The sequence below is a fragment of the Nonomuraea ferruginea genome (assembly GCF_039540635.1).
GTDB classification, from domain to species: Bacteria; Actinomycetota; Actinomycetes; order Streptosporangiales; family Streptosporangiaceae; genus Nonomuraea; species Nonomuraea ferruginea.
Window position 1 is genome coordinate 1 of sequence record NZ_BAABFD010000032.1, and the last position, 53,940, is coordinate 53,940.

General features: G+C 70.8%; 61 protein-coding genes (1 of these 61 only partly in view). 30 read left to right on the forward strand and 31 right to left on the reverse strand.

From position 1 onward, the window contains the following. Positions 1 to 517 precede the first annotated feature (517 nt). The 3 genes from ABD999_RS40540 (at position 518) to ABD999_RS40550 (ending at position 1,904) form a co-directional block, all read left to right on the forward strand. A complete protein-coding gene (locus ABD999_RS40540) occupies positions 518 to 1,348 on the forward strand; it encodes a helix-turn-helix domain-containing protein (protein ID WP_271278189.1) in 831 nt (276 codons plus the stop codon). Further along, entirely contained in the window at positions 1,333 to 1,551 is a 219-nt protein-coding gene (locus tag ABD999_RS40545; protein WP_271278188.1) for a DUF397 domain-containing protein, read from the forward strand. The genes ABD999_RS40540 and ABD999_RS40545 overlap by 16 nt, the downstream gene beginning before the upstream one ends. A 113-nt stretch (positions 1,552 to 1,664) precedes the next feature. Beyond that, positions 1,665 to 1,904 carry a DUF397 domain-containing protein gene (locus tag ABD999_RS40550; RefSeq protein WP_271278187.1) on the forward strand — a complete coding sequence of 80 codons (240 nt, stop codon included), beginning with the start codon at positions 1,665 to 1,667 and terminating at the stop codon, positions 1,902 to 1,904. 5 nt (positions 1,905 to 1,909) lie between these two features. Here the strand turns inward: ABD999_RS40550 and rsmA are convergent, their stop codons facing one another. Further along, positions 1,910 to 2,749 (reverse strand): 16S rRNA (adenine(1518)-N(6)/adenine(1519)-N(6))-dimethyltransferase RsmA, encoded by an 840-nt coding sequence (gene rsmA, locus ABD999_RS40555; RefSeq protein ID WP_271278191.1) that lies wholly within the window; start codon positions 2,747 to 2,749, stop codon positions 1,910 to 1,912. Positions 2,750 to 2,840: 91 nt separating this feature from the next. Between rsmA and ABD999_RS40560 the strand changes: the two genes are divergently transcribed. After that, positions 2,841 to 4,811, forward strand: a complete 1,971-nt coding sequence (locus tag ABD999_RS40560) for a serine/threonine-protein kinase (protein WP_271278186.1) — start codon at positions 2,841 to 2,843, stop codon at positions 4,809 to 4,811. Beyond that, complete coding sequence (locus ABD999_RS40565; RefSeq protein ID WP_271278185.1) at positions 4,808 to 5,998, forward strand: hypothetical protein; 1,191 nt, start codon at positions 4,808 to 4,810, stop codon at positions 5,996 to 5,998. The genes ABD999_RS40560 and ABD999_RS40565 overlap by 4 nt, the downstream gene beginning before the upstream one ends. Here the strand turns inward: ABD999_RS40565 and ABD999_RS40570 are convergent. The 4 genes from ABD999_RS40570 to ABD999_RS40585 all read right to left on the reverse strand — a co-directional run bounded on the left by ABD999_RS40570 (position 5,995) and on the right by ABD999_RS40585 (position 10,906). After that, positions 5,995 to 6,903, reverse strand: a complete 909-nt coding sequence (locus tag ABD999_RS40570; protein ID WP_271278184.1) for a resuscitation-promoting factor — start codon at positions 6,901 to 6,903, stop codon at positions 5,995 to 5,997. The genes ABD999_RS40565 and ABD999_RS40570 overlap by 4 nt on opposite strands. An 82-nt stretch (positions 6,904 to 6,985) precedes the next feature. Beyond that, the gene (locus ABD999_RS40575) at positions 6,986 to 7,840 is read right to left on the reverse strand and encodes a TatD family hydrolase (protein ID WP_271278183.1); all 855 of its coding nucleotides are present in this window, start codon (positions 7,838 to 7,840) and stop codon (positions 6,986 to 6,988) included. A gap of 4 nt (positions 7,841 to 7,844) precedes the next feature. Continuing rightward, the gene (metG, locus tag ABD999_RS40580) at positions 7,845 to 9,626 is read right to left on the reverse strand and encodes a methionine--tRNA ligase (protein ID WP_219549439.1); all 1,782 of its coding nucleotides are present in this window, start codon (positions 9,624 to 9,626) and stop codon (positions 7,845 to 7,847) included. A gap of 44 nt (positions 9,627 to 9,670) precedes the next feature. Beyond that, positions 9,671 to 10,906: a glycosyltransferase family 2 protein gene (locus ABD999_RS40585; protein WP_219549437.1), complete on the reverse strand. Its 1,236-nt coding sequence runs from the start codon at positions 10,904 to 10,906 to the stop codon at positions 9,671 to 9,673. Between the two features lie 187 nt (positions 10,907 to 11,093). On the opposite strand from ABD999_RS40585, the gene ABD999_RS40590 reads away from it, so the two are divergent. Continuing rightward, a complete protein-coding gene (locus ABD999_RS40590) occupies positions 11,094 to 12,590 on the forward strand; it encodes a hypothetical protein (protein WP_271278182.1) in 1,497 nt (498 codons plus the stop codon). Here the strand turns inward: ABD999_RS40590 and ABD999_RS40595 are convergent. Together ABD999_RS40595 and rsmI are read right to left on the reverse strand one after the other, a co-directional pair. Beyond that, complete coding sequence (locus ABD999_RS40595) at positions 12,484 to 14,028, reverse strand: dolichyl-phosphate-mannose--protein mannosyltransferase (RefSeq protein WP_271278181.1); 1,545 nt, start codon at positions 14,026 to 14,028, stop codon at positions 12,484 to 12,486. The two genes, ABD999_RS40590 and ABD999_RS40595, sit on opposite strands and share 107 nt — an antisense overlap. Before the next feature lie 52 nt (positions 14,029 to 14,080). Next, positions 14,081 to 14,929, reverse strand: coding sequence for a 16S rRNA (cytidine(1402)-2'-O)-methyltransferase (gene rsmI, locus ABD999_RS40600; protein WP_271278180.1), 849 nt, complete (start codon positions 14,927 to 14,929; stop codon positions 14,081 to 14,083). Positions 14,930 to 15,014: 85 nt separating this feature from the next. Between rsmI and ABD999_RS40605 the strand changes: the two genes are divergently transcribed. The 3 genes from ABD999_RS40605 (at position 15,015) to ABD999_RS40615 (ending at position 18,997) form a co-directional block, all read left to right on the forward strand. Continuing rightward, positions 15,015 to 16,649, forward strand: a complete 1,635-nt coding sequence (locus ABD999_RS40605) for a dolichyl-phosphate-mannose--protein mannosyltransferase (RefSeq protein ID WP_271278179.1) — start codon at positions 15,015 to 15,017, stop codon at positions 16,647 to 16,649. Positions 16,650 to 16,762: 113 nt separating this feature from the next. Next, a complete protein-coding gene (locus ABD999_RS40610; protein ID WP_271278178.1) occupies positions 16,763 to 17,944 on the forward strand; it encodes a hypothetical protein in 1,182 nt (393 codons plus the stop codon). Positions 17,945 to 18,190: 246 nt separating this feature from the next. Continuing rightward, positions 18,191 to 18,997, forward strand: a complete 807-nt coding sequence (locus tag ABD999_RS40615) for an NAD(P)H-binding protein (protein ID WP_271275717.1) — start codon at positions 18,191 to 18,193, stop codon at positions 18,995 to 18,997. A gap of 28 nt (positions 18,998 to 19,025) precedes the next feature. On the opposite strand, the gene ABD999_RS40620 is transcribed toward ABD999_RS40615, so the two are convergent. Then, on the reverse strand, positions 19,026 to 19,475 hold the full coding sequence (locus ABD999_RS40620; RefSeq protein WP_271275718.1) for a MerR family transcriptional regulator: 450 nt from the start codon (positions 19,473 to 19,475) through the stop codon (positions 19,026 to 19,028). Between the two features lie 46 nt (positions 19,476 to 19,521). On the opposite strand from ABD999_RS40620, the gene ABD999_RS40625 reads away from it, so the two are divergent. Beyond that, the gene (locus tag ABD999_RS40625; protein ID WP_271275719.1) at positions 19,522 to 20,124 is read left to right on the forward strand and encodes a class I SAM-dependent methyltransferase; all 603 of its coding nucleotides are present in this window, start codon (positions 19,522 to 19,524) and stop codon (positions 20,122 to 20,124) included. A gap of 157 nt (positions 20,125 to 20,281) precedes the next feature. Here ABD999_RS40625 and ABD999_RS40630 read toward each other — a convergent pair whose 3' ends face one another. After that, the gene (locus ABD999_RS40630) at positions 20,282 to 21,295 is read right to left on the reverse strand and encodes a hypothetical protein (RefSeq protein WP_271275720.1); all 1,014 of its coding nucleotides are present in this window, start codon (positions 21,293 to 21,295) and stop codon (positions 20,282 to 20,284) included. A 48-nt stretch (positions 21,296 to 21,343) separates the two neighbouring features. Further along, complete coding sequence (locus ABD999_RS40635) at positions 21,344 to 21,823, reverse strand: DoxX family protein (protein WP_148029074.1); 480 nt, start codon at positions 21,821 to 21,823, stop codon at positions 21,344 to 21,346. 79 nt (positions 21,824 to 21,902) lie between these two features. On the opposite strand from ABD999_RS40635, the gene ABD999_RS40640 reads away from it, so the two are divergent. Then, positions 21,903 to 22,352, forward strand: a complete 450-nt coding sequence (locus ABD999_RS40640; RefSeq protein WP_271275721.1) for an NUDIX domain-containing protein — start codon at positions 21,903 to 21,905, stop codon at positions 22,350 to 22,352. A 6-nt stretch (positions 22,353 to 22,358) separates the two neighbouring features. On the opposite strand, the gene ABD999_RS40645 is transcribed toward ABD999_RS40640, so the two are convergent. Then, positions 22,359 to 23,195 carry a hypothetical protein gene (locus tag ABD999_RS40645; RefSeq protein ID WP_271275722.1) on the reverse strand — a complete coding sequence of 279 codons (837 nt, stop codon included), beginning with the start codon at positions 23,193 to 23,195 and terminating at the stop codon, positions 22,359 to 22,361. Between the two features lie 188 nt (positions 23,196 to 23,383). Here ABD999_RS40645 and ABD999_RS40650 point away from each other — a divergent pair, with 188 nt between their 5' ends. Beyond that, positions 23,384 to 23,527 carry a hypothetical protein gene (locus ABD999_RS40650; RefSeq protein WP_271275723.1) on the forward strand — a complete coding sequence of 48 codons (144 nt, stop codon included), beginning with the start codon at positions 23,384 to 23,386 and terminating at the stop codon, positions 23,525 to 23,527. Between the two features lie 63 nt (positions 23,528 to 23,590). Here the strand turns inward: ABD999_RS40650 and ABD999_RS40655 are convergent, their stop codons facing one another. The 4 genes from ABD999_RS40655 to ABD999_RS40670 form a co-directional block, all read right to left on the reverse strand. After that, positions 23,591 to 24,166, reverse strand: a complete 576-nt coding sequence (locus ABD999_RS40655; RefSeq protein WP_271275724.1) for a dienelactone hydrolase family protein — start codon at positions 24,164 to 24,166, stop codon at positions 23,591 to 23,593. 53 nt (positions 24,167 to 24,219) lie between these two features. Continuing rightward, positions 24,220 to 25,167: a helix-turn-helix domain-containing protein gene (locus ABD999_RS40660; RefSeq protein ID WP_271275725.1), complete on the reverse strand. Its 948-nt coding sequence runs from the start codon at positions 25,165 to 25,167 to the stop codon at positions 24,220 to 24,222. Between the two features lie 66 nt (positions 25,168 to 25,233). Beyond that, the gene (gene argG, locus ABD999_RS40665; protein WP_271275726.1) at positions 25,234 to 26,682 is read right to left on the reverse strand and encodes an argininosuccinate synthase; all 1,449 of its coding nucleotides are present in this window, start codon (positions 26,680 to 26,682) and stop codon (positions 25,234 to 25,236) included. Between the two features lie 81 nt (positions 26,683 to 26,763). Then, on the reverse strand, positions 26,764 to 27,870 hold the full coding sequence (locus ABD999_RS40670; RefSeq protein ID WP_271275727.1) for an SMI1/KNR4 family protein: 1,107 nt from the start codon (positions 27,868 to 27,870) through the stop codon (positions 26,764 to 26,766). 98 nt (positions 27,871 to 27,968) lie between these two features. Between ABD999_RS40670 and ABD999_RS40675 the strand changes: the two genes are divergently transcribed. Then, on the forward strand, positions 27,969 to 28,886 hold the full coding sequence (locus tag ABD999_RS40675) for a pentapeptide repeat-containing protein (RefSeq protein ID WP_271275728.1): 918 nt from the start codon (positions 27,969 to 27,971) through the stop codon (positions 28,884 to 28,886). Here the strand turns inward: ABD999_RS40675 and ABD999_RS40680 are convergent. From ABD999_RS40680 to ABD999_RS40695, 4 genes are all read right to left on the reverse strand, one after another. Next, the gene (locus ABD999_RS40680) at positions 28,813 to 29,205 is read right to left on the reverse strand and encodes a hypothetical protein (protein WP_271275729.1); all 393 of its coding nucleotides are present in this window, start codon (positions 29,203 to 29,205) and stop codon (positions 28,813 to 28,815) included. The two genes, ABD999_RS40675 and ABD999_RS40680, sit on opposite strands and share 74 nt — an antisense overlap. Positions 29,206 to 29,268: 63 nt before the next feature. Beyond that, positions 29,269 to 30,648: a glycoside hydrolase family 6 protein gene (locus ABD999_RS40685; protein WP_271275730.1), complete on the reverse strand. Its 1,380-nt coding sequence runs from the start codon at positions 30,646 to 30,648 to the stop codon at positions 29,269 to 29,271. Positions 30,649 to 30,749: 101 nt separating this feature from the next. After that, positions 30,750 to 31,739 carry an NAD-dependent epimerase/dehydratase family protein gene (locus ABD999_RS40690; protein ID WP_271275731.1) on the reverse strand — a complete coding sequence of 330 codons (990 nt, stop codon included), beginning with the start codon at positions 31,737 to 31,739 and terminating at the stop codon, positions 30,750 to 30,752. Positions 31,740 to 31,782: 43 nt separating this feature from the next. Continuing rightward, positions 31,783 to 32,292 (reverse strand): DinB family protein, encoded by a 510-nt coding sequence (locus ABD999_RS40695; RefSeq protein WP_271275732.1) that lies wholly within the window; start codon positions 32,290 to 32,292, stop codon positions 31,783 to 31,785. 83 nt (positions 32,293 to 32,375) lie between these two features. Between ABD999_RS40695 and ABD999_RS40700 the strand changes: the two genes are divergently transcribed. Next, on the forward strand, positions 32,376 to 33,032 hold the full coding sequence (locus ABD999_RS40700) for a TetR/AcrR family transcriptional regulator (RefSeq protein WP_148029064.1): 657 nt from the start codon (positions 32,376 to 32,378) through the stop codon (positions 33,030 to 33,032). Between the two features lie 115 nt (positions 33,033 to 33,147). After that, complete coding sequence (locus tag ABD999_RS40705) at positions 33,148 to 33,402, forward strand: hypothetical protein (protein ID WP_271275733.1); 255 nt, start codon at positions 33,148 to 33,150, stop codon at positions 33,400 to 33,402. Positions 33,403 to 33,412: 10 nt separating this feature from the next. Here the strand turns inward: ABD999_RS40705 and ABD999_RS40710 are convergent, their stop codons facing one another. From ABD999_RS40710 to ABD999_RS40720, 3 genes are all read right to left on the reverse strand, one after another. Continuing rightward, the gene (locus ABD999_RS40710; protein ID WP_271275734.1) at positions 33,413 to 34,147 is read right to left on the reverse strand and encodes a phosphotransferase family protein; all 735 of its coding nucleotides are present in this window, start codon (positions 34,145 to 34,147) and stop codon (positions 33,413 to 33,415) included. Positions 34,148 to 34,170: 23 nt separating this feature from the next. Next, positions 34,171 to 35,301 carry an NAD(P)/FAD-dependent oxidoreductase gene (locus ABD999_RS40715; RefSeq protein ID WP_271275735.1) on the reverse strand — a complete coding sequence of 377 codons (1,131 nt, stop codon included), beginning with the start codon at positions 35,299 to 35,301 and terminating at the stop codon, positions 34,171 to 34,173. 387 nt (positions 35,302 to 35,688) lie between these two features. Then, complete coding sequence (locus tag ABD999_RS40720; RefSeq protein WP_271275736.1) at positions 35,689 to 36,687, reverse strand: helix-turn-helix domain-containing protein; 999 nt, start codon at positions 36,685 to 36,687, stop codon at positions 35,689 to 35,691. An 82-nt stretch (positions 36,688 to 36,769) separates the two neighbouring features. On the opposite strand from ABD999_RS40720, the gene ABD999_RS40725 reads away from it, so the two are divergent. The 4 genes from ABD999_RS40725 to ABD999_RS40740 all read left to right on the forward strand — a co-directional run bounded on the left by ABD999_RS40725 (position 36,770) and on the right by ABD999_RS40740 (position 39,142). Next, entirely contained in the window at positions 36,770 to 37,444 is a 675-nt protein-coding gene (locus ABD999_RS40725; RefSeq protein ID WP_271275737.1) for a hypothetical protein, read from the forward strand. 175 nt (positions 37,445 to 37,619) lie between these two features. Continuing rightward, positions 37,620 to 38,057 (forward strand): hypothetical protein, encoded by a 438-nt coding sequence (locus tag ABD999_RS40730; RefSeq protein WP_271275738.1) that lies wholly within the window; start codon positions 37,620 to 37,622, stop codon positions 38,055 to 38,057. A 141-nt stretch (positions 38,058 to 38,198) separates the two neighbouring features. Next, positions 38,199 to 38,900, forward strand: coding sequence for a DUF2975 domain-containing protein (locus tag ABD999_RS40735; protein ID WP_271275739.1), 702 nt, complete (start codon positions 38,199 to 38,201; stop codon positions 38,898 to 38,900). Then, a complete protein-coding gene (locus tag ABD999_RS40740) occupies positions 38,900 to 39,142 on the forward strand; it encodes a helix-turn-helix domain-containing protein (protein WP_271275740.1) in 243 nt (80 codons plus the stop codon). The genes ABD999_RS40735 and ABD999_RS40740 overlap by 1 nt, the downstream gene beginning before the upstream one ends. Before the next feature lie 25 nt (positions 39,143 to 39,167). On the opposite strand, the gene ABD999_RS40745 is transcribed toward ABD999_RS40740, so the two are convergent. After that, complete coding sequence (locus ABD999_RS40745; protein WP_271275741.1) at positions 39,168 to 39,785, reverse strand: LysE family translocator; 618 nt, start codon at positions 39,783 to 39,785, stop codon at positions 39,168 to 39,170. After that, positions 39,782 to 40,531 (reverse strand): phosphodiesterase, encoded by a 750-nt coding sequence (locus tag ABD999_RS40750; RefSeq protein ID WP_271275742.1) that lies wholly within the window; start codon positions 40,529 to 40,531, stop codon positions 39,782 to 39,784. The genes ABD999_RS40745 and ABD999_RS40750 overlap by 4 nt, the downstream gene beginning before the upstream one ends. Before the next feature lie 90 nt (positions 40,532 to 40,621). Here ABD999_RS40750 and ABD999_RS40755 point away from each other — a divergent pair, with 90 nt between their 5' ends. Then, a complete protein-coding gene (locus ABD999_RS40755) occupies positions 40,622 to 41,227 on the forward strand; it encodes a CGNR zinc finger domain-containing protein (protein ID WP_271275743.1) in 606 nt (201 codons plus the stop codon). 77 nt (positions 41,228 to 41,304) lie between these two features. Beyond that, complete coding sequence (locus tag ABD999_RS40760) at positions 41,305 to 42,729, forward strand: PI-PLC domain-containing protein (protein ID WP_271275744.1); 1,425 nt, start codon at positions 41,305 to 41,307, stop codon at positions 42,727 to 42,729. A 7-nt stretch (positions 42,730 to 42,736) separates the two neighbouring features. Here the strand turns inward: ABD999_RS40760 and ABD999_RS40765 are convergent, their stop codons facing one another. Together ABD999_RS40765 and ABD999_RS40770 are read right to left on the reverse strand one after the other, a co-directional pair. Then, a complete protein-coding gene (locus tag ABD999_RS40765) occupies positions 42,737 to 43,627 on the reverse strand; it encodes a CU044_5270 family protein (protein WP_271275745.1) in 891 nt (296 codons plus the stop codon). A gap of 14 nt (positions 43,628 to 43,641) precedes the next feature. Next, the gene (locus ABD999_RS40770; protein WP_271275746.1) at positions 43,642 to 44,229 is read right to left on the reverse strand and encodes an RNA polymerase sigma factor; all 588 of its coding nucleotides are present in this window, start codon (positions 44,227 to 44,229) and stop codon (positions 43,642 to 43,644) included. Between the two features lie 123 nt (positions 44,230 to 44,352). On the opposite strand from ABD999_RS40770, the gene ABD999_RS40775 reads away from it, so the two are divergent. Genes ABD999_RS40775 through ABD999_RS40790 form a run of 4 tightly spaced genes read left to right on the forward strand, consistent with a single transcriptional unit; the run spans position 44,353 to position 45,884 of the window. Then, entirely contained in the window at positions 44,353 to 44,673 is a 321-nt protein-coding gene (locus tag ABD999_RS40775; protein WP_271275747.1) for a hypothetical protein, read from the forward strand. Between the two features lie 51 nt (positions 44,674 to 44,724). Beyond that, positions 44,725 to 45,003 carry a hypothetical protein gene (locus ABD999_RS40780; RefSeq protein WP_271275748.1) on the forward strand — a complete coding sequence of 93 codons (279 nt, stop codon included), beginning with the start codon at positions 44,725 to 44,727 and terminating at the stop codon, positions 45,001 to 45,003. Between the two features lie 51 nt (positions 45,004 to 45,054). After that, on the forward strand, positions 45,055 to 45,660 hold the full coding sequence (locus ABD999_RS40785; protein ID WP_187280925.1) for a DUF2975 domain-containing protein: 606 nt from the start codon (positions 45,055 to 45,057) through the stop codon (positions 45,658 to 45,660). After that, the gene (locus ABD999_RS40790; RefSeq protein ID WP_148029052.1) at positions 45,660 to 45,884 is read left to right on the forward strand and encodes a helix-turn-helix domain-containing protein; all 225 of its coding nucleotides are present in this window, start codon (positions 45,660 to 45,662) and stop codon (positions 45,882 to 45,884) included. Before ABD999_RS40785 ends, ABD999_RS40790 begins: the two co-directional genes overlap by 1 nt. Before the next feature lie 40 nt (positions 45,885 to 45,924). On the opposite strand, the gene ABD999_RS40795 is transcribed toward ABD999_RS40790, so the two are convergent. The 3 genes from ABD999_RS40795 to ABD999_RS40805 all read right to left on the reverse strand — a co-directional run bounded on the left by ABD999_RS40795 (position 45,925) and on the right by ABD999_RS40805 (position 48,199). Next, complete coding sequence (locus ABD999_RS40795; RefSeq protein ID WP_271275749.1) at positions 45,925 to 47,064, reverse strand: hypothetical protein; 1,140 nt, start codon at positions 47,062 to 47,064, stop codon at positions 45,925 to 45,927. After that, positions 47,061 to 47,546: a SigE family RNA polymerase sigma factor gene (locus tag ABD999_RS40800; RefSeq protein ID WP_271275750.1), complete on the reverse strand. Its 486-nt coding sequence runs from the start codon at positions 47,544 to 47,546 to the stop codon at positions 47,061 to 47,063. Before ABD999_RS40800 ends, ABD999_RS40795 begins: the two co-directional genes overlap by 4 nt. A gap of 80 nt (positions 47,547 to 47,626) precedes the next feature. Then, positions 47,627 to 48,199 (reverse strand): TetR/AcrR family transcriptional regulator, encoded by a 573-nt coding sequence (locus ABD999_RS40805; protein ID WP_271275751.1) that lies wholly within the window; start codon positions 48,197 to 48,199, stop codon positions 47,627 to 47,629. Positions 48,200 to 48,271: 72 nt separating this feature from the next. Here ABD999_RS40805 and ABD999_RS40810 point away from each other — a divergent pair, with 72 nt between their 5' ends. Both ABD999_RS40810 and ABD999_RS40815 read left to right on the forward strand, forming a co-directional pair. Beyond that, the gene (locus ABD999_RS40810; RefSeq protein ID WP_219552463.1) at positions 48,272 to 48,844 is read left to right on the forward strand and encodes a dihydrofolate reductase family protein; all 573 of its coding nucleotides are present in this window, start codon (positions 48,272 to 48,274) and stop codon (positions 48,842 to 48,844) included. 17 nt (positions 48,845 to 48,861) lie between these two features. Continuing rightward, complete coding sequence (locus ABD999_RS40815) at positions 48,862 to 49,020, forward strand: hypothetical protein (protein ID WP_271275752.1); 159 nt, start codon at positions 48,862 to 48,864, stop codon at positions 49,018 to 49,020. An 85-nt stretch (positions 49,021 to 49,105) separates the two neighbouring features. Here the strand turns inward: ABD999_RS40815 and ABD999_RS40820 are convergent, their stop codons facing one another. Continuing rightward, complete coding sequence (locus ABD999_RS40820) at positions 49,106 to 50,662, reverse strand: alpha/beta hydrolase (RefSeq protein WP_271275753.1); 1,557 nt, start codon at positions 50,660 to 50,662, stop codon at positions 49,106 to 49,108. A 187-nt stretch (positions 50,663 to 50,849) separates the two neighbouring features. On the opposite strand from ABD999_RS40820, the gene ABD999_RS40825 reads away from it, so the two are divergent. After that, the gene (locus tag ABD999_RS40825; protein ID WP_271275754.1) at positions 50,850 to 52,025 is read left to right on the forward strand and encodes a sensor histidine kinase; all 1,176 of its coding nucleotides are present in this window, start codon (positions 50,850 to 50,852) and stop codon (positions 52,023 to 52,025) included. Next, positions 52,022 to 52,687, forward strand: a complete 666-nt coding sequence (locus ABD999_RS40830) for a response regulator (RefSeq protein WP_271275755.1) — start codon at positions 52,022 to 52,024, stop codon at positions 52,685 to 52,687. Before ABD999_RS40825 ends, ABD999_RS40830 begins: the two co-directional genes overlap by 4 nt. A 39-nt stretch (positions 52,688 to 52,726) precedes the next feature. Here ABD999_RS40830 and ABD999_RS40835 read toward each other — a convergent pair whose 3' ends face one another. Beyond that, positions 52,727 to 53,611, reverse strand: coding sequence for an NAD(P)-dependent oxidoreductase (locus ABD999_RS40835; protein WP_271275756.1), 885 nt, complete (start codon positions 53,609 to 53,611; stop codon positions 52,727 to 52,729). 49 nt (positions 53,612 to 53,660) lie between these two features. Here ABD999_RS40835 and ABD999_RS40840 point away from each other — a divergent pair, with 49 nt between their 5' ends. After that, positions 53,661 to 53,940, forward strand: partial view of a MerR family transcriptional regulator gene (locus tag ABD999_RS40840; protein ID WP_219552471.1) — the 5' portion only. 128 nt of this gene lie beyond the right edge of the window; the window shows 280 of its 408 coding nt (coding positions 1–280); its start codon is at positions 53,661 to 53,663; the stop codon falls past the right edge of the window.

The window sequence follows — 53,940 nt, forward strand, 5'->3', positions numbered from 1 at the left end:
CACGAGCAAGATCAAGAGATTACGTGGCCATCGACCAGGATTTCCGATGTCCGTCTACCGGGACCCTTCTGGCCATCTACCTGGAGTCACCTGTCCGCCGACCTGGAGTTTTAGATGGCCGCATACAATGAGCTGAAGGTCGGCCAGGGCCTGGTGGTCACCCATCCACCCCCGAAGCTCTCTACGCGCCAGCGCGGCAACCAGCTCACGCTTGCCGACTTCGCTGAGCAGCCACACTTTGATACCTGCGCACGGGTGCTCCGGCACTGTCACTCGCATAATCACCTCGGGGGCCGGGCGTACGACCTCGATTTCGGTCTGCACGCGCTTTTCCTCACCTCTACAAAGATCGTTCGCGCATGTGCGGTGAATCGTCGCGCGCTCTTGAATCACTGGCCAGAGTGCCAGCCAGACGCTACGTTGAGCAGCGAAAGCACCCGACATTCACCACACGAAACGACCCCACATTCCGTGTGTGGCGCTATATGTATCCACGCCAGGTCCCAGGAGTCGACAGATGCCCCCAAAAGAGCTGGACCCTGACGCCGGCCAAGCAGCGAGATTCGGGTACGAGCTGCGTAAAGAACGAGAAGCCAAGGGGATGACACAGGCACAAGTGGGACATCGGCTGGGCTTCGCCCCTACCACTATCGGCGCATTCGAGCTCGGCACACGTCGTCCTCACCTGAAGCTCGCGCAGGCGTGCGAGGAACTGTTCAGGCTGGAACCCGGCGAACTCGTCAGATGGCTGCCGGAGGAGCCCTCGAAAGCCGCGCCGAAGTGGTTCGGCCCTTGGAAGCTCAGGGAACGCTCGGCCAGGGCCATCTACACCTGGGAGCCGGTCATCGTGACCGGCCTGCTCCAGACCCGCGAGTACGCCGAGATCATCCTTCGGGCCAGACCAGGGAAGAGTCCCAGCCAGGTGCAGGAAGAAGTGGCGGCGCGGATGGAGCGCCAGGCCATCCTCACCCGCGACGATCCCGTGCTGCTATGGGCTTTTATGGACGAATCCATTCTTCATCGTCCGATCGGGTGCGAGGCCATCACCAGAAGGCAACTTGAACATCTCGTCGAGATGTCCGAACGGCCCAACATCACGATCCAGATCCTCCCGTACAGCGCCATGAGCGCCATCGGGATAGGCGGCGCTTTCGCTCTCGCTCAGGTCCCGGACGAGCCGGATGCGGCCTACATCGAGGGCTCTCTCCACGGACAGATCCGAGACACCGGCGACGACGTGGACATTCTCAAGCGGAGAACGGACCACATCAGGTCAGAGGTGCATTCTCAGCGCAATTCCATCGAAATGATTAAGAAAAGGTTGGAGGAAGAATGGACCTGGAGCTGAAACAAGAGCTCACCGACGCCGAATGGATCACGGCATCGAGCGACAACGGCGGCAACTGCCTTGAGGTGGCATTCCTCAGCGGGGACCGCGTCGGAATCCGCGACACGGAGCGGCCGGACCTGGAGCCATGGGTGGTCCGCGGCCCCGTCTGGGAAACCTTCAGCGAGGGCGTGAAGCGAGGCGTCTTCGACCGCTCCCCCTGATCAGATACCCCACGAGGGCCTGGCCCGTCGTCAGGCCCTCCCCCATTTCCAACGACACAGACATGTGTGTCACCGAAGGCTTCGGACACCACAACCGACCTAGGATCGCAGGCATGACCTCCACCGGTGTTGACCGCCTCCTGCGGATTGGCCTGCCCGTGGGTGTGTGGACCAAAGCCCGGGCGTCCGGCGACAACGGCGGGAGCTGTGTCGAGGTGATGCGGCGACCCGATGACACCGTCCTGCTCCGGGACACCAAGGACCAGGGCAAGGGACCCGTGCTGGCCTTCGGGCCGGACGAGTGGCGGGCTTTCCTGGACGGGGTGTCCAAGGGGGAGTTCGACCTCCCCTGAGCCGATCAGGGCTTGTGTTCCGCGATGCGGGCGAACGCGTGGATGTCCAGTTGCTCGCCCCGTACCGAGGGGTCCACCCCCGCCGCCCGCAGCGCCTGCTCCGCCCCCGCCGGGCTGCCCGCCCAGCCCGCGAGAGCGGCGCGGAGGGTCTTGCGGCGCTGGGCGAAGGCGGCGTCGATCACCGCGAACACCTCCTCGCGCGTGGCCGTCGTCGGCGGCGGGTCGCGGCGCACCAGGGAGACCAGGCCGGAGTCGACGTTCGGCACCGGCCAGAAGACCGTGCGGCCGACGGGGCCGGCTCTGCGTACGTCGGCGTACCAGGCGGCCTTGACCGACGGGATCCCGTACACCTTGGAGCCGGGCGCGGCGGCGAGCCGGTCGGCGACCTCGGCCTGGACCATGACGAGGCCTCTCTGCAGCGAGGGCAGCACCTCCAGCAGGTGGAGCACCACCGGCACCGCCACGTTGTAGGGCAGGTTGGCCACCAGCGCCGTGGGGGTGTGGCCGGACAGGTCGTCAGGCGTGACCTTCATGGCGTCGGCCTGGATCACCGTGAGCTTGTCGGCGAGGCCCCGCTCGGCGACCGTCTTCGGCAACTGCGCCGCCAGCACCGGGTCGATCTCGACGGCCACCACGTGACGGGTCTCCGGCAGCAACGCCAGCGTGAGGGAACCGAGGCCGGGGCCCACCTCGATGACCACATCGTCCGAGGTCACCCCCGCCACGCGGACGATGCGCCGGACGGTGCCGGCGTCGATCACGAAGTTCTGGCCTAGCTTTTTTGTGGGTCGCAGATCTAGCTTGTTCGCCAAAATACGTATTTCTGCTGGGCCCAGGAGCCTCATCATCCAATAAGTGTCGCGCATCGAAGAACCTGCGATGGCGCACGGGGGCCGGGTGAGGGGAGGATGGGTGGAACAGGAAGGGACATCCCTCATGGAGCCAACGGGCGCCGCCCCGCTTCGCCCGACGGACTTACGGGAGATCGGGCCGTACCGCCTGCTCGGGCGGCTGGGTGAAGGCGGCATGGGGACTGTCTTCCTCGCCCGCGCGCCGACGGGGCGGTTCGTCGCGGTCAAGGTGGTGAAGGCCGAGTTCGCCAACCAGGAGGGGTTCGCGGCCCGCTTCCACGCCGAGGTGGAGAACGCCCGGCGGGTGGCGTCGTTCTGCACGGCGCAGGTGCTCGACAACGGCAACACCGGCGACGGCCGGCCCTACATGGTCACCGAGTACATCGCCGGCACGCCCATGTCCGACCAGATCTCCACCTACGGGGCCCTGGATCCCGGGCCGCTGCACGGCGTGGCGCTGGGGGTGGCGGCGGCGCTGGCGGCGATCCACGTGGCCGGGCTGGTCCACCGCGACCTCAAGCCGGCCAACGTGATCCTCTCGCTGTCGGGGCCGCGGGTGATCGACTTCGGCATCGCCAGGGCGCTCGACAGGGAGACGGGGTTCACCATGTCCGGGGAGCTGCTGGGCAGCCCCGGGTGGTGGGCTCCCGAGCAGGTACGGGGACACATCGTCACTCCGGCGGCCGACATCTTCGCGTGGGGCTGCCTGGTGGCCTACGCGGGCAACGGGCGGCACCCGTTCGGCCGGGGCGACCCCATCACGCTCGCCACCCGCGTGCTGCACAGCCAGCCTGACCTGGGTGCGCTGCCCGCGCCGCTCAACGAGTTGGTGCGGCGGGCCACGGCGATGGAGCCGGAGCAGCGGCCCACGGCTCAGGAGCTGCTCATCGCGCTGGTCGGCGGGAGCGCGCCCGCACCGGCGGCGACGGTGAACCCGCCGACCCTGGTGGCGACCGACCTGATGGCGGAGTGGGAGCCGCCCAGGAACGTGGTCGACGAACCGGACATCACCGCGACCTTCACGACGCCCCCGCCCAGTGACACCATGGTGGATCGGGACCCTTCGGGGAAGCGGCCCGCGGGACTCATCCCGTCCCGCGGCCAGGAGGGTCCCCCTTCGCAGGACTCCTCACCGCCGGCGGCCCTTCAGAGCGGCTCCTTACCCGGCGGGGCCGCCGTTCCGGGTGGAGCGCTCTTACCCACCGGCGCGGGCGAGCGCCCTCCGACGCCGGCAGAGCACCGCGCTCCCCCACGCGACGAGGCGCATGCGCCCGCCCGCGAGCAGACCACGCAGCGCAGCCCTGCGCCGTCTCAAGGGGCAGGCGCCCCAGGCGATCCGTACGCGACCACGACGGACGCCCCTCCCGAACAGCAGGACCATACGGGCGAGCCGGTTTCCGTGACCGAGCTGGGCAGGCGGGAGGAGCTGGCCGCGCGGGAGGAGCTGGCCCGCTGGCAGCCCGCCGCACTCCCCCAGCAGGGCTCGACGACGATCCCGCCGCCCGGCGGCGAACCGACCGACCCCGGCTACCAGCGTCCGCGCAGCACCCGGTGGCTGATCGCCGCCGCGGCCGCGCTGCTGGCGATCACCGTCACCGGGGCCGTGCTCATCGTCACGTCGGGCCGCGACACCCCGGCCGGCACCACCGCGACCGGCTCCCCCGCCGCCGCCACCGCGCGGCCGAACGACGTCGGGCGGCGGTTCGCGCTCGGCCCGGCGTTCGACGACCCGATGGTGATCGTGCCGGAGGCGCCGCGGTGCGGGCTGCGGGAGTACGAGGGCAGGACGCAGACCCAGGGCCAGCTGTGCGTGGTGCGCTGGGTGATGCTGAACCCGGGCGGCCGGCTGTGGGAGATCGGCGATCCCGTGGTGACCCTGCGCGACGACCGGGGCGGCCGCCACGACCCGATCGACGACGGTGCGGCGCCGGCGGCCATCGCGCCGGGCGACCGGATCGACGGGGTGCTCGTGTTCGACCTGCCGCCGTACCGCAAGCCGGTGGAGCTGTCGGCGACGATGCTGAAGGACGGCGAGCAGATCGAGGTCAAACTGTGAAGATCCGCGCGATTCTGCTGGCGGTGCTGCTGGGCGTGTCAGGGCAGGGCGTCACGTACGCGGCGGGCACGGCCTGCGCCGGGGTGAGCGACTTCGACGGCGACGGGGTGGACGACGTCGCCGTGGGCGACCCCTTCGCCGAGGGCCAGAAGGGCGCGGTGCACGTGCTCTCCGGCGACACCTCCATCCCGGTGACCGTGCAGGGGCTGGCGGAGGGTGACGCGTTCGGCTGGTCGGTGCGGCTGGCGAAGGTGAACGCCGACGAGTGCGCCGACCTGGTCGTGGGCGCCCCGTACACGGATGTGGACGGCAACGCCGACGCGGGCACCGCGTACGTGATCTACGGCGGCGGCGCGCTCGAGCCGCGGCGGCTGGTGGCGGCGGAGCCGCAGCGCGGCGCCCGGCTGGGCTGGTCGCTGGCGGCGCGCGGCGACCTCGTGGTGATCGGCGCGCCGTACGAGGACGACGGCGACCTGGCGGACGCCGGGGCGATCTACGCGCTCAAGGGCGGCGGCGCGTTGCGGCGGGTCACGCAGGCGACGGTCGAGGTGCGGGGCAACAGCGAGGTGGGTGACCAGTTCGGCTACTCGCTGGCCATGGGGCCCGGCAACGGCGTGGTGGTCGGCGTGCCGTACGAGAACGACGACGGTCAGGGCCAGCAGGTGGATTCCGGCAAGGTGGACTCGGGTTCCGTGGTGGTCATCCAGGACGTGCTGGCGGAGAAGATCGTCAGCACCAAGCTGGACTCGCCCACGGACAAGGCGGGCGACAAGTACGGGTACGCGGTGGCCTGGGTCGACGGCGCGGGGCCGGCCGTGGGCGCCCCGGGAGCCGGGTACGTGCAGCTCTACGACGAGAAGCTGGCCCCGAAGGCCCGGGTGCGGCAGGAGGGGAAGGAGGCGTTCGGGTTCTCGCTGGCCGCCTCGGCCGACGGCAGGCTGGCCATCGGCGCCCCGTACGGCGGCGGCGTCCGGGTGGTCACGGCCGCGGACGGCAGGGACGACAGGCGGCTGCCGCCCGCGGACGGGCTGTTCGGCTGGTCGCTGGCGTTCAGCGGCAACAAGCTGTTCGTCGGGCAGCCGGACGCGGCCCCGTACGGGAAGGTCACCGTCGCGGCGCGCAACTCCGACGAACTGCGGGCCGTGCAGCCGCCGAAGGGCGCCGACTTCGGGGTCTCGCTCGGCTAGCCGAACAGGTGGGCTCCGCAGTTCGGCCATTGCTCCTGCCACCGGCCGGCGACCCGCTGGTAGAGGAGCTGCGCCCGGTACGTCTGCTCCTCGGGTGGCCAGGCGTGCGGCATGCCGGTGCCGCCGACGAGCTGCCACATCGGCAGGCTGAACTGGTAGAGCCCGTAGTAGGGGCCGCTGGGGTTGTAGGCGGTGGGGTCGCCGCCGGACTCGCACATGGCCAGCGCGTCCCAGTCGAGCCGCATGACCTCGTCCCCGACGGGCTCGGTGCGGGGCGGCAGCACGGTGATGACCGAGCCTTCGCCGGGGAAGGCGCGCAGCGGCGGCCGGATCAGCGAGCCGGGCTCGTACGAGATCCCGGCGCGTTTGAGCACCTGCCTGACGGTCCTGCCGGTGGTGGTCACGTCGCGGCGGGTGCCGTTGGCGACGATGTGCACGGTCCGCCGGGTGTAGATGATCAGCGCCATGCCCGACAGCGGCACCGGCTCGTACCTGGGCGCAGACAGCCTCCCCCGCAGCGCGGCCATGTCCAGCTCGGCGAGCGCGTCGCGCACGGTGGTGGCGGTGACCAGGCGGCGGCTGGTGCGGCCGTCGACGGTCAGCGTGATGGGCCTGGCGTGGCGGACCTCGACGCGCACCCCGTCGGCCAGCGGCGCCCGCGCGCCGGGCCGTACCAGGTCGCCGTCGCCGAAGGGCACGTCATGGTCGGCGAGCAGCTCGTGGACGGAGTCGGCGAAGCTGCGCACCTCTTGCCGCCGGCCGTCGACGATCAGCACCACGTCCTTGGCCATGCCGCCGAGGACCGCGATGGCGCCGGTGGCGAGCAGGCCCGCCAGGCACGCCAGGGGCGTCCACGGCGAGCGCCACGGGATCCGGGGGCGCGGGGCACGTCTCTTTCCTCGCACGGGGGACCTCCGGTACGTCTCCTGAGGCGCCCGACAGTAGTGGCGGCCGCCACGCCGCCATCACCGCTTCACCGGAACATGGTCACCACTCGCCGAAAACGGTGACTCCGTTGTCGCTGATGGCCTCGCACAACCGGTCAGGATGGACGTTCTTGACCTCGGCGAGGCAGCGCAGCGTGATCGGGACGAGGTAGGGGGCGTTGGGCTTGCCGCGGTGTGGCACCGGCGGCAGGTAGGGGGCGTCGGTCTCGACCAGCATCAGCTCGGCGGGCGCCACCCGGGCGGCCTCCCGCAGCGCGTCGTTCTTCTTGTACGTGACAGGCCCGGAAAATGACATGAAATATCCGGCGTCGGTGCATTTCTTGGCCATATCGGCGTCGCCGGAGAAGCTGTGGAACACCACCACCGGCGGCGCCCCTTCGGCCGCCAGCACCTTCAGCACGTCGTCGTGCGCCTCACGGTCATGGATGACCAGCGCCTTCCCCGTACGCTTGGCGATCTCGATGTGCGCGCGGAAACTGGCGTGCTGGTCGTCCCTGGACGCCCAGTCGCGGAAGTAGTCGAGCCCGGTCTCGCCGACGGCGCGCACCTCCGGCCGTCCCGCCAGCTCCTCGATCTCGGCCAGCACCTCGGGGGTGGCCGCGTGCGACTCGTTGGGATGGACCGCCACGCCGGCGTGGACGTCGGCGTGGGCGGCCGCCACCTCGGCGTTCCACCGCGAGGACGGCAGGTCGTAGCCGATCGTCACCAGCCGGGTGACGCCCACCGCGCGGGCGTCGTCGAGGATGCCGCGCACGGTGGCCGAGGCCGCCTGCGCGGCCTGGGCCACCGGGTCGCCCGAGGACGCCTGCCGGTCGCCCACCATGATGTCGAGATGGCAGTGGCTGTCGAACACCGGCGCGGACAGCGGCTCCGGCGGGGCGGGCGGCTTGGTCACGGGATCAGCCTTCCAGCCTGGCCAGCTCTTCGTCGACGACCTTCGGGTCGAGCTTCTTGAACAGCGGCACGGGCGGCGCCAGCGGGATGCCCGGCTTGATCGGCCGGTGCTCCCAGCGGGCCGCGCCGTCGTACTCGCCCGTGATCACGGGGTAGGCGGCGCCGCCGTCTTCGTCGACCTCGCGGATCTCCGGCATGCCGGACCAGACGCCCTCGCCGCCGAGCATCGCGTGGACCTTGTTGGACGAGCCGGGCAGGAACGGCGTCAGCATCGTCTTGGCGTCGTCGACCACCTGGAGGGCGACGTGCAGGATGGACTTCTGCCGCTCCGGGTCGCCCTTGAGCTTCCACGGCTCCTGCTCGGCGAGATAGCGGTTGGCGTCGCGGACCACGTCGAGCGCCTCGGTGATGGCGTTCTTGAACCGGGAGCGGGCCAGCTCTGCGCCGACCGGGCCGAAGGTGTTGCGCGAGCGCTCCAGCAGCGCCCGGTCGGCGTCGGTCAGGTCGCCGGCCTCCGGGATCACGCCGAAGTTCTTGGCCGCCATGGAGATCGACCGGTTGACGAGGTTGCCCCAGGCGGCGACCAGCTCGCCGTTGTTGCGGTTGACGAACTCCTGCCAGGTGAAGTCGGTGTCCTGGTTTTCAGGGCCGGCGACGGCGATGTAGTAGCGCAGCGCGTCGGCGTCGTAGCGGGCCAGGAAGTCGCGCACGTAGATGACGACCTGCCGGGAGGAGGAGAACTTCTTGCCCTCCATGGTCAGGAACTCGCTGGAGACCACCTCGGAGGGCACGTCGAGCGCGCCGAGCGAGCCCGGCGTGCCGCCCTTGTCGCCCTGCCCGCTGTAGCCGAACAGCATCGCCGGCCAGATCTCGGCGTGGAAGACGATGTTGTCCTTGCCCATGAAGTAGTAGCCCCGGGCGTCGGGATTCTGCCACCACTGGCGCCAGGCCTCGGGGTCGCCGGAGCGCCTGGCCCACTCGATGGACGCCGACAGGTAGCCGATCACCGCGTCGAACCACACGTACAGCCGCTTGTTGGGCTGGTCGCGCCAGCCGTCGAGCGGGATCGGCACGCCCCAGTCGAGGTCGCGGCTGATCGCCCGGGGCTGCAGGTCGCCGAGCAGGTTGAGGGCGAACTTGAGCACGTTGGGCCGCCACTCGCCCTGCTTGGAGCGCAGGTAGGTGCCGAGCACCTCGGCGAAGGCGGGCAGGTCGAGCATGAAGTGCTCGGTCTCGGTGAAGACCGGCGTCTCGCCGTTGATGCGGCTCACCGGGTTGATCAGCTGGATCGGGTCGAGCTGGTTGCCGCAGTTGTCGCACTGGTCGCCGCGCGCGCCGTCGTAGCCGCAGAGGGGGCAGGTGCCCTCGATGTAGCGGTCGGGGAGCGTGCGCCCGGTCGACGGGGAGATGGCGCCCATCGTGGTCTTGGGGAAGATGTAGCCGTTGGCGTGGAGACCCTTGAAGATCTCCTGCGTGACGGCGTAGTGGTTGCGCGTGGTCGTGCGCGTGAACAGGTCGTAGGACAGCCCCAGCCCGGTGAGGTCCTCGGCGATCACCCGGTTGTAACGGTCGGCCAGCTCCCTGGCCGTGACGCCTTCCTTGTCGGCCTGCACCTGGATAGGAGTGCCGTGCTCGTCGGTGCCGGAGACCATCAGCACCTTGTTGCCCGCCATCCGCTGGTAGCGGCTGAAGATGTCGGAAGGCACGCCGAACCCGGAGACGTGCCCGATGTGGCGGGGGCCGTTAGCGTACGGCCACGCGACGGCGGTCAGAATGTGCTGGGACATGGTCCAAGCCTACGGGCCGCCGCCGCGCGTCTCGAACCGAACCGCTACACCTGAGGCGTGGCCGCGGCGCTCTCCTCGCGCGAGAGGGCCTCGGCCGCCTCCTCGGCGGCGCGGGCCGCCACGTCGACGGAGGACTCGCGGGTGCGGCGGATGCCGAGGATGCTGACGAACAGCGACGCGAAGATCGTCTGGAAGCTCATGATGAGGGCGGTGGCCGCCGGGACCACGATGCGCAGCGACTCGCGCGGGTCGAGCGCGCCCCAGCTGCGCACCTGCCAGTGGACCAGCGACATGACCAGGCCGACGAGACCCGCCAGCGCGAGCAGGCCGCCCACGACCAGGCCGCGCTCCAGCGTCACCATGCTGATCAGCTTGCGCACCCGCCGCGACTCGGGCAGGAACCCCTCCTCGGCCGCGTACACCTTGGTGAACAGCGCGAACAGCGCCGACTGGAAGCCGATCACCATCGCGGCCGACGCGCCGACGAGCGTGTCGACGTCGAACGCCAGCTGACCGATCTTGACCGGCCCGAACGTCAGCGCGGTGCCGGCCACCAGGCCGATCATCATCAGCGCGATGCCGGGATAGAAGAACAGCCACTTGGGGCTGTAGAGGAGAAGGAAGCGCAGGTGGCGCCAGCCGTCGCGCCAGGAGCGAAGGTGGGGCGGGCGGGAGCGGCCGTCGGGCGAGAGCGTGGTGGGCACCTCGCGCACGTCGTAGCCGGCCAGGGTGGAGCGCACGACCATCTCGCTGGCGAACTCCATGCCACCGGTCTGGAGACCCAGGTTGAGGATGGAGTCGCGGCGGAAGCCGCGCAGCCCGCAGTGGAAGTCGGCGATCTTCGACGGGAAGAACAGCCGCCCGACGAACGACAGCACCGGGTTGCCGAGGTAACGGTGGAGCGGGGGCATGGCGCCCGGCGCGATGCCGCCCTTGAACCGGTTGCCCATCACCAGGTCGGCGCCGTCGCGCAACTGCTCCACGAACGGCATCAGGGAGCCGAAGTCGTAGGAGTCGTCGGCGTCGCCCATGATCACGTACTTGCCGCGCGCGGCCCGGATGCCGCCCATGAGCGCGTTGCCGTAGCCCTTCGCGTCAACGTGGACCACACGCGCGCCGGCGTCGCGAGCGAGCTGCTGCGAGCCGTCGGTGCTGCCGTTGTCGGCGATCAGCACCTCGCCCTCGATGCCGTGCTCTTCCATGCACGCAAGAGCCTTGCGCACGCAGACTTCCACGGTCTCGGCCTCGTTGAGGCAGGGCATGACCACCGTCAGTTCCACGTCTCAACCCTTCAGTTACGGCTCTTCACAGCCCACCATCATGCCGTGTGCCCGGCAATGGTCGCGGCATGTCATCCAAACGACTGGCATTCTTTACAGCATGGTGAGCGTCGCGGAGGGCACTTCTGTGGACCACTCCGCCCCTGGCCGGATGGCGCGCGTGCTCTCGTTTCCGCGCCGTCATCGGGTGTTCGCAGCAGCTTTCGCCGCGGGTGCGCTGCTGCGGGTCTTCACCATGCTCGGCTACGGGCCCGCCATGTGGTTCAACGATTCGTACGAGTATGTGTCGGTAGCTCTGCACCCGAGGCCGCACCCGATCCGGCCCGACGGCTACGGGTTCTGGCTGATCCTGCTCAAGCCTTTTCACAGCTTCGCCCTGGTGACCTTTACCCAGCACCTGATGGGGCTGGCCACGGCGGTGCTGATCTACGCGCTGCTGCGCCGGAAGTTCGCGCTGCCCAAGTGGGGGGCGACGCTGGCCGCCGCGCCGGTGCTGTTCGACGCCTACCAGATCCAGCTCGAGCAGCTGATCATGTCGGACACGCAGTTCACGCTGCTGGTGGTGGCGGTGATCACGCTGGTGCTGTGGCACCGGCGGATGTCGTGGCGGATGGGCGCCGTGGTCGGCCTGCTGCTGGCGATGACCTGGCTGACCCGCTCGATCGGCCTGCCGATCCTCGTGCTCGTGCTGGCCTACCTGCTCGTCAAGCGCACCGGGTGGAAGCCGATCGTGGCGGTCCTGACCACCTGCGCCATCCCGGTGGCGGCCTACATGGGCTGGTTCGCGTCCGCGTACGGCAAGTTCGCGATGACCAACAGCGACGGGCTCATCCTCTACATGCGCACGGCGATCTTCGCCGACTGCGAGAAGATGAGCATCGACCCCTACAAGGAGGTCGAGCTGGTCCTGCTGTGCATCAACGACCCGGTCAGCGAGCGCAAGGACTACGCGCAGTGGTATCTGTGGGGTCAGGGCAGCGGCGACGGCGAGGGCACCGGCGAGGTGCTCCACCGCTGGGGCAGCGTGAAGTTCACCGACATCACCAACGAGGCGGCCAGCGCGTTCGCGATGCGCGCGATCACCTCCCAGCCGGGCGACTACCTGCAGGTGGTGCTCCGCGACTTCCTGCGCAGCTTCCACTGGGCCCGGCCGCGCTTCCCCGACGCGGCGACCTACAACATGTACGAGTTCAAGCCGTACTACGAGCTCGACAGCACCGGAAACCCGAAGCGGCTGCCCAACTGGCCGTCCTACCAGGGCCGCACCGACACCGACGCGTTCGCCTACGAGCAGGGGCCGCCGGAGACGCGGATCGTCTCGCCCTGGGCGGAGATCATGAGCGGCTACCAGAAGGTGTTCTACCTGCGGGGCATCGTGCTGGGCGGCATCATGCTGATCGGCCTCTACGGCATCGCGGTGCGCTGGCGCAAGCTGGGCGGGCCGGTGGTCCTGCCCTGGCTGGGCGCGTTCGGGCTGCTGCTCGCGCCGGCCGCGACGGCCGAGTTCGACTACCGGTACGTGCTGCCCGCCGTGCCGCTGGCGTGCATCGCGGCGGCCATCACGCTGCGCCACGGCGTCACTTGGGTGCGGGGGTCACCCAGGAGGTCATCAGCATCCGGTCCCACCACTCCGCCCGGGTCAGGGTCTCAGCCGACAACACCGGGTGAAGCCACCAGAAGTTGATCAGCACGATCAGCGCGAAGGCCCCCACGACCGCCGCCCCTGCGGCCCTCCGCGGCGGCGGCGCGTCGGCCCTGCCGAGCAGGAGTCCGGCCATGAGCGTGACGGCCAGCACCATGAACGGCACCAGGGGGATCATGTAGAACAGGTACATGGTCCGGTTCTGCGCGATCGCGTAGTAGAACCAGGGCAGCCAGCCCGCCGCGTAGGTCAGCAGCACCGCCCCGGCCCGCCAGTCACGCCCGGTGACATACCAGGCGACGCAGCCCAGCAGGGCGAGCACGGCCCCGTACCAGAGGGCGGGGGTGCCGACCCCGATCACGGCCTGCGAGCAGGCGTCGCCCCCGCACGCGGAGGGCGGCAGGCCGGTCGGGTAGTGGAACGACACGGGCCTGAAGAGCACCGGCCAGGTCCACGGCTCCGACATGTAGGGATGGTGGAGGTCCAGCCCGCTGTGGTAGCCGAGCACCTGGAAGTGATACTTCAGCCACGACCGGGCCGAGTCGACGACGAAGAAGAGCGGCCCGGACGAGGTGGCCTGGTCCCAGCCGCGCCCCCAGCCGGCGTCGGTGACGAACCAGCCGGTCCACGACAGCGCGTACGCGAGCGCGGGCACGGCGGCGAACGCGGCCGCCGCCGGCGGCAGGTCGTGCGAGAACGCCCCCCGGTACGGTTCGCGCAGCCCGATGGCGCGCCTGGCCCCCATGTCCCACACGAAGGCGAGGACCGCGAACGCGGTCAGGAAGAAGACCCCCGACCACTTGACCGCGCACGCCGCGCCCAGGCAGAGGCCGGCGGCGATCCGCCACGGCCGGAGCCCGAGCCGCGGCCCGGTGGTGGAGACCGCGGCGCTCTCCCACCAGTCGACCAGCCGCTCGCGGGCCTTGTCCCGGTCGACGACCAGGCAGGCGAAGCCGGCCAGGACCCAGAACATGAGGAAGATGTCGAGCAGCGCCGTCCGCGACAGCACGAAGTGCAGCCCGTCGAGCGCCAGCAGTAACCCCGCGAAGCAGCCCAGCAGCGTCGAGCGGGTCATCCGCCGGGCCACCCGGGCGAGCATGAGGATCGACAGCGTGCCGACCAGAGCGGCGGCGAAGCGCCAGCCGAACGGGTTCATCCCGAACAGCCACTCGCCCGCGCCGATCATCCACTTGCCGAGCGGCGGGTGCGCCACGTACGAGGCGCACTGGTCGTAGTCGGCGCACCGGCGGAAGATGTCGAGATCGCCGGCGATGAGGCGCTTGTCCGCGATGGGGTTGTCGGAGTCGCCGAGCATGGCCCGCTCCGCCCCGTACCGGAGCAGGGCGTACGCGTCCTTGGCGTAGTACGTCTCGTCGAACACCACCGCGTGCGGCCGGCCGAGCCCGGTGAAGCGCAGGACGCCGCCGAAGATCGCGACGAGGACGGGCCCCACCCACCCCCAGAGCGCGCTTCCCCTCATCGGCGGGACAAGGCGGTGCCGCGAAACCCCCCAGTTCCTCACCATGGGCACACTATGGGGTGACGGAACGCCTGTGAACCGCGTCGTAGAGCTCGCGCTTGGGCACGCCCGCCGCCTTGGCCACGTCGGCGACGGCCGTCTTGCGCTGCTCCCCCGCCGCCACCCGCCGGTCTACCTCGGCCACCAGCGCGGGCAGGTCGGCCTCCTCGTCCGCGGCGGTGTGGCCGGCGACCACGACCGTGATCTCGCCCTTGACGCCCGCCTCCGCCCACGCGGCCAGCTCGCCCAGCCCGCCGCGGCGCACCTCCTCGTACGTCTTGGTCAGCTCCCGGCAGACGGCCGCGGGGCGGTCGGCGCCGAACGCGCCGGCCATCGCCTCCAGCGAGGCGGCCAGCCGGTGCGGCGCCTCGAAGAACACCATCGTGCGCTCCTCGCGCGCCAGCGCCTCCAGGCGGCGGGCCCGGTCGCCGGGCTTGCGCGGCGGGAAGCCCTCGAAGCAGAACCGGTCGCTGGGCAGCCCCGAGACGGCCAGCGCGGTGGTGACTGCGCTCGGGCCCGGCAGCGCGGTGACCGTGACGCCCGCCTCGACGGCCAGGCGGGTCAGCCGGTAGCCGGGGTCGGAGACGCCCGGCATGCCCGCGTCGGTGATGACCACGACCGTGCGGCCCTCCAGGAGCGCCTCCAGCAGCTCTTCGGCGCGGGCGGCCTCGTTGGCGTCGTAGTAGGACACCACCCGGCCGGCGATCTCCACGCCCAGCTCGACGGTCAGCCTGCGCAGCCTTCTGGTGTCCTCGGCGGCCACCACGTCGGCGCCCGCCAGCGCCTCGCGCAGCCGCGGCGACACGTCGCCCGCCTGCCCTATCGGCGCCCCCGCCAGCACGAGCCTGCCCTCACCAGTCATCCGGCCATTGTGGCAGCCTCGGGGGCGGCCCGAATTGAGCCGTGTTTCTTGGGAAGCACCGGCTTGAGACCCGTACGATGTCCGAATGGCGGTGACCGATTTCCCGTACCAGACCTCCGGCGGCCCGGAGTCTGACGAGAGCAGTCCCCGCGCGCTTTCCGTGCGTGACCGGGTGATTCCGGCGATGCGCGGCAGCGTGCTGTGGGGCTGGATCGGCCCGCTGCTCGTCATGATCTTCGGAGGCATCCTCCGCTTCATCGGCCTGGGGCATCCGCACGAGGTGGTCTTCGACGAGACCTACTACGCCAAGGACGGCTTCTCGCTGATCAACTGGGGCGTCGAGCGCACCACGGTCAAGGACGCCGACAAGGCGATCCTGGCGGGCGACACCGACATCTTCCAGAAGTGCGCCGACGGCAGCCTCGACCCGTGCGCCTCCTACGTCGTCCACCCGCCGCTCGGCAAGTGGATGATCGGCGCGGGCGAGTGGCTGTTCGGGATGAACCCGTTCGGCTGGCGCTTCGCCGCCGCCGTGATCGGCACGCTGTCGATCCTCGTCCTCGCCAGGGTGGCCCGGCGGATGACGCGCTCGACGCTGCTCGGCTGCTTCGCCGGCCTGCTGCTGGCGCTCGACGGCCTGCACTTCGTGCTGTCGCGCACGGCGCTGCTCGACATCTTCCTCATGTTCTGGGTCCTGGCCGCCTTCGCCTGCCTGGTCGTCGACCGCGACAGGACGCGCGAGCGGCTGGTCGACTGGTACGAGACCTCGCCGCTGTCGCCGCAGGGCCCCTGGCTGGGGGCGCGGCCGTGGCGGATGGCGGCCGGCGTGTGCCTGGGCCTGGCGATGTCGGTCAAGTGGTCCGGGCTGTTCTTCGCGGTCGCCTTCGCCGCCATGTCGGTGATGTGGGACTTCGGCGCGCGCCGCGCCGTCGGGCTCCGCAACCCGTACGGCGGCGCGCTGTCCAAGGACGTGCCCAACGCGCTGGTGGGCTTCGCCGCCGTGCCGTTCGTGTCCTACATGGTGACCTGGGCCGGCTGGTTCTCGACCGCGACCGGCTACGGGCGCAATTGGGACCAGGCCACCTCGTCGGGCAACCCGTTCTTCTTCATCCTCGACTCGGCCCGCTCCTGGATCCAGTACCAGTGGCAGGTCTTCACCTTCCACGAGGGCCTGGAGACGTCCCACCCCTACATGTCCGAGCCGTGGACGTGGCCGCTGCTGCTGCGCCCGGTGGCTTTCCACTACGAGGGCGAGAAGACGGGCTGCGGGGCCTCCTCCTGTTCGGAAGCGGTGCTGGGGGTCGGCACGCCGGTGATCTGGTTCGGCGCGCTGGCCGCGCTGGTGGCGCTGATCGCGTGGTACGTCGCCACCCGCGACTGGCGGGCCGGGGCGGTGCTGCTCGCCTACGCGATGGGCTGGCTGCCGTGGTTCTACTTCGCGTTCTCGAGCAACCGGACGATGTTCCTGTTCTACGCGATCCCCATGGTGCCGTTCATGATCCTGGCGATCACGCTCTGTGCCGGATGGCTGATAGGCCCGGCCACGAGACTGGCCGACGGCAGCATCCCGGCCAGGCGGACGTACGGTGCGGCGGCGGTCGGCGGGTTCGCCTTGCTCGCATTGATCAACTTCTGGTGGTTGCATCCTGTACTGTCGGCCGAGCTGATCCCCTACGCGGAGTGGAAGGTCAGGATGCTCTTCGACAAACGATGGATCTAGTTCAGTCACCGTCCATTACATAGTGATTTCATAGGGTTGTCGCTGTGCTAGACCCAATACGCACGGGATTCGGTCATCGTCAGGGCTGGGGTCCATACGGCAAACTTCGAGGCATGAGTGCACCGGACGTCGCCGCGCTGCTGGCGGAGTTGGAGCGGTCCCACCCGGACCTCGCCGACGAGGCCAGGACCGCGGTGGAGTGGCTGACCGGCGGCGAGCCGCTGGAGACGGTGACGCAGCTCGATGTCTGCGAGTTCCTCTGGTACACCCTGCCTCTCAAGGTGGGGGGTGACCACGAGCGGCTGGCGCGTTCGCTCGGGCGGCTGCTGCAGCTCGGCGGCCTCGAACGGTACGCGGCGCTGTGCACCTCGCAGACCACGACGCGGATCCTGCGCGCGTACGCCCGCGACGGCGAGGACGCCGGCACCCGCGCCTACCACGAGGCGCTGGAGGAGACGGGCGTGCTCCCGCCGGACGTGCCGGAGCTGCAGTGGAGCATGATCATGGGGCCGGAGGAGCTGGGTGCCCACGTGGCCTGCTCGGCGGCCCTGGAGCTCTCGATCCTGGCCGGCGAGAGCGTCGACCGGGTGGCCCTGACCCGCCGCTGGCTCACCGAGCCGCGCGCCGACCTGGGCGGCGACAGCTGGCTCCACCGGGTGCAGGGCGAGCGGCTCAACCGCTGGGTGCTGGGCCGCGGCCCGGCCAGGCGGAAGCTGGCCCAGCCGTTCGAGGTGCGGCTGCACGCGCCGGTGACCCCGCAGCCGCTCCCGGCGCTGCACCGGCTGCTGTCGCTGGCCGCGTCCGAGGGCACCCTCCCGCTCCGGCTGGCCCCGTCACCCGAGGCGCTCAGGCTGCGCGAGCTGGCCGAGCACGAGCTGGGCGCGCTGAGCCGCGAAGGCACCCGCCTGACCGTGACCGGCTTCGGACGGCAGTTGCTCTCCGCGCCGGAGCTGATGTGGGACGCGGTGACCAAGCTGCTGCTGGCCGGGGGCGACGAGTTCGAGCTGTCGGCCAGGGAGGCCGCGCTCATGCTGCTGGCCGACGGCGAGCTCCTGTCCCCCGCCCAGCTCCGCGAGCAGGTGGCGGAGGTGGTCGGCGGCGAGGGCTGGCACCCCGCGTCGGGACCGGACGACGTCGCGGCCGCGCTGGCCCGCCTCGTCGACCAGCTGGCGGCGCTCGACCTCGCCTTCGCCGACCCCCTGGCGGTGCGGCTCACCCGCGGCGGCCAGTTCGCCGCCCTGGCAGCGCTACGCGCCCACGCGCTACGCCCCAGAAAGTACGTCAACGCCACCTGACCCCAGCTTCCCCCACGCCGCCGGCACCCGCCGGCGGCGCGCTCCACAAGTCGCGCCGCCGAAACCCACCGACGGCACCTGCTTGGAGGCCCGCTCCGCGAGTCGCGCCGCCGAAGCCCACCGTCCGCGCCTGCCTGGAGGCCCGCTCCGCGGCATGTGTACCGACGGCGCGCTTCGCGGACTTCGGAAGGGTGTCTCCTGTCTTTGGCGGTCGCGTGGCGGCGGGTGGGCGTGTTGACTGGGGGCATGTCGACGATCCTGGTGCTGGGCGGCACCGGCAAGACGGGCCGGCGCGTCGCCGCTCGGCTCCGGGCGCGCGGTGCGGAGGTCCGCGCGGCCTCGCGTCGCGGTGAGACCCGCTTCGACTGGTACGACCACGACACGTGGGAACCGGCCCTGTCAGGCGTCTCGGCCGCCTACCTGGTCGACTCGCAGGGGCCTGACGCGGCGGGGCTGCTGGCCGCGTTCGCCGGGGCGGCGGTCGCGCGGGGGGTGCGGCGGCTGGTGCTGCTGTCGTCCCGTGACTGGCCCAAGCTCGGTGACGACCGCCTGCTGGCCTCCGAGCGGGCGGTCAAGGCGTCCGGCGGCGCGTGGACGATCCTGCGGCCGACTTGGTTCGCGCAGAACTTCAGCGAGGACCCGATGCTGCGCGACCCGGTCGACGCCGGGCTGGTCGAGCTGTCCGCCGGCCATGGGCTGGAGCCGTTCGTGCACGCCGACGACATCGCCGACGTGGCGGCCGAGGTGCTGCTGCGCGACGGCCATGCCGGGCGGACCTACGAGCTGTCAGGGCCCCGGCTGCTGTCGTTCGGCGACGCGATCGGCGAGATCGCCGCCGCGACCGGGCGGTCGATCACGTACGTGCCGGTCTCACCGGAGGAGCACGCGGCCCGGCTCGCCGCCCGCGGCTTCGACGCCGACCACATCGCGCTCGTGAACCGGCTGTTCGCGTCGATCGACGCGGGCACCAACGCCCACCTCTCCGACGGCGTGCGGCAGGTCCTCGGCCGCGAGCCACGCGACTTCACCGAGTACGTCGAATCCACCTGGTGATCCGAGCATCACAGCGCCGTCCCCCCGCCTAAGCGGTGGGCCGTGCGTCCGTGAGGGCGTGCTCCGCGGCGACCTGCTCCAGCGTGAGCCCTTCCAGCATCCGGTCCAGGATCCCCCGCAGGAAGTCACACTCCCGTACCGGATGCTCGGCGGGGCAGTCGATCGCGTGGCGCAGGAACTCCTGCGCCGTCCTGGCCCGCTCGATCAGCTCCTCCAGCGCCTCGATCCGCTCGCCGACGGTGGCCCGCCACTGCTCCCCCGGCGCCTCCAGCACCGCGCCGGCGGTGTCCAGCGGGATGCCCAGCCGCTGCGCGCTCTGCAGGAACACCAGCCGGCGCAGCTCGTCCCTGCCGTACACGCGCCGCCCCTGCCGGCGTCCCGCCGGCGGCACCAGTCCGCGTTCCTCGTAGTAGCGCAGCGCGGAGGCGTTCATGCCGAGCATCCGGGCCGCCTCACCGATCGGGATGAATTCGTCCATGTTCCCATTTGACTTCAAGTCAGCTTGAACCGCTTTGCTGGGGTGCATGGGAACCACGACATCCTGGGTCACCGGCCGCGAACACGACTCGTCCTTCGCCGCCCCCTCCGGCCTCATGGGCCGCCTGGCCGGCCGCGTCATGCTCTGGACCAACCGCCAGCGGGACCTGCTGCCGCTGCTCGACATCCGGCCGGGCGAGCATGTGCTGGAGGTCGGCTACGGCCCCGGCGCGCTGCTGCGGCTGCTGAGCCGTACGGGAGCCGGACGGGTGGCGGGCGTCGATCCGTCACCCGAGATGCGCGCGCTCGCCGTCCGCAAGGCGCCCGGGACCGAGCCGGGGCTGGGCACCGCCGACCGCACCCACCAGCAGGACGCCGCGTTCGACTGCGTCGTCTCGGTCAACAACGTGGCCATCTGGCCGGAACTGGAGCCGGGACTGCGCGAGCTGCACCGGGTGACGAAGCCGGGCGGCCGCCTGGTGATCGCCTGGCACGGCGGCGACGCCCCGTCGCGGCTCGCCCGGGGGTTGCGCCTGCCGGACAAGGTGCTGGCCACGCTGGAGTCGGCCCTGCGCGAGCGCTTCGACGACGTCACACGGCACGAACTGCCCAGCCTGACGGCTTTCGTCGCCAGGCGGGCTCCCGCGTAACCCTTCAGCGGCGGGCCGCGCCGGCACAAGGCCGTGACGCGGGTCGTGGGCGACCAGGACCGGCCTGGTCAGCGGGCGATGCCGAGGCTGCCAGCCCACCGAGCCAGAACAGCGGGACCCACCCATAATCGCGATCTTCTCGGCATGCCCCCAGAACCTACCGGCGCGGGACCGTCCCCGCCGGGCTTCTCAGCCGCGCCAGGCGCAGGACCGCCCACAGCAGCACCGCCAGAACGCCCACCAGCAGGTACTCGATGGCGGGGATGCGGACCACCTCGGTCACCTGGCCGATGCCGCGCACCGCGTACACCGCCACCACCGCCCCGGCGTAGCAGGCGGCCAGGATCCAGCGGGTCGCGGCGCCGAGGCCGAGGCCGTGCATCTGGGTGAGGACGAACACACCCAGGAAGCCGAAGAGGAACATCGGCCACGCCCCGTCGGGGCCGGTGTTCATGAAGGCCACCAGCGTGCCGTGCGCGGCGACCAGGAGCTCCAGGGTGAGGGTCCACCAGCGGTTGGTGTGCGCGCGGGTGAGGAAGAGGCTGCCCTGCAAGAGGATAAGGAACATGTAGAAGAACCCGATAAGGTGGCCGCTCGTCGTCTCCATCGGGTGATACCAGAACGTGTAGACGGCGGCCCAGCTGAACAGATAGCCGTGGTACCGGCGGGCGAAGGACGTGACCTCCGCCGAGATGGGCGCCGGGCGGCCGGCGAACAGGCCGCGGCGGCGGTTCTCCATGAGCAGCACCACGATCAGCAGGAGCACCACCGAGGCCTGCGAGCTGAAGATGGACACGTCCTGCGCCAGCCCGTCGTAGAACACCTGGGTCTGCGCCTGGTGCAGCAGGATGAACCCGAAGTTGACCGCCAGGGCCACGACGTTCACCCGGTGCAGGCCGCCGGTGTAGCGGCGGACCCGGGTCTGCGCGTAGTAGATCAGGCCCCAGAACGCGACCTGGTGGGCGGCGTAGCCGAGCCAGGCCGACAGCCGTGTCCAGACAGTGGGCTCGGGCAGCTTCCAGTAGTACCAGGACGCCCCCTGGTCGGGGAGTAACGCGATGCCGGCCAGCCGCTGCCCGGCCAGCCAGACGAGCCCGGTGAGCGCGGCGCTGGCGACGACGCCCCAGGCCAGCGCGGTGTTCGCGCCCGTCGTCCGTGCTCCCGCGGTCACAGTCCCAACGCCTCCGGCTCGAATCGGTGAACGCCCGCCTCGCGGGGCTCACACGCGCACATGATCTCCGGCACGCTCCACCGTACGCGTCCCGAGAGCGGCCCACAGCGCGACCGCGATGTACAGGGCCTGCTCGGGCACCCGCAGCCACAGCGGCGTGACGTCCTGCCCGGCCAGCGCCGCGTACACGTTGGCGGGCAGGAGCAGCACGAACATCACCGCCAGCCATAGCCCGGCGGCCCGCCGGGTGCGGCTCAGCACCAGTCCGGCCGCGCCGAGGATCTCCAGCACGCCGGTCGCGTACACCATGAAGGCGGGGAACGGCACGAACGGCGGCACCATCGCCACGAGGTCGGCGTGGGTCGTGGTGAAGCCGCTGCCCTCGGGGGCGAAGTGGGCGCTGCCCGTGATGACGAGGAACAGCGCGAGCCCGTGCGCCGCGCTGACCCGCCAGGTCGCGAACCGCCGCACCCCGAACGCGCCCAGCAGCCGGAACACCAGGGTGGCGATCACCAGAACGAGTGACATCTCGAATCCTTTCGATAGCAGCACTATCCAGTTGTTAGATAGTGACACTATCCAGTACGAGCCGTCAAGATGCCGTCCCATGACCACGACCGCCAACGGCCGCCCCGCCTTCGTCGTCAACGTCGAGGTCTTCCTGCGCCGCGACGGCCGCTGGCTGCTCATCAGGCGCGGCGACGGCGAGGCGCACGCCCCCGGCACGCTCGCCGGCGTGGGCGGCAAGGCCGAGCCGGACGGCGCCGGTCAGCGGGTGCTGGAGGAGACCGCCCGCCGCGAGGTCGCCGAGGAGATCGGCGTCGACCTGACCGGCGTTCCCCTCACCTACGCCTCCAGCGGGTTCTTCGTCACCGACGACGGCGACCCGGTGGTCAACGTGGTGTTCGCGGCCCCGATGCCGCCGCAGGCCGAACCGGTCGCGGCCGCGCCCGCCGAGGTGGCCGGGTTCGTCTGGCTGACGACGGCGGAGGCGGAGGCCGACCCCGCCTGCCCGCCCTGGGTGCTGAGCAGCCTGCGCGACGCCGCGACGGCCTGACGCCCCTCAGCCGGCCGGGCTGAGCAGCGCCCAGCTCCGCTCGTCGCCCCAGACCGACGCCGGATCCACGTACGGGCGCAGCAGCGCGACAAGCTCGGGGTCGCCGCGCCCGCCCAGCTCGTCCTCCGCGATCCGCCTGGCCACCCCGGCCAGGAAGTCGGCGACCTGCACCCGGGGCTCGTGGAAGGAGTCGGCCAGCCGCAGCCCGGCCAGGTCCACCACCCGCTTCAGGTGCGCGACGCGCTCCTCGGTCAGGCCGTTGTGCTCGTCGTGCAGGATCGACACCGGCCGCCGGTCGCGTCCCCAGTGCACGACCGCCCGCATGATGGCCGGGATGAGCGGGTCCAGCGCCGGCATCTCGCCCGGCCGTTCCAGGAAGTCCTCCAGCGGCTTCCTGGACCGGTCGAGCAAGCGCATGATCTCTCCCACCCGCCCGCCGGCCCCGGCGAGCTCCTCGACGGTGAGGAAGAACCGCTCGGCGGGGGCCCGCCGGCGCATCACGTCGTTGAACGACTCCAGGAACGCGGTGAACCGCTCCGGGCCGAGGCTGACCGGCCCCTCACGGTAGAGGTCCGCGGCGAGCGCCCCGTCCCCGCCGGCGCCTGTGTACGCCACGTCCCCGGCGATGAGGTCGGCGATCTTCCGTACCGCGAAGTAGGCCTTGTCGGCCAGGAACACCCGCGCCCGCCCATAGATGGGCCCCGAGGGGGCGAGCAGCCAGACCAGCACCGCCCGGTGCTTGCCTCGGAGCAGGTGGTTGGCCTTGTACTCGGTGGCGGGGGAACGGATGCGGGCGCGGGTCTCGCGGACGCACTCCGCGGCGGCCTCGGCGCCCAGAAGCACGGCGGCGTGCGCGAAGACGGCGGTGTTGCCGCCGACGAGCTTCTCCCCTTCCGAGCCGGACTCGTCGCAGGCGATCTCAAGAGGCCACAGCTCAGGAACCTACGCCTGCCCTCCGCCGATCGCCAGACGTTTTCGACCGGCCCCGCTGATCGTGCCCATTCTCGTACGGCTGCGGCAGCGAAGAGGACATGGTGGCGAGAGGCCTGGCCCGGCACCCCATCCTCGACGCCCGCCCGCCCGGCGCCCGCCGCGACGGCGAGCCGCGGGACTCCTGCGAGGATGACGACGAGATCGTGAGCGTGCCCCAGAGCCCTGTCGGTGGTCCTGGTTGATCCGCCCGGGGCGTACGCGGTCTCGCTCGAAGCGTCGGTGAACAACGGCGGCGGTTGCTACGACTAGATCCGGGCGAGGAAGCCCAGCACCCGCTCCATGAGCAGCCTGGCCGCCGGCTCGTCGTAGGAAGGCAGGCTGCTGTCGGCGAACAGGTGGTCCTTGCCTTCGTAGAGGAACAGCTCCGCGCCCGGAGCCGACTCCACGAGGGCGCGAGCCGCCTCCACATCGCCCTCGCCGGCGAAGAACGGATCGCCCTCCATGCCGTGGACCTGCACCGGCACGCCCTGCGGCCAGGACTCGCCGAACTCCGTGACCGGCACGCACGAGTGGAACAGCAGCGCGCCCCTCGCCCCCGCCCGCGTCTGGGCAAGCTGCTGCGCCGGCAGCACCCCGAGGGAGAACCCGGCGTAGACCAGCTCGCCCGGCAGCCATGCGGCGAAGGACCGCCCGCGCTCGATGATCGTCTGAAACCCGGTCTCCTGCGCGTAACCGCCGCCCTCGTCGAGCGACTCGAAGACGCGCCCCTCGTACAGGTCGGGCACGTGCACCGTGTGGCCCGCCCGCCTGAGCTCCTCCGCGAACTCCCGCACCCCGGACGTCAGCCCCTGGGCGTGATGGAACAACAGCACCTCGGCCATGTCTCTCCCTTCGCCGCGCTCAGCATGCCCCACGCCGCCGACAGTTTCCGGAGTCAGCCGGGCGCGCGGAAGGTCCGCCGGTAGGTGTCGGGCGAGACGCCGACGGCGCGGGTGAAGTGCCTGCGCAGGGTCGCCGCCGTGCCCATCCCGGTGCGGGCCGCGATCTGCTCCACGCCGGCGTCGGTGGTCTCCAGCAGCTCCTGTGCCCGGTGCACCCGCTGGGCGTGCAGCCAGTGCAGCGGGGTGACGCCGAGGGCGCGGTGGAAGTGGCGGGCGAGGTTGCGGGTGCTCATCCCGGCGCGGCGGGCCAGATCGCGTACGGTCAGCGGTTCGTGCAGGTGGGCCTGCGCCCACTGGAGGACGTCGGCGAGCCCGTACTGGCCGGCCTGGTCCGGCACCGGCGCGGTCACGTACTGCGCCTGCCCGCCGGCCCGGTGCGGCGGCACGACCAGGCGGCGGGCCAGCGCGTTCGCCACCGCCGCGCCGTGGTCCTTCCTGACGACGTGCAGGCACAGGTCGAGCCCCGCCCCCTTGCCCGCCGAGGTCAGGACGGTCCCTTCGTCGATGTAGAGGACGTCGGGATCGACCCGTACGCGGGGATAACGGGTGGCGAGCAGCGCGGCGTGCATCCAATGGGTGGTCGCCCGCCGCCCGTCCAGGATCCCGGCCTCGGCGAGCACGAACGCCCCGGTGCACAGTGACACGATCCGGGCCCCGCGCTCGTGGGCGGCCCGCACGGCGTCCACCGCGTCACCCGGCGGCGGCCCGATCTCCACGTCGCAGGAGGACACCACCACCGTGTCGGCGTCCACCACCGCGTCCAGGCTGTGCGGGGTGTCGACCCGCAGCCAGTCGCCCACCCGGCCCCGGCTCGGGCCGCACACGCGGAAGTCGTACCACGGGTCGGCCAGGTCGGACCGGTCGATCCCGAACACCTCGACGGCCGCGGCGGCCTCGAACAGCATGGCGCCGTCGTACAGGGCGAGCGCCACGGAGTGCATGTCCGGAATTGTACGCATACCGCCATTACGGCCGGGCCGGCCCGCGAGGCACGGCCCGGTTCGCGGTCAGTCGGTGCCGAACTCCATCGCGGCGCGGTCGAGCAGTTCGTCGTCGTCCGCGACGTCGCCGCGTGAGGCGATGGCCTCGGCGCCGCCCTCCGGCATGTCGCCGATGAGCTCGGTCGGGGCCGCCGGCGGGGCCTCGATGAGCGCGGAGTGGCTGGTGCCGACCATGCCCATGCTGGCGTACTGCTCCAGCTTGGTGCGCGAGTCGGCGATGTCCAGGTTGCGCATGGTGAGCTGGCCGATCCGGTCGACCGGGCCGAACGCCGAGTCCTCCGTACGCTCCATCGACAGCTTGTCCGGGTGGTAGCTGAAGGCCGGGCCCGAGGTGTCGAGGATCGAGTAGTCCTCGCCGCGCCGCAGCCGCAGCGTGACCTCGCCGGTGATCGCCGTGCCGACCCAGCGCTGCAGCGACTCGCGGAGCATCAGCGCCTGCGGGTCGAGCCAGCGGCCCTCGTACATCAGCCGGCCGAGCCGCCGTCCCTCGTTGTGGTAGTACGCCAGCGTGTCCTCGTTGTGAATCGCGTTGACCAGCCGCTCGTACGCGGCGTGCAGCAACGCCATGCCGGGCGCTTCGTAGATGCCACGGCTCTTGGCCTCGATGATCCGGTTCTCGATCTGGTCGGACATGCCCAGGCCGTGCCGGCCGCCGATGGCGTTGGCCTCCATCACCAGGTCGACCGGGGTGGCGAACTCCTTGCCGTTGATCGACACCGGGCGGCCCTGCTCGAAGGCGATGGTCACGTCCTCGGCCGGGATCTCCACCCCGTGGTCCCAGAACCGCACGCCCATGATCGGCTCGACGGTCTCGATGCCGGCGTCGAGGTGCTCCAGCGTCTTGGCCTCGTGGGTGGCGCCCCAGATGTTGGCGTCCGTGGAGTACGCCTTCTCGGTGCTGTCACGGTAGGGCAGGTCGTGGGCGAGCAGCCACTCCGACATCTCCTTGCGGCCGCCGAGCTCGGTCACGAAGTCGGCGTCGAGCCAGGGCTTGTAGACCCGCAGGTGCGGGTTGGCGAGGAGACCGTAGCGGTAGAACCGCTCGATGTCGTTGCCCTTGAACGTCGATCCGTCGCCCCAGATCTGCACGTCGTCCTCGAGCATCGCCCGCACCAGGAGGGTCCCCGTGACGGCGCGGCCGAGCGGCGTGGTGTTGAAGTAGGCCCGCCCGCCGGAGCGGATGTGGAACGCGCCGCAGGCGAGCGCGGCCAGCCCCTCTTCCACCAGCACCGCGCGGCAGTCGACCAGCCGGGCGACCTCGGCGCCGTACGCCACCGCACGGCCGGGCACCGAGGCGATGTCGGGCTCGTCGTACTGGCCGATGTCGGCCGTGTAGGCGCAGGGGACAGCGCCCTTGTCGCGCATCCACGCGACGGCGACGGAGGTGTCGAGACCACCCGAGAAGGCGATGCCGACACGCTCGCCGATGGGCAGAGAGGTGAGAACCTTGGACATAAGAGAAGAGTATGCATTGTGGCGTATGGTTATGCAAAGCCCCCCTCCTGAAGAGCCCCTTCATCCGCCTCGGGCAGCGGCTTACAGGACCTTCCATTCGAGTTCGCCGTCGACCACCTCGGGCTTCCACCAGCCGATGGAACCGCCGCTCTCCAGGGCGTCGGCGGTGGTTCTCAGCAGGGCGTGGTACGAGCGGATCCGGGTCCCGCCCGGCTCGAAGCTCATGGTGCCCTCGTGGTCGGTGTAGCCGATGTCACGCCGCGCCGAGTCGACCACCAGGTGGTCGCCCGAGCCGTTGGCGCCGACGGGGATCATCCGCCCGTCCCACCAGTCGTCGCGCGGCCCGGCCCGGTCCACGCTGTCGATCCCGCAGAGCATCCGCCAGGTGTCGCGGATCTCACGGACGCCCATGTTCCCGTTGCCCAGGAAGCCGAACCCCCAGGTGTCCCGGACGGGCACGACCCCGTTGTGGCGCAGCAGCGAGGCCTTCAGGTCGTCGGGGAACCGCAGGCCCATCTGCGCCTCCGCCACCGCGATGGTCCCGGCCTTCGCGGGCTTGCCCAGCGTGCGGTAGCTCCTGGGGGCGTTGGCCTTCAGCCAGGTCTCGATCCGCCGCCACTGCCGGTTCACGGCCCGGGTCACCTTCGGGTCGGGCTTCCGCACGCGCGGGGTGGCGCTCCCGGGTCGGCAGTCCGCGTCGGCCGGGTCCTCCACGTACGCCTCGCGGACCTCCGTGTACCGCGCGGCGTCTTCCGGCACCTGGGCGTACGGGGACATCACGACGGTCTCCGCGACCACGCCCGCGTCCTCCTTGGAGAAGACCGCGGACTCCATCAGGTAAGTGCCGGCGGCCAGCACGGCGAGCGCGAGCCCGGCGACGCCCCACCGGGTCAGGTTCCGCCGGGTGGGCGCGTCGAGCGGCGGTGCGGGCTCGCGCGGCTCCAGGAACTTGGCGACCGCGGGGCGGTCGAAGAAGGAGGGCCTGTGGACGTAACGCCGGAGATCCTCGGCGGTGGGCGTGCCGAGGATCGGCACGGGCGGCCACTGCGCCACGGGCGGCGGAGCCGGGGGCGGGTCCGGGACGACTGCCTTCGGGCGGCGGGAACGGACGACCGCCACGATCACCACCGCCGCGACGGCAGCGGACAGCGCAAGCCATACCCCACGAGATGTGATCAATCGCCGCACGTCCGGCAGGGTATCCGGAAACAGTCCTGATCGTGATCGAAAGCCTTCACCTCAACGCGTACCGGCGTTCTGTCGGGGCTGACTGCCATACTCCGCGCATGCGCGAACCTCCCTGCGCGGACACCCCGTTCAGCCTCCAGCCGGGCCCGGAGCCGTGGCAGACCTCCTGGATCGCCCGCGGCGAGCTCCGCGACCAGCGGTTCGAGCCGCCCGCCGGGGTCACCGCCGTGACCTTCGACCGGGCGCGGCTGACGAACATCGACTTCTCCGGCATGCGGTTCTCGGAGTTCCGCGTCCACGGGGGCGCATTCGAAGGCTGCGACTTCACCGGCGCGGCCTTCGACCAGCTGTCCCTGGGCGACACGTGCCTGCGGGGACCGTGGGACGGCGCCCGATGGCCGCGGTCGGTCTTCCGCGGCTGCGTGTTCCGCCGCACCCGCTTCGCGCCGCACACCTTCTTCGGCAACGTCCGGTTCGAGAAGTGCCTGTTCGACCGGTCCCGGCTGCGAGACCAGACATCCACGTTCGAGGCCGAGTTCGTCGACTGCGTCTTCCTCGGCCGCGTACGGGAGGTCAACTTCTGGGGCCGCCCGCACGACGACGACCAGGCCGCGCTGGGCCGTGACCGCAACGACTTCACCGGCAACGACTTCACCGGGGCCGAGCTCGACGGCGTCGCCTTCCACCACATCGACCTCCGGGCCCAGCGCCTGCCTGGGCCGCCCCGCTACGCCCTCCTCGACCGGGTCAGCGAGCGGGTGGAGGCGGTGCTGCCCCTGGTGGAGCGCCTGCCGGAGGAGCGCCACCGCGAGGAGGCCGACTTCAGCCTGGAGTTCCTCGCCGACCATGCCCTGGAGCGCAACGACGACCAGGCGCTGGTGAGCGCTCTCGACATGGGCAGGAGACTGCCGCCCGCGCTCCGCGAGGAGTTGTTCGAGGCGCTCAGGCGCACGTCCAGCGATACATCCCCTGGTCGAGCCGGGCCGCCTCGCGGGCCAGGTCCCGCAGGGCCGTGACGCGCTCGCGCTCGTACTCGTCGAGGAGCTCCTCGTCGGCGTACTCGCGAAGCCGTGCGTCGTCCACCGCGGCGAGGGCGGCGACGGTCCCGGCCGTCATCCGCTCCACGCCGGCCGACTCGCCGTCGTCGGCCAGGACCTCGCTGTCGCCGAACTCGCTGAGGTCGCGTCCGCTCAGCTCGGCGGCGAGCGTGTCGAGCTCGTCGAGCCATCCCTTGCAGTCGACGTACGGCAGCTTCGCGCCCGCCGGCCCTCCGTCGAGGGCCAGCCTGGCGGACTGGTCGGAAGCCGCGGTGAAGTAGTCGACGAGTACACCCATGCGGGCGAATCTACTGCACCCGGACAGAGGCCCGTCCGGGCAGCCGGACGGGCCTCGCGGGGGTCAGGTGCCGTCGATCAGGCGGATCGCGATGTCCGGGCTGAACTGCCCGGCCGGGGTGCCCGGGGCGATGCCGCAGTTGCCGTCGGAGTCGCCGGGGATCTTCACCCACAGCAGCATCTCCGTCCCGCCGTCACCGCCGAGCTGGGCGGGGGTGCCGATCTGGCGGCCGGCGGGGTTGCACCACTCGCCGTTGGAGCCCTTGCCGTTGCGGCTGGTGTCGATCACCCACTTCGCGCCGCCGCCGAGAGCGGTGTTGACCGCGGACGCGTAGGTGGCCGACTGGCCGGTCGGGTAGTAGTTGGAGACGTTCACGGCGAAGCCTCGAATGTTGCCGACGCCCGCGTCGCCCAGCCGCGCCGCCATCGTCGCGGCCGGCACCCAACCGGCGTTGCCGGCGTCGAGGTAGGCCCAGGTGTTGGGGGCCCGGTCGCGGAACTGCTCGGTCGCGTACGTCAGCATGCGGTTGCGCGCCTGGATCGCGGCGGCGTCCATGCAGGCGAAGTCGCCGAGGGAGTCGGGCTCGATGACGACGACCGCCGGCCGGTCGCCGATGCCGGACGCGAACGCGGAGATCCACGCCCGGTACTCGGCCTCGCTGCCGGCCCCGCCGCCGGAGTGCCCGCCGCACGCGTCGCGGCCCGGGATGTTGTACGCGACGAGGACGGGGAGCTTGTCGGCCGAGTCGGCGGCGGACACGTACGCCGAGACGGAGGCGCCGACGTCACCGCTCCAGCCGCCGACCCAGCGGGCCATCGGCTTGGACGCGATGGACGACTGGATGCGCGCCGCCCGGGAGTCGCCCGGGTTGTTCCGCACCCAGGTCGCCGGGTTGGAGTTCGGGTCGACGTAGAAGCCGTTCGTCATGCCGACCGGGCCCGAGGCGCCCTGCTCGGTCAGCGACACGTTGTCCAGGAAGAAGCTGAAACCGGTGCCGCCGCCGAGCTGGAACGACACCTGCCCGGCCGGCGTGCCGAGGCCCGAGGTGAAGGGGAAGCTGAAGCGCTTGCTCGTGGTGGTGAGCGAGATCGCCTTGGTCAGCGTGTTGGTGTACGGGGCGTCCGCGAGCTGCACGGTGGTGACCGCGCTGACCGGGGCCGAGGCCGAGGCGTCGAACGAGAGAGTGTACGACTTGCCCTGGGTCAGGGGGATGGCGTTCTGGGCCACCATCGCGTCCCACGGGTTGGCGGTGCCGCCGGTCACGTTGACGCGCAGCCGGCCGGACTCCACGGTCATCGAGGTGTTCGCCGAGTTCCACCAGGGTGCGGTGCCGGCGGCGAACGTGCCGTTGACCACGAGCTGGGGCGCCGCGGTGGCGGGCGCCGCTGATAACGCGATGACGGCCGAGGCCGCGACCGCCATCGAACGGGTTAACAGTCGCACGTAGTACTTCCCTTCTGGGATTCCACGATCACACGATGATCCAGAATCACAGAGATCAGCAAATTTCGTGACAACTTGTGAAAAGTACCTACGTGCGGCGATCAGCGCCCGAGCGCGTCGAGCAGCTCGCGCTCGCGCCCGGCGCTCAGACCGGCCCGCCTGACCCGCTCCAGCCCGTGCTCGCGCTCCCACAGCAGGGTGCCCGCCAGCAGTTCGGCCCGGGGCCGATGACGCAGCCCGGCGGCGACAGCCGCGGACCCGTCGCGGGCCGACCACCCTTCCCAGCCCGGCTCGACGAGCCACATCGGCAGCGACTCGTCGCCCATGTACTCGGTCACGCCGTTCTCCAGCAGCCATGCCGGGGCGGCGGTGACCACCGGCCCGGTGTGCCCGGCGGCGGCGCGGGCGAGCTCGATCCACTCCCCGAACGGCACGACCGGGCCGACCGCGTTGAAGGTGCCGGCGGTTCCCTTCTCCGCCGCGTCCAGCAACCAGGCCACGAGGTCCCGTACGTCCACCACCTGCGTGGGTATGTCCGGCGTGTCGGGAACCAGCATCGGCCCTCGCGGGTCACGGGCGGCACGGGCCACCCAGTAGCCGGAGCGCCCGCTGTGGTCACCCGGCCCGCCGATGAGCCCGGCGCGCGCGACGAGGAGCCGGTCGCCCACCGCGTCCGCGGACGCCTGCTCGCAGGCCGCCTTCGCCTCCCCGTACAGCTCCCGGCCGACCTCGCGCCGGTCGGTCGGCGGCAGGAGCGGCGAGGACTCGTCGGCGCCCGGCGTCGCGTGGGAGGCGTAGACGTTGCCGGAGGAGACGTAGGTCCAGTGGCGGGCCCGGCCGCCCAGCGCGCCGAGCGCCTCACGCACGAACCCCGGCTGCCAGGACACCTCGAAGACCGCGTCCCACGTACGGTCCGGCAACGCGTCGTACGCGGCGGGATCGCGCCGGTCGGCGGCCACCAGCGTCGCGCCCGCCGCGACGTCCCCGCTCTCGCCGCGCGCCAGGCACGTCACCCGATGACCGCGCTCCATCGCCAGCCGCGACAGCTCCCTGCCCACCCACGCCGTGCCACCCAGCACCAAGACATCCATCCCGACACCCAAGCAGCCCGACCGGCCGGACATCCAGCCTGATTCACTCACAGCGAAGCAGCCGGAGTTGCCCGATCTCCGCGACGTTCTTCATCAGCTCGGCGTTCACCCAGCCGATCATGTGGGCGACCGTGTGGCCGGTGTCATCGGGCCACGGGAAGGGAGCGGTGGCGTCCAGGTCGGCGTCGGTGAGCCGGTCCAGGGCGGTCAGCCACTCCTGACGGAGGTCGCGCAGCCAGGCGACGGCCGCATCACCGTCTCCCGGCCAGGCGATCTCCGCCCGCTCGCGAGGCTCCCGCCCCTGGACGTGATCCAGGGTCACGCTCCACCACCAGCCGATGTGCCAGCTCACCCAGGCGATCGTGGGAACGGGCACCGGCTCGGGCTCGGCGTCCTCCCAGTCCGGCACCCATGTCCCGTCGGCGGTCCGGCGCACCGTCCAGCAGTTGGACGTGGGCTCCCACAGGAAGTCCTCAGGCTTGAGCCGCTCCAGGTGGTAGTCGAACAAGGACCAGACCAGGTCGAACTGCCAGCGCAGCAGATCACGTCGCATCGTCGTTTCCCCTCATGTGTCGGCGAAGACCATAACGCTCCCCAAACTTGGAGCGCACTCCAATTTCCTCGTAGACTCCACGCATGGGTACGGAAGGACTGCGGGAGCGCAAGAAGCGGCAGACCCGGCAGCGCATCTCCGACACGGCCCTCGAGCTCTTCGTGGAGCGCGGTTTCGAGCAGGTGACGATCTCCGAGGTCGCGGCGGCGGCCGAGGTGTCGGTCAACACGGTCTACAACTACTTCGACACCAAGGAGGACCTGGTCCTGCCGCCTGACGAGGCCTCCCCGCGACGGCTGGCCGAGATCGTCCGGCAGCGCCGGCCGGGCGAGTCGGCGGCCGGCGCGGTGCTGGCCCGCCTCCGGGAGGAGGTGCGTGACCGGGAACGCCGGGTCGGCCTCACCGCCGGGTTCGGCCGCGTGCTGGAGATGATGCGCGCCGCGCCCACGCTGACCGCCCGCCTGGAGGACCTCGGCCGCCAGATGACGGACGCCCTGGCGATCGTGCTGGCCGAGGAGACCGGGACCCGCCAGGACGACCCACTCCCCCGCACGGTCGCCTGGCACATCGGCTCCCTGCACGCCCTGGTCATGACCGAGATCGGCAGGCGGACGTCGGCGGGCGAGCGTCCCGACGTGATCGCCGACGCCGTGCTGGAGCTGCTGGACGTCATCGAGAGCCTGCTCGGCGACCGGATCCTGCGCTATGCCGTACGAGAGGAGCCAAGCTGTCCAGAGTGACGATCAGAGGCGAGTTCGAAGACCTCGACGCCGCCCGGCTCCGCCACAAGGGCCGCGTCAGGTGATCGCCCTGGGCACATCCTGTACGTTCCAGACCTCCGACTCTCAAGGACAAATGGTGAAACGCGGCGGCCGGACACGTGGTAGCGGAGCTCGGGGCCTGGTGGTGCTCGGCTGGTTCCTCCTCGTCCTGGGGGCCTGCGCGGTCCTCACCGGGGCGACGGTGCTGGTGCTCGGGTTGATGGGCCTCGGCCTGGGATGTCTCATCACCGCCGTCGTCCTGGCGGTCGAACACCTCCCGCGCCAGTGGCATCCCCAGAATGATCCCGACGCCGGTGAGGTTCGCCGAGGCGCTGGTCCCCTGCCGTGAACGACGGCTGTCAGAGGTGCCGTTCCAGGGCGTGGCGGTGTTCCGTGACCCATCGCCAGGCGTCGTGCACCGTACGGACGACGCCCTCGGCCCGCAGGCGCGTCATCGCCGGATCGCCGGCGGCCGCACCGGCGGCGATCCCGCGCCGGCAGCGGTCCTGCCACCACAGGATCGTCTCGACGAGCCGCTCCCGGCCGTCCAGGCCGTAGACGTCGCAGGCCAGCCGCAGCGACCGTCCCGCCTCGCCCACGTCCGCGATCTCCGGCCCCAGGTTCACGTACTGCCAGCACACGTGCGCGACGTCATGGATGCGCGCGCCCGGCGCGGCGATGTCCCAGTCGATGAAGGCCACCGCCCGCGGGCCGCCGTCGCGCTCCTGGTACACGGTGTTCTTCGGCGAGAGGTCGTTGTGGCAGACCACTTCCCCGCCCTCGGCGAGCGGGGTTCCCGCCGTCAGGTCGTGGAACTCCCGTACGAGCTCCACGACGGAGACCAGGCCGGCCTCCGAGGCCACCCGCAGGCGCTGATCCGGCTGCCAGGCGACGAGTCCGGGCAGGTAGCTCAGCATCTCCCGGCCCTGCCCGTCCGTCCCCAGGAACCGGGGCGCCCCCGCCCACCCGCGCCGCTCGAACAGCTCAAGCAGCTCATGCACGAAGTCGCTCCGGGGCGTCAGCGCCCGGCGCACGGTGTCACCGACCCGGACGACCTCGTTGACGAACCCTCCCGGCAACCGCTCTTCCCGCACATGTCCCCCTGACGTATATGACTTCAGGCGCTTCGGACCGGGCCCGCGAGGCGTGGACCGACATCGGGGAACGAGCCGTCGCCGAACAAGATCCGCGCCGCCAGCGTACGCCCGGCACGGCCGCGCAGCGCGGTCACCGCCGCCTCGGCCGCCGCCGGGGACCGGATGCCGGCGAACACCCGGCGCAGCAGCAGCCGCCCCCGGAACCGGGCACGCAACGCGCGTCCGTCGTACCGGCTCAGCACGCGCGCGTCCCCCGTACGCAGGTAGTCGGCGGCGACCGCCGCGGCCAGCTCGGACATGCGCAGGCAGGGGTCCAGCCCACCGGCTGTGAGCGGCGACACCGCGCCCGCCGCGTCCCCGACGAGCAGCCCCGCCGGGCACGCCAGCCGCCGCAGCACGCCGCCCACCGGGATCGGCCCGCCCCGGCGCTCGACCGGGCCGGTCGGCGCCGAGCGGCCGGGCGCGTCCTGGGCGAAGGCGTCCAGCAAATGCCGGATCCCGGTACGCATCGCGCCCGGATACCCCGCGACCCCGACATGCGCGTGCCATCCGTCGTCGATCACCCAGCCCAGATATCCGGGGGCGACCCGCGGATCCAGCACGCAGTGGAAGGCCGGGGCGGTCGTGCCCGGCGCGATCGGATGGACGATCTCGGCGCCGACGAGCAGGCGGCGGTTCACGTCGAGCCCCAGATCGCGGGCCACCCGGGACCGGGCCCCGTCGGCGCCGACGACGAACCGGGCCGTCACCGGCTCCGCACCCACGAACCGCACCAGCCCCGCCGACATGCCGTCATACCGTACGCCCAGCAGCACCCGCGCCCCCGCCGACTCCGCCGCGCGCCGCGCGTGCTCGTAGACGGCCGCCATGTCGGCCACCCGGTACTCGTCCCGGTCACTGGTGAGCCGGACCGGCGACCGCCGCGACGGCGGATACAGCAGCACGTCCCGGATGCCGGGTCCGAGCAGCTCGTCCGGCAGGTCGAAGTCGTCGAGGGTGCGCCGTACGAAGATCCCCGTCGTACGGATCCCGGCCGACAGCGACCTGCGGCGGTCGGCCACCATCACGTCCAGGCCCCGCCGCGCGAGCAGGCGAGCCGTGTGCAGGCCGGCCAGGCCCGCGCCCACGACGAGTACGTCCACTGTCTGCATATCCTGCGACGTTAGGCGCGACACCCCGCCCATCCGGCCCTTTGCACGCTATCCGCCCGATACCTCCACAACGCCGCCACATGGACGGGTCACTTGACCACGCGTCCCGTGATCTTCCGCCCGTCCAAGGGGGCGGCCAGGCAGTACACGGTCCTGGCGCGGGGCCAGTCCTCCTGAGCGGGCCAAATCCCCCATAGGCCCATTTCATCCCTTTTCGAGTCTTCGATGCGCATTCTCGGAAGGCATCCGTCTTCCATGAGCCGCGTCATCTCCGCTCCCGGATACGGCCCTTCCGGGAGGACGTACGTGGTGGCGAACTCGGCCGAGTGCGGCACATCGCAGGGAACGGCGAAGAGGGTGACAGCTCCAGATCAGCTTGCGCCAGGTTCACCGGGCCGAGGCGCGGAGGGCCGCCGCGATCCAGGCGAAGAGCGCGGGGCCGTCGTCGCCGGTGTCGGGCGGGGTCCCGTTGATCACGGCCACCAGGGACAGGTATCTGCCGTGGGTGGCGTCGTACCGGGCGTTCTCTTCCGCATCCGAGCGCTGGATCTCCTCGACCATGAGGAAGGCCGTGGCCAGCCGCTCGCGTGACTCGGCCGTGGAGCGCCCGCCGGCGAGGGCCCCGGCGGTCGCGTCCGCCATGCCGACGACCAGCTCCCGCGACCGCGGGGAGTCGGCCGGCAGCCCCGAACGATACGCCTCCAGGACTTCCTTCCCGATCTCCATCCCCTCCTGGTGGATGAAGTCCCACACCGGCGCGTCGGCCAGCCGCCGTCCCGGGAACGTGCCGTAGGTGTCCTGGAGCCAGGAGCGGACCGCGCCGCGGAACTCCTCGCCCCGCACCAGGTCGGCCAGCTCGATCCAGGCTTCGAGCTGGGCGGCCGTGGGGTCCTCCGGCAGGCGCGGACGCATCGTGCGCAACCGCTCGACGAAGCCGGGAGGCACGTCCAGGTTCTCGCCGACCTCGTTCCAGAAGTCGTCGATCAGCCGCTCGCGTTCCTCGTCGGGCATCGAGACGAGCTTGCGCATCAGGGCGACCTTGGCGGCCGTGCCGCCTTGCTTGACCAGGGTCCTGAGCACGGCCCGCCTGGCCCGGAGGTCACGCTCCTGACGCTCGACGAGCTCCAGGTGCGTCGCGAGGAGATCGTGCAGCGACGTCTCGCCGCCGAGCAGCCGCCGGATGTCGTCCAGCCCCGCGTCCAGGTCCCGAAGGGTACGGATGAGCTCCAGCCGGGCGATGGCCCGGACGTCGTACAGTCGGTAGCCCGCCTCGGTCACGTGGGTGGGCGCGATGACCCCGGCGTCGGAGTAGTAGCGGATGGCGCTGACGCTCAGACCGGTCCGGCGCGCCACGTCCCCGATCGGGTACGTCTCGTTGTCGTCCATGCCCGTCACTATGGAGTCTCAAGCGGCCTGAGACTCAAGCCCCGCTCCCGCACCGTCGCGCCCCACCACAGGAGGAAACCTGGTGACCAGCCACGACGCCCAGACCTGGGACCCCTTCGGCACGCTGCGCCGCGCGTTGTGGATCGGCGGCGGCCAATGGGCCGGCAAGTCGACCGTCGCACGGCTCCTGGCCGTCCAGTACGGCGTCACCGTCTACCACTACGACTACCACGACGCGCGTGGCCACAACGACCGCCGGATCGCCCGCCGCGTCGGCCGCGGCGAGCCGGTCACCGGTCCCGACCCGGACCGGATGTGGGTCCACACCACTCCGGAGAAGATGGCCGCCGAGACGCTGGCCGGCTTCCCCGACCGGTTCGAGTGGGCCCTGGACGACCTGCGCGCGCTCGTCTCGGGTCACCCGATCATCGCCGAAGGCTGGGGGCTCCGCCCCGAACTCGTCGCGCCCGTCATCGACTCACCGCGCCGGATGGTCGTCATCGTGCCCACCCCGGAGTTCCGCCTGCGCCAGGTCCAGGAGCTCCCCCGGGCCGCCTCGCTCGGGCACCGCGTCAGCGACCCGGCCCGGGCGCAGGCCAACCGCCTCACCCGTGATCGCCTCGTCGCGGAGGACGCCGTCCGCACCGCCCAGCGGATCGGCATCCGTGTGATCGAGGTCGACGGCTCCCGCGACGCCGCCGCGATCGCCGAGCTCGTCGCCGACCACTTCAGCCCCTACCTTCCACAGAAGGTCTGAAAGACGGTCACCGGCCCCATTTCTCCGGCTCCCGTCGTCCGTACTCGACCAGGAGCTCCAGGGCCCGCCGCTGCCCTGGGCTCATCCGCGCTGACCCTGGTGCCCGAGGGCGACGAGGTCGTGGTCGGCGACCCCGAGACCGGCACGTTCGTGACCGTGCCCGCGGTGCGGGGTGGTGATCTCCGCGCTGCGGCGCGGCGCGACGACGGGCGAGGCCGCCGCCGAGGCCGAGGCGTTCGCCGGTGAGCCGGTCGACGTGCCGGCGTTCGTCGAGGTCCTCACCGAGCTCGGCTTCGTCGACGACCGCACCGGCGAGGAGCGCGAAGCCGTACGCACCGCGCCCATCCAGTTCCGCCGCTGGATGGGCGGCGTGAGCCAGAGGCCGGCCCGCCCGTTCTTCGGCCCGGTGGCCTGGACCGTCTACGCCGCCTGCGCCCTGTTCTCCGCCGGCGTCTTCGTCCTCTCGCCCTCGCTGTTCCCCCAGCCGGCACGGGACGCGTTCCCGCTCGGCGACATCGGCCTGAGCGCGCTCCTCCTCGCGCCCTTCGCCCTGGTCTCGACGGCCCTGCACGAGTGCGGGCACTGGCCGCCCGCGCGCTTCCCGTCATCGTGACCGTGGTCCAGTGGACCGCCGCCGCCCTGGCCGTCAAGGAGTACGCCCGCCGGTTCCGCCTCCGGCGACAGACTTGACTCCGTATCGTTTTTCAATACTATCGAATCTCGATAATATCGAGCAACGATGTGGAGCCGTACCGTGCCCCTCAACAGATCCAACCCTCTGAAGTGGACGGCGATCGTCGTCCGCGTCTTCTTGGTGCTGTTCGCCGCGACGATGGCCTACGAGGTCGGGCTCGCGGCCTTGACCGGCGGAGAGAACGCGTGGGGCTCCCGCGGCACCCGGAGCCTGGTGTGCGTGTCATCACCGCACATCGGCGACGTGGAGGGCAACGTCGCCGAGGACCCCCAACGCCGGAAGGCCGTGCGGGCGAGCGGCGCCCTCGACGCCGACCCCTACCCCGTGGAGAAGGGAGTCGAGTTCTTCTACGAGCTGCCCCGGATCTGCAAGGACGACTCCAGCCTCGGCACGCAGCTGCTGTACCAGACGTCGCGGTTCGCCACCGAGCTCGTCCTGCTCGTCTCCATCGTCCTTCTCGACCGGCTGATCAGAGGCGTACGGCGGGAGAACGGTTTCGATAAGGTGGTCGTCCGCAGGCTGTGGTTCCTCGGCGTGTTCCTCATGGCCGGCACAGTCGCGGCGTCGCTCTACACGACTCTCGTCGAGACCGGCCTGGCCGTGTCGATGGTGGCCGGCTCCATCAGGGACGTGTGGGAGATGGCCCTGTTCGGCTGGAACGTCCCGTGGGCGTTCCTGCTCGCCGGGCTCGGGCTCGTGGTGATGTCGAAGGTCGTACGCGTCGGCGCGCACATGCGCGAGGAACTCGAAGGAACAGTCTGATGTCGCCCGCCGAGAACTCCGAGCACACCATCGAGGTGCACCTGGACAGGTTGCTCGAGGAGCGCGGCATGACGGTGGTCGAGCTGGCCGACAGGGTGGGCATCACCAACGTGAACCTCTCCATCCTCAAGAACAACCGCGCCAAGGCGATCCGCTTCTCCACCCTGAGCAAGCTCTGCGAGGTCCTCGACTGCCAGCCCGGCGACCTCCTGTCCTTCACCCCCCGCTCCACCACGGAGTGACCGCGCGAGGCGGCCGCCCTGGCGCCTACGCCGCGGCGGCCCGGAGGCCGAGGACGACGAGGACGACCGCCGACATCCTGCCCACCGCACGCCTGAATCCGGCCCCGCGCACGAGATGCGCCCCTCGGTGGAGGAGCACCGTCCAGGTCAGCAACCACACCGCCATCAGCAGGGCGTGCGCGGTGGCCAGCGTGAGGATCTGCCCGCCGAGATGACGGCCGGGCAGGACGAACTGCGGGACCAGGGTCAGATAGATCGAGGCCGCCTTGGGGTTGAGCACGTTCGCGAGCAGGGCTTGCGTATAGCCGGAGCCGGACCGTTCCGGCTGGTCCGTCAGCGCGGGAGGCGAGGGCAGGGATGTCGAACGCCACGTCCACAGGCCCAGGCACACGAGATAGACCGCGCCGAGGAGCTTGACGGCGGTGAAGGCCTGGCTGGAGTGCATGACCAGCGCCGACAGCCCGGCGGCGGCCAGGGTGGCGTGCCCGTACAGGCCGGTGACCGTACCGAGGATGACGGGGAGAGCCTGACGGCGCCCGCCGGCGGTGACGCGCTGGATCAGCAGGGTCAGGCTGGCTCCCGGGGTGGCGATGACAGGCAGGATCGCCAGGAGGAACGCGGCGATCGCGTACGGGTGGATCATGCCTGGAGCACGACGCGGAAATGGGTGGTCAGGCGGCCGTCGTCGTCCAGGACGTGGAAGGCGAGGCCGGGCGGTTGCTCGCGGTCGGCGGGCCGGTCACCCTCCCACGGCAGGCGCAGGGTCCAGGTGACGGCCGGCGCGACGATCAGCGGGCGGCCCGCGAAGGTGGACGCGGCCGCGGTGTGAGCGTGCCCGGTGAGCACGGCGGCGACCCGCGGGTGGGCGTCGAGCAGCGCGGCCAGGTCGCCGGGCTTCTCCAGCCGGGAGGAGTCGGGCAACGGGTGGTGGAGCTCGACGGGCGGCTGGTGGAAGGCGATCAGCGCGGGCGTGCCCGGGGCGAGCCCGTCGAGGGTGGCGTGCATCCAGGCCAGGGTCTCGGGGTCGAGCCGGCCCTCGTCGTGGCCAGGGATGGTGGAGTCGCACATCAGGATGGCGGTGCCGGCGATGTGGTGCACCTGGTTGACGGGGCCGGGGCCGGGCGGCTGCCGCAGCAGCGCCTTGCGGTAGGCCGGGCGGGCGTCGTGGTTGCCGGGACAGGTGAGCACCGGGAAGGGGGCGGCCAGGATCCGGGCGGCCTGCTCGTACTCGGCCTCCTCACCGTGATCGGCGATGTCACCGGTGACCAGCACGGCGTCGACCGGGCGAGGGAGCGCCCGCAGGTGGTCCATGACGCGGGTGGCGCGCCGCGTCGCCCGGTCGGTGCCGTCGAGGTGCAGGTCGCTGATCTGAGCCAGCAACAGCGTCATCGTGTGACCCTTTCGTCTAATGGTTAAATGGAATTTAACGTTAGAGACCGTAGGGTACGGAAGAGGAGCGGGCAACCGGAAGGGGTTGGAGTGGAACGCTGGCCGGCCTTGGAACTGGCGAGCACGATCCGCCATGACGGTAACGGTGGTGTCACCGACGACCTGGCCACGCCGCAGAGCATGACCCGCTGGATCGGCCGGCAGGCGGAGCTGCTGGCCGGCCACGTCGACGTCGCGCAGCTCACCGGGGACGAGAAGCTGAGAAGCGAGATGGTCGAGCTGCGCCGGGCCGTGCGGGCGCTGTTCGCGCGAGCGGTCAGCCCGGCGCCGCCGAGCCGGGCCGACGCCCACCGGCTGATGCCCGCCGAGCAGGCGCTGGCTCTCCTCAACGCGGCGGCCGCCCGCGAGGCGATCGTCCCTCAACTGCACTGGCCCTCGGACGCCGAGCCCAGCACAGGGGTGCTGTCGGCCGAGCCCGACGCCGACGTCCGGCTGATCGCGGCCCTGGCACGGGCCGCCATCGACTTCCTGAGCGGTCCGCAGCGCGAGCGCCTGCGGGCCTGCGACGCGCCTCGCTGCGTGCGCTACTTCGTCCAGAGCCATGGGCGGCAGGAGTGGTGCAAGCCGTCATGCGGCAACCGAGCCCGCGCGGCCCGCCACTACCAGCGCCACAACGCCGCTCTCCCCGAGGCCTGAGCGTGCCGGGGCGAGGGGGTTGGCCGGAAGACCATGATCGTGTTTTCTGGAGGCACCCCCCGACCTGAGGACAGCCGATGCCCCAGCCCCTCGCAGCGCTCGCCGCTGTGCTCGCCACTGTGCTCATGTCCGCCCTGCTGACCGCCGGTCCCGCCGGCGCGGCGGCGGACCCGCCCTTACCCTCGGCGATCTTCCGCGCCACCCACAACAGCTACTCCGGCGACCTGGACGGCGCCAGGGGCTCGATCACCCGCCAGCTCGACCAGGGCGTCCGCTTCATCGAGCTCGACATCCACGACAACGGCTACGCCACCGCCCGCGACTACGCGATCGGCCACGACGCCCCCGGCGACCTCGTGGACCGCGCCGGCAACCCGGCCTCGAACCTCCTGCGCGACTGGCTCACCGTGATCGACACCTGGTCCACGAACCACCCCACCGCCGCGCCCATCACCGTCGCGCTCGACATCAAGGACGACCTGACCGACAACACCTCGTACGCCGCGGGCAACCTCGCCGCGCTCAACCAGGAGCTCGTCTCCGTCTTCGGCGCCAAACTGCTGCGCGCGTCCGACTACCCGGCCACCCCGCCGACCGTGGGCGCGCTGCGCGGCCGCGTCCTCGCGCTGCTCTCCGGCAACGCCAGGACCCGCGCCCTCTACAAACGCGACTCCGGCACCAGTCCCGCCGTCGCGATGAACGGGCGCGGCCAGGTCGTCGAGGTGCACGACTCGGGCTCGGGCGACCTCTGGTACTGGAGCGGCACGTACGGCTCGGACGGCACGGTGACCTGGCTGCGCCACGGCCGCTACGACTCCGGCATGACCCCCGCCGTGGCCCTCAACGACGACGGCGACCTGGTCGAGGTCCACCGCTCCCAGAACGCGACCACCCTGTGGTACCGCGTCGGACGGCTCGCCGCCGACGGCGAGATCACCTGGTCACCGAGCCGCCAGTACGACAACGGCGTCCTGCCCACGATCCGGTTCGACGCCACGGGCACCCGGCTGCGTGAGATCCACCGCAGCCAGAGCAACAGCCAGAACTGGACCTGGGCAGGCGCCCTCGACCCCGCCGCGCGCACGGTCACCTGGACGGGCAACGCCAAGACCGCCGACCCCCGCTACGACAAGACCACCTCGGCCGCCGGCGCGTCCAGCGTGCGCGTCTGGACCGGCGCCGACGGCCCGACCCCGGCCCAGACCCTGCGCGTCGACACGGCCCAGCGCACCGGTGACCGCATCCGCTACCAGCAGATCGCCTTCGACGAGTTCCAGCAGGGCGACAGCGCCGAGCTCCAGCAGGGCGCGCTGTACTACGCCGCCCCCGCCAGTCAGTCGTCGTTCATCACCGCGGCCCGGCAGGCCGGACGGCTCGTCCGCGGCTGGAACCTGGACTCGGCCTCACAGGCGACCGATCCCCTGGCCAACTTCCCGGCCACCAATCACCCGTACGCCACCTGGTACCAGAACCTTCTCGGCCAAGCCGGCGCCGTCCAATGAGCGGCGATCAGGGAGTCTCGCCCGGTTTGTCGACGATGCCGGAGTCCAGGACGGACATGGCCATGCTGTGACCGCCGCGCACGCTCTTGACGCCGAGGTAGCGGTAGGTCCGGGGATCGAGAATCGTGTACCCCTTGCCCGCTTCGCCGTAATCCAGGACGACCGCCAGACCCGGGCGGCCTTCGGCGGTGGCGACGTCCTCCTCGACCGTGACGCCGGGGATCTTGGCCATCGCCCTGAACATCGTCGCGGCGGTGTCCGGCGGAATGATCGGCCCGTACTTCAGGTACCACTGGATCGCACCGTAGGCGCGGCGGTCCTGTTCGCTGCCGGGCGGGCATTCGGGCTCGCAGATCGACAGGGCCGCGCGTTCGCGCTTGAGCCGGTAGAAGTGCCGCAGCATCGCGTCCGGGTCGCCGGGCAGCGCTTCTATCTCGCGGAGGGTCTGCGCGGAGTTCGCCGGCCCCTTCTCCGACTCGCTCACCTTCAGCTCGCCGTCGCTCCCCCGCAGAGCCGTCATGGCGCCGTCCATCCGGCTCCAGTGCTCGTACACGGGGAGGGAGTCGACCGGCTGCGACTCCTTCATGTAGAACCACTGGTCCGGCCGGACCGTGGTCGCCTTCGTCCTCTCGGCCACCAGCGCGGCGTTCTCCAGCACGGCGGCGGCGCTGATAGGAGGCTCGCCCTCTTCGGTGACGCCCCCGAGTTGGGTGGCCGCCACCGCCAGGGCCGCCGCCAGGCCGGCGGCGCTCACCAGTGCCCCCCGGCGGACGGCCCGCCTGGGCCGGACATCAGGAGGACGGCGGATCTCGGTGAGCAACCTGTTCCGTGCCGCGCTCAGGTCGGTCGGCGGCGGGACCTCGTCGCGCCGCCGGTTCAGCAAGGTCATCTCGTCCATGGCCGAACTCCTCGTCACAGTGTCGGATCGATGTCGCCGAGCTTGCGGCGCAGCTTCTGGCGAGCCCGGTTGACGCGCGAACGCACCGTCCCCACCGGCACGCCGAGCGATTGGGCGGCATGCTCGTAGCTGAGCTCGCCCCAGGTCACCAGGAGCAGCGCGTCCCGGTGCCCGGCCGGCAGGCCGGCGAGGGCCCGCAAGAGCCTGTCTCGCAGCCGGTGGGCCGCCACCCGTTCGTGGACCTGGTCGGTGAACGGCTCGTCCACCGGGTCCACCCCCTTGCGGCTCAGCGCCTTGTACAGGGTGATCTCTCGGCGGCGGTGCCGTCCGATGCAGTTGGTCGCGATGCCGTACAGCCACGGCCGCGCGTTCTCGCGGGTCAGGTCGTACGTGGCGCGCTGCCGGAACGCCGCGATGAAGGTCTCCGCCACGATGTCGTCGGCCGCGTCCTCGCCCAGCCGCAGGATGACGTAACGCTTGAGAACCGGCGCGTGCCGTTCGAAGAGGACGGCGAAGTGCTCCGGGTCGTCCCGGGACCGGGCGATCACCGTGGCGTCGTCGGTCACCGTCACGCCTGCCGGGTGCCCGCTCTGATGTCGCATGTCCATGCCTTTCGGATCTCAGCTGACATCAGTGATTGCCGTGGGCGCGCGCACCGGTTCCCTGAATCTCTCCGCGACGGTGATCATGCGAACTTCTCGTGAAGGCCGCACATCTCATGATTCGTGATCAAAAAGACGATGGCCGTGGCGTTGGTGATCGGCTCGACCTTGGCAGGAACGAGCGCTGTCCACGCCACCGCTACCAAGATCCCCAAGAACTTCCTGCTGACCGAGCGCGCGGCCGCCGAGGGATCGGTCGTCGAGGACGAGGAGTGGTGGAAGATCAGTGACAGCCTGTCCCGGCAGCTCGCGTTCAATCCCTGCCGCTCGAAGCGGAAATCCCGCGACGGCCGGGCGGCGATGCGCACCATCACCCACCTCACCAGCGCACCATCGAGCGCCGGCGAACAGCTCGTGCTGTACAGGAATGCCAGAGCCGCCTAGGCCGCCTTCCGCAAGCTCCGCGCCGACCTGGCCAGGTGCTCGAAGCCGGCCGTGGTGAAGCGCGACCGGTTCGGCTACGTGGGCAGGCCGTTGCGCGTGGGAGACGAGGCCCTGTCGGTGGCCGGTTACGACTACGACGCGAAGGGCCGGCGCCTGTCTCCGTCCGACGACCTGGCTGTCGTCGGCCGTCGAGGCGCCGCCCTGTTCCTCTACACCGCCAACGCCAGGGGCCGGGGAGCGAAGAAGGAGATCACCGGTCAGGCCGGAAAGATGGCGAAGAAGGTATGCGGCCTTCCCGGCGTGTGCGGCAAGAAGACCGGCTCCCACTGACCCCGCCCCTCGGTCTGGACATAACGATTCTCGTTATTTACGATTATCGTTATGTCCACGAAATGGCTCACCCGCCTCGAGAACTTACTGACCCTCCTGTTCGTCCTGGCCTGCCTGGGCGCTCTGGGCCTGCTGCTCTCCACCGGCCTGATCGCCTTCAGCGGCACCGCCAGCGGCGTCGGCGTCCCCCTGCGGATCTTCGACGTACCGGTCACCGGCATGGCGGCCCCGGATGCCGCGATCATCAGCGCGAGCGCCGACGTGACGGTCCGCCATCAGGGTCCGGCGCCGCTGGTCGGCCTGCTCTATCTGCTCGTGTGGGCGCCGGGCGTCACGACGACCCTGCTCGCCATGTTCACCGTCGTGCGCGCGCTGCGCAGGGCCAGATCGGGAGACAGGATGCTGTTCTCCGCGGTCACCGCCGCTCACCTGCGGCGCCTCGGCTGGATTCTGATCGTCGGCTCGCTCGCCACGGGTCTGCTCGGTATGGTGGCCGAGCCGATTCTGGCCTCCATGCTGTTGGCCAAGAGCTACTCGTTCTACCCCCCGTCGGGCGAAGAGGTGGCCGGGGTTGTGACAGGAGTCGCGGTGCTGGCCGTCTCGGAGATCGTACGGCGGGGCCTGGTGCTGCTCGAAGAGGTCGAGGCCACTATCTGATGGCCGACCCGACCATCCGGGTACGACTGGACGAACTCCTCAAGGAACGCGGCATGACGCTCACCGAGCTGTCACACCGGGTCCAGATCACCGTCGTCAACCTGTCCATCCTGAAGAACGGCCACGCCAGAGCGATCCGCTTCTCCACCCTGGTCCGCCTGTGCGACGCCCTCGACTGCCAACCTGGCGATCTCCTCCAGTACGACCGGCCGACCCGAACCTGACGGGTCTCCGTATCGGTGCGCCGCCACTGTCCTTTTCGGATCACGATGCGCCGTGGTCCTCGTGCCAGAGTTCGGCGCCGTCCTTGTCGTAGCCGATGATCCGGAAGCCGTCGCGGTACATGTCGTCGCTGTGCCGCTGCGTCCCCGCGAACAGGCGGAAGCCATCGATCTTCCACGGATTCGGTCTGGTTCCCGCCTTGACGGTCGTGCCGTCCTTGAAGACCAGTCCGACGCGGACCGTCTCGGTGCTCGTGATGCCGAACCAGTGCTCCTCGTGGTCGCCCAGTTCCACCTTCATCGGCTTGCCGTCCATGTCGATCAAGGGTTCGCCGGGTCCGCCTCTCTCGATCATGTGCATGGGGCCGACGGCCTGACCGTTCAGCTTCCAGATCAGGGTCTTGCCGGGTGTCTCGTACAGGCCCGCGACCAGCTTGCCCGGCATCTCCACGGTCGGGCCCAGCGGCTGGGCGTCGGCTTCCGGAATGACCAACCGCTGCTGCCGCTCGATCCGCGTGATCGCCTCGCCCTCGCGGCCCGCGAACTCGAACGCCGTCACCGTCCTGTCCGAGGGAACGGTCACCGTCCAGATGCCCTGGGGGGTGTCCTCGGGCTGTAGGACAGTCCCGTTGACCTTGCCCGCGTCGGTGAGAGCGGTAACGCGGGCGACCCTGTCCCCCGCGGTGCCGAAGTACATCACCAGCCCCGTGGCCGGGGCGGGGAAAGTCTCTGTGGAGCCCTGCTCGGTCGCCTCCTCGGCGCCGAGAGGCCGGCCGCACCCCGCCGAGAGGGAACCGGTCCTGTTGTGCACCCGCTCGCACAGGACCGTCCCGTTGTCGGTCCTGGCGTACCAAAGGGAGATGGGGCGCTTCTGGGAGGGATTGTCGATCGTCAGGACCTCGCCGATCCGGTACTCGTCGCCGGTGTAGTCCTTGGGAGGCACAGTCGGGGTGATGGGGACGATGGTGGCGACGTCGCCGCGCTCCGTTCCGTACGCGGCCATCAGGCCGGCCGGGAGGGCGATCGCCGCGACACAGACGCCTGCCACCAGCGCGTTCCTTGCCGTCCTGCGCCTGTTCGAACGCGAGACCACCTCGGCCGGGAAACGCGGCGGCGCCTTCGGGGCACGCTCGGCGGCACGTCCGAGCTTCGTGCGCAGATACGACTCCAACTCGTCGGTCATGCGGAGTTCCCGTTCGTCGTGGGGTGGGGCAGGGTGGTGCGGAGCTTGGCCAGGCCGAGCGACGCGTGGCTGCGCACGGTCCCGCGGGAGACGCCCAGCACGGCGGCGATCTCCACGTCCGACAGGTCCTCGTAGTAGCGCAACACCAGCACGGCACGCTGCTTCTTCGGCAGGCCGGCCAGTGCCGGCCAAAGGCCGTCGTCCGAGGGCAGCCGATCGGTCCGTGCCGTGTCGGGAAGTGCCCAGTCGAGCCGCTCGCGCCTGCGTAGGCGCCACGTTCTGATGTGCAACCGAGTCATGATCATCCGGGTGTACGCCTCCGGCGCCTGTTTCTGGCGCACGCTCGGCCAGGCGCGGTGGAGCCGGATCAACGCCTCCTGGGTGAGGTCGGCCGCGTCATGCGGGTTGCCGCTGAGCAGGTAGCCGTAGCGCAGGAGGGCATCCGCCCTCTGCGCCACGAATTCCTCGAAGCGCTCATCCAACGAGCTCCGCCTTTCCACGGTTTCGTCTTGGGATAGAGCACTCCGCCGGGTCGGACTGTTGAATCGCCGCAGAGAACAGGTCAGGCCTTCATCGACCTGCGCACGGCGGCGTCCACCAGTTCCCGCATCTCCTGCTCGGCGAAGATGTCGGGCAGGGTCAGCCGCTCCACGATCAGCCAGTTCAGCGTGAGGTAGAGGAGCACCACCCCGGTCGAGTCGCCGGGCAGCCCCGAGGCCGCGTGGTAGCCGATGTTGTCGTCGATGTCCTGGCGGATGCGTTTGGTCAGCACGGCGCGCAGCTCAGGACGCCGGGTGGACTCCAGCCGGAGCTCGAGCAGGGCCAGGTAGCCGGAGTTGAAGGCCGAGACCCGCTCCACGAGTTCGTGCATGAGCTCGGTGTAGCGGGTCTCGTCCTGGACGCCCTCCATGCCGCGGGCCATCGTGGCCTCGTCGGGCAGCAGCCGCTCATAGATGCGTCCGCCGACCTGGGTGAACAGGTCGTCGCGGTTGGCGAAGTAGTTGGACGCCGTGCCCGGGGGCACCGCCGCCTCCGCATCCACGGCCCGGAAGGTCAGCCCTCGCGCGCCCTCCTTGGCCAGCACCTCGATGGCCGCGTCGATCAGCGCCAGCCGCCGCTCGGGATTCCTCCGCACTTGACACCACTCCGTCTGTAGTACTACGTTCTGACCACTCCAAACAGAGTACTACATCGAGAGTGATTCAATATGCGAAAACTTGTCTACTACATCGCCGTCTCGCTCGACGGCTACATCGCCGGCCCCAACGCCGAGTTCGACTTCTACCCCGTGTCGGACCAGATGGCCGCCTGGATCAACGACCGTTACCCCGAGACGCTCCCGACCCATGTCCGCAAGCTCGTCGGCCTGGAAGGCACGCCCAACAAGGTCTTCGACACCCTGGTGATGGGCCGCGGCACCTACGAGCCGGCCCTGGAAGTCCCCACCACCAGCCCGTACGCCCACCTGCGCCAGTACGTCGTCTCCAGCACGCTGACGATCGACGACCCCACGGTGCGGGTGGAGACCGGCGACCCGGTCGAGCTGGTCCGGCGGTTGAAGGCCGAGGACACCGGCATGGACATCTACCTCTGCGGCGGCGGCAAACTCGCCGCCTCCCTGCTCCCGGAGATCGACGAGATCATCCTCAAGAGCTACCCCGTGGTGGCCGGCGCGGGCATCCCCATGTTCTCCGGACAGTTCAGCCCCACCCTGTTCACCCCCACCCGGCGCGAGTCCTTCGACAACGGCGCCCAAGTCACCTGGCTCACCAGGGCATAGCACCTCAAGGAGGAAGCATGCATATCAGACTCCCCGCCACGATCACCCAGGTCAAGACCGAGCACCAGACCCGATCGCCACACCGGCACGACCAGCCGACGCGCGATGTCAAGCCCACGGGCCGGACCAACCTCTCCCGCCGCCCGACGGCCGCCCCCCGCCGCAGCGGCTACTGAGCGGGCCGGCTCGGACGCAGATTGAGGCACGGCTCAGCCCCCGGGTCGTGACCGGAGGCTGAAGGGCGGGGCTGCGGTTTGACGGTCAGGACCGAGGACCGTCGCAGGCGAGGTCCTTGCCCGGCAGGGTTCCCTTCGTCAGGAACGCGACGGTGGCCTTGTCGGCGCAGGTCGAGCCGGTGCCGTAGACGTAGTGACCGCCGTTGTCGACACCGACGAAGCCGGCGCGATCCCCCAGCACCTCGCGCATTCCCCGCCCCGCGGCCCACGGCGTGGCGTTGTCGCGGCGGTTCTGCAGGATCAGGACGTTACGCGGACCGTGCGAGGTGACCTTGACCAGCGGCTCGACCGGCTTGGTGGACCAGAACGCGCACGACCGGATGTTGTTGGGCATGCCGGCGCTCAGCGGGTACTTCGCGCGGGCGGCCGAGGTGGCGCCGGCGTAGGAGTCCACGTCGCGCGACCAGGTGGTGTCCCCGCACATCAGGGCCAGAGCCATGGTGACCTGGTTGTCCGCAGGCACGCCCGGCTCGGCCGCGGCGTCGGCGAAGACCTGCTTGAGCACGGCGACGCCCGCGTCTGTCGGGGCCTTGCCGGCCGACAGGTCGGCCGCCGCCTTCCAGAACTGGGTGAGCGGGGCGAGCGTTTCGTTGTGCAGCAACATCTGGTAGGTGATGGCGCGCAGCAGCGCGCCGTTGACGGCCGCCGGCGTGCCCGGCACCGCGGCCGGTTTCCGGTCGAGGTGGTCGGCCAGTGTGAGGAAGGTATGGGTGACCTCGTCGACGGTCCCGCCCAGCCCGAGCTCGGTGTCGTTCGCGGCGGCGACGCGGGCGGCGTCCGGGAACCGGTCGTTCATGCCCTGGTTCCACGTGTCCAGCATCTTCGCCCACGCCTTGCTCGGGTCGACGTTGCTCTCCAGCACCATCCGGTCGGTGTTGTGGGGGAACAGCGAGGTATAGACCGCGCCGAGGTAGGTGCCGAAGGACTGGCCCCAATAGGAGATCTTCCGCGCGCCGAGTGCCTGGCGGATCCGGTCCATGTCGCGGGCGGTGTTCGCGGTGGTGAAGAACCGGAGCTTGTCACCGACCGCGGCGCACTGCTCGGCGGCGGCGCGCGCGCTGGTGACGTTGCCCTCGATCGAGCCGCCGGCGCCGGGGTAGGCGAACACGTTGAGGAAGCCGGAGTCGGTCAGGCCGCAACTCATCGGGGTGCTGTGGCCGACGCCGCGTGGGTCGAACCCGATCAGGTCGTAGGAGTTCAGCACCGACTTCGGCAGCGTGGGTGCCATCTTGCCGGGCATGTCCAGGCCCCCGAGTCCCGGGCCGCCCGGGTTGAACAGCAAGGCGCCGCGCTTCTTGCCGGGCTTGGCGGTGGCGACCCTGGAGACCGCGACGGTGATGGTCTCTCCCTGGGGATGGCGGTAGTCCAGGGGCACCTTGACCGTGCCGCAGGTCTGCCTGGGGTCCCGTTTGACGCCCGGCGCGAGTTCCGGACAGCCGCCCCATTTGATCGAGGTCTGGACGTGGCCGGCGCCCACCTCGGCCGCGGCGCTCTTTGGCTGTCCGCCGACCGTCGCCCCCGTCGCCGCGAGCGCGGCCAGGATGCCGGCGACGACGATTCGTCCGCGGTTGGTGCTTCCCATGGTGATGTCCTCCGAAGTGCCGTTGTGCCGCGAACTGGTCCGCGGTTGACCGTGGTTCCGGCCGCCGACAAGAAAGGTAGGAGTTGAGTGCCCTGTCCCGAATCACCGCGCTGCGGACATTCCGTGTAGCTCATATGAGGGACAAACGCGGTAAAACCGGAGGCCAGAGATCGCTAGGCTCAGCACCATGGGGGGGACCAGGGTCGGCGACCTGTCGCGGAGGTCGCGGGACCGGTGGCGCGTCCACGACGCCGCGGTGAGGGACCTGTGGCCGGCCGTCGCGTTCACCGGGCTGGCGTTCGTCCCGGCGCTGTCGGTCATGAGCGCCCAGCTTGGTGACCTGCCAAGACGCCCGGCTGACGCGCTCGCGATCGTCCTCGTCCTGGCACAGACATTGCCCCTCGCGGTGCGTACCCGGTGGCCCGCCGCGTGCCTGGCGATCATCGGTGCGTCGTTCGCGGTCCATGAGGCGGCCGGCTACCCGCACGAGTTCGGCACCGTGACCATCTACCTCGCGCTGTACTCGGTGGGCGCGCACCAGGAGCGGTTCCGGCGCCTCATCGCCGTCGTGGCGTCCGCCGCGTACGTCGTGCTGTGCGTGGCCGTACACCTGCTCGGCTCACCGAACGCGCTGAGCGAGTTCCTGGTGTTCTACCTGGTTCTCGTCGCCTGCTGGGTGCTCGGCGTCTTCGTACGCGGGCGACGGCTCGACGAGGCCGAACAACGGAGGCGCGCCGCCCTGGCCGCGGCCGCCGCCGAGCGGGCCCGCATCGCCCGGGAACTGCACGACGTGGTGACCCACCACGTCACCGGCATCGTCGTGCAGGCCGACGCCACGCAGTTCCTGGCCACGTCGCCGGACCGCGTGGTCACCGCACTGTCCACGATCGGCCACGCCGGCCGCCGAGCCCTGGCCGAACTGCGGTACCTGCTGGAGGTGCTGGAGGCCACCGGAGAGTCGGCCGTGCCCGTCGCGGGAACCGTACGAAATCTGGTGGCACAGACCCGAAACGGCGGCCAACCGGTCGACCTGGTGGGGGACGGCGACCGGCTCGCACTCCCGGCCGGCGTGGGGCTGGCCATGTACCGGGTGGTGCAGGAGGGCCTGACGAACGCCGTCAAGTACGCCGAAGGCCGCCCGACCACGGTGCGCGTCGACTACCGGGACGACCGGGTGGAGGTCGAAGTGACGAACGCCGCCGCCGCGGTTTCCGTAGGCGCCGGAAGCGACCTCTCCGGCGGCCGCGGCCTGGCCGGACTGCGCGACCGGGTGGGCGCGCTGGGCGGCGAGCTGACCGCGGGCGAGCAACCGGACGGCGGCTTCCGGCTGCACGCGTCGATCCCCGTAGGCGGTGCCGAATGACCATTCGCGTCGCGATCTGCGAGGACCAGGAGATCGTCCGCACCGGCTACATGACGGCGTTCGACGCACAGCCGGACATGGAAGTGGTCGGCGTGGCCGCCGACGGCCCAGCCGCGCTCGAGGTGGTCACGAGCCTGAAACCGGACGTGGTGGTCATGGACATCCACATGCCGCTGATGGACGGCATCGAGGTGACGAGGCGCATCGCCGGCCCCGGTGTCGTCGCGCCGCCGAAGGTGCTGGTGGTGACCACGTTCAACGTGGACGAGTACGTCTACGAAGCCCTGCGCGCCGGAGCCAGCGGCTTCCTCCTCAAGGACGCCCCCCTGCTGGAGCTGGTGAACGGCGTCCGCACCGTCGCCCGCGGCGAGTCCTTGCTGTCCCCCGCCGTGACCCGCACCCTCATAGGCCGCTTCGCCGAGCGCGTCCACCCGGCGAACCCGACCCCGGCCGAGGATCCGCTGGCCGCGCTGGCCCCCCGCGAACGCGAGGTACTACGCCTGATCGCGCGCGGCCTGTCCAACGCCGAGATAGCCGCGGAACTGGTGATCAGCGTCGAGACCGTCCGAACCTACGTTTCCCGAATCCTGTCCAAACTGGACCTACGCGACCGCGTCCAAGCCGTGGTCTTCGCCTACCGCACAGGCTTCGCCCACCGCTGAAAAGATTCCGGAACCGGACCTTCCGACCTGATGGGGTGTTCACGAGTCGCGGGGCTTGCTGAATTCTTCGATCAGCACGGGATACTGTTCGCCGCCGTGTCCTGCGGCGATCGAGCGGTCGGCCATAGCCTTGATCAACTTCGGCAGCTCGGCGTTGACACCCACCGCCTCGCTCTCCTCGATCAGGTGTGCCATCGCCCGCACGTCGGTCTCCAGGGCCGACACCTCGGCCGGGAAGGAGCCGCTGTCGATCTGCTCGGCATACCCGGGCAGCCATTCGGCCACACCGGCAGCGATCTGCCGCGCGAACGGCGCGTACGTCGCGGCGTCGACACCGGCCGTTCTGAGCATGGCCGTGCCCTGGAGCCAGGCGTTCAGGACGCTCCACATCATGGCGAGGCCGGCCACGTCGTACAGGGACGCCAGCCCATGGTCCGCACCAAGGTAGGTGACGGTGCCGAGAGCGTCGAGCGTCGACTTGTACGCATCGAAGTCCGGCTGCGGCCCGCTGTGCAGAATCACCGCTTCGGCGGTCCCGATCGCCGACGGGATGGCCATGATGGCGCCGTCCAGGTAACGGGCGCCGCGCTGCTCGGCCCATCGAGCGGCCGCCCGGGCCTGGGCCGAGTCACCCGAGGTCAGGTTGATCACCATCGTGCCGTCCAGCTCGACGTCGCTCGCGCCGAGCAGCTCGTGCATGGCCTGGTAATCGGTGACGCAGATGATCGTCAGGGAGCTTGCCCTGAGCGCGTCACCGACCGTCGGCGCCCGCCGCGCACCCTCGGCTACCAACTGGTCGGACTTGGAGGTTGTACGGTTCCACACGGTTGTGGGATGCCCAGCTTTCAGGAAGGCGCCGGCGAGCGCCCGGCCCATCAGCCCGAGTCCGACGACTGTCACGGGTGCATTGGTTGTGCTGTCCATGGCAGCATCGTCAACGTTGATACCGGTATGAAGGTCAAGTGAGGTTTCGGTGCTGATCGGGGAATTGAGTCGCCGGACGGGTGTGAACGCCCATCAGCTGCGCTACTACGAAGCCCAGGGGCTGCTGGCGGCAGACCGGGGCGCGAACGGTTACCGCGAGTACGACGAGGACGCCGTGCTGCGGGTGAAGCAGATCCGGCACCTGCTCGGTGCCGGATTGTCCTCTGAGGACATCGCGTACCTGCTGCCCTGTGCGGTCGGAGAGGCCCCCGAACTGCTCGGATGTCCCGAGCTGCTGGCCGCGATGAGGTCACGGCTGCGGCGACTTG

Coding starts and splice junctions, on each gene's coding strand:
- ABD999_RS40540 (WP_271278189.1), top strand. CDS start 518: ATGCCCCCAAAAGAGCTGGACCCTGACGCCGGCCAAGCAGCGAGATTC.
- ABD999_RS40545 (WP_271278188.1), top strand. CDS start 1,333: ATGGACCTGGAGCTGAAACAAGAGCTCACCGACGCCGAATGGATCACG.
- ABD999_RS40550 (WP_271278187.1), top strand. CDS start 1,665: ATGACCTCCACCGGTGTTGACCGCCTCCTGCGGATTGGCCTGCCCGTG.
- rsmA (WP_271278191.1), bottom strand. CDS start 2,749: ATGAGGCTCCTGGGCCCAGCAGAAATACGTATTTTGGCGAACAAGCTA.
- ABD999_RS40560 (WP_271278186.1), top strand. CDS start 2,841: ATGGAGCCAACGGGCGCCGCCCCGCTTCGCCCGACGGACTTACGGGAG.
- metG (WP_219549439.1), bottom strand. CDS start 9,626: ATGTCCCAGCACATTCTGACCGCCGTCGCGTGGCCGTACGCTAACGGC.
- ABD999_RS40595 (WP_271278181.1), bottom strand. CDS start 14,028: ATGAGGGGAAGCGCGCTCTGGGGGTGGGTGGGGCCCGTCCTCGTCGCG.
- rsmI (WP_271278180.1), bottom strand. CDS start 14,929: ATGACTGGTGAGGGCAGGCTCGTGCTGGCGGGGGCGCCGATAGGGCAG.
- ABD999_RS40605 (WP_271278179.1), top strand. CDS start 15,015: ATGGCGGTGACCGATTTCCCGTACCAGACCTCCGGCGGCCCGGAGTCT.
- ABD999_RS40610 (WP_271278178.1), top strand. CDS start 16,763: ATGAGTGCACCGGACGTCGCCGCGCTGCTGGCGGAGTTGGAGCGGTCC.
- ABD999_RS40615 (WP_271275717.1), top strand. CDS start 18,191: ATGTCGACGATCCTGGTGCTGGGCGGCACCGGCAAGACGGGCCGGCGC.
- ABD999_RS40620 (WP_271275718.1), bottom strand. CDS start 19,475: ATGGACGAATTCATCCCGATCGGTGAGGCGGCCCGGATGCTCGGCATG.
- ABD999_RS40625 (WP_271275719.1), top strand. CDS start 19,522: ATGGGAACCACGACATCCTGGGTCACCGGCCGCGAACACGACTCGTCC.
- ABD999_RS40635 (WP_148029074.1), bottom strand. CDS start 21,823: ATGTCACTCGTTCTGGTGATCGCCACCCTGGTGTTCCGGCTGCTGGGC.
- ABD999_RS40640 (WP_271275721.1), top strand. CDS start 21,903: ATGACCACGACCGCCAACGGCCGCCCCGCCTTCGTCGTCAACGTCGAG.
- ABD999_RS40650 (WP_271275723.1), top strand. CDS start 23,384: ATGGTGGCGAGAGGCCTGGCCCGGCACCCCATCCTCGACGCCCGCCCG.
- ABD999_RS40655 (WP_271275724.1), bottom strand. CDS start 24,166: ATGGCCGAGGTGCTGTTGTTCCATCACGCCCAGGGGCTGACGTCCGGG.
- ABD999_RS40660 (WP_271275725.1), bottom strand. CDS start 25,167: ATGCACTCCGTGGCGCTCGCCCTGTACGACGGCGCCATGCTGTTCGAG.
- argG (WP_271275726.1), bottom strand. CDS start 26,682: ATGTCCAAGGTTCTCACCTCTCTGCCCATCGGCGAGCGTGTCGGCATC.
- ABD999_RS40675 (WP_271275728.1), top strand. CDS start 27,969: ATGCGCGAACCTCCCTGCGCGGACACCCCGTTCAGCCTCCAGCCGGGC.
- ABD999_RS40680 (WP_271275729.1), bottom strand. CDS start 29,205: ATGGGTGTACTCGTCGACTACTTCACCGCGGCTTCCGACCAGTCCGCC.
- ABD999_RS40690 (WP_271275731.1), bottom strand. CDS start 31,739: ATGGATGTCTTGGTGCTGGGTGGCACGGCGTGGGTGGGCAGGGAGCTG.
- ABD999_RS40695 (WP_271275732.1), bottom strand. CDS start 32,292: ATGCGACGTGATCTGCTGCGCTGGCAGTTCGACCTGGTCTGGTCCTTG.
- ABD999_RS40700 (WP_148029064.1), top strand. CDS start 32,376: ATGGGTACGGAAGGACTGCGGGAGCGCAAGAAGCGGCAGACCCGGCAG.
- ABD999_RS40705 (WP_271275733.1), top strand. CDS start 33,148: ATGGTGAAACGCGGCGGCCGGACACGTGGTAGCGGAGCTCGGGGCCTG.
- ABD999_RS40715 (WP_271275735.1), bottom strand. CDS start 35,301: ATGCAGACAGTGGACGTACTCGTCGTGGGCGCGGGCCTGGCCGGCCTG.
- ABD999_RS40720 (WP_271275736.1), bottom strand. CDS start 36,687: ATGGACGACAACGAGACGTACCCGATCGGGGACGTGGCGCGCCGGACC.
- ABD999_RS40740 (WP_271275740.1), top strand. CDS start 38,900: ATGTCGCCCGCCGAGAACTCCGAGCACACCATCGAGGTGCACCTGGAC.
- ABD999_RS40745 (WP_271275741.1), bottom strand. CDS start 39,785: ATGATCCACCCGTACGCGATCGCCGCGTTCCTCCTGGCGATCCTGCCT.
- ABD999_RS40750 (WP_271275742.1), bottom strand. CDS start 40,531: ATGACGCTGTTGCTGGCTCAGATCAGCGACCTGCACCTCGACGGCACC.
- ABD999_RS40760 (WP_271275744.1), top strand. CDS start 41,305: ATGCCCCAGCCCCTCGCAGCGCTCGCCGCTGTGCTCGCCACTGTGCTC.
- ABD999_RS40765 (WP_271275745.1), bottom strand. CDS start 43,627: ATGGACGAGATGACCTTGCTGAACCGGCGGCGCGACGAGGTCCCGCCG.
- ABD999_RS40770 (WP_271275746.1), bottom strand. CDS start 44,229: ATGCGACATCAGAGCGGGCACCCGGCAGGCGTGACGGTGACCGACGAC.
- ABD999_RS40785 (WP_187280925.1), top strand. CDS start 45,055: ATGTCCACGAAATGGCTCACCCGCCTCGAGAACTTACTGACCCTCCTG.
- ABD999_RS40790 (WP_148029052.1), top strand. CDS start 45,660: ATGGCCGACCCGACCATCCGGGTACGACTGGACGAACTCCTCAAGGAA.
- ABD999_RS40795 (WP_271275749.1), bottom strand. CDS start 47,064: ATGACCGACGAGTTGGAGTCGTATCTGCGCACGAAGCTCGGACGTGCC.
- ABD999_RS40810 (WP_219552463.1), top strand. CDS start 48,272: ATGCGAAAACTTGTCTACTACATCGCCGTCTCGCTCGACGGCTACATC.
- ABD999_RS40815 (WP_271275752.1), top strand. CDS start 48,862: ATGCATATCAGACTCCCCGCCACGATCACCCAGGTCAAGACCGAGCAC.
- ABD999_RS40820 (WP_271275753.1), bottom strand. CDS start 50,662: ATGGGAAGCACCAACCGCGGACGAATCGTCGTCGCCGGCATCCTGGCC.
- ABD999_RS40825 (WP_271275754.1), top strand. CDS start 50,850: ATGGGGGGGACCAGGGTCGGCGACCTGTCGCGGAGGTCGCGGGACCGG.
- ABD999_RS40830 (WP_271275755.1), top strand. CDS start 52,022: ATGACCATTCGCGTCGCGATCTGCGAGGACCAGGAGATCGTCCGCACC.
- ABD999_RS40835 (WP_271275756.1), bottom strand. CDS start 53,611: ATGGACAGCACAACCAATGCACCCGTGACAGTCGTCGGACTCGGGCTG.